Origin of the sequence: Acetobacter senegalensis, assembly GCF_001580995.1 — a bacterium.
Lineage (GTDB): Bacteria > Pseudomonadota > Alphaproteobacteria > Acetobacterales > Acetobacteraceae > Acetobacter > Acetobacter senegalensis.
Genome location: NZ_LHZU01000136.1, coordinates 1 through 57,671 on the forward strand (window position 1 = coordinate 1; position 57,671 = coordinate 57,671).

A 57,671-nucleotide genomic window follows, 5' to 3' on the forward strand; every position below is an offset into this window, starting at 1 on the left:
TTTTGCATTGGCATCCGAAATTCCACCAGCCACCGCATCTGTTGTTGCCTCTCCTTTAGATTTTGAATGGCATGATGAAGAATGGATGGCTCGCCGCTCCTCATTCCACGCAGAAAATGCTCCTCTCTCAATTTATGAATGCCATGTCGGCTCATGGCGACGCCCCGATAAAGATGGCACGCGTATTCTGACATGGGATGAACTTAAAGAAACTCTTATTCCCTACGTTGTTGACCTCGGTTTTACGCATATTGAGCTTATGCCCATCATGGCTCATCCTTTTGATGGCTCATGGGGTTATCAACCATTGGGACTGTTCGCTCCCATGCCGCGACAAGGTACCCCGCAGCAGTTGGCCTCTTTCATAGACGCATGTCACCAGGCCGGTTTGGGGGTCATTCTGGACTGGGTTCCGGCGCATTTTCCCAATGACCTTCATGGCATGGCGCGTTTTGATGGCACATGCCTGTTTGAACACCAGGACCCACGAGAGGGCCTGCATCCCGATTGGCATACCCTTATTTATAATGTGGGAAGAAATGAAGTCCGAGGTTTTCTTATTGCCAGTGCCTTGATGTGGCTTACTCAATATCATGTTGATGGGCTGCGTGTAGATGCCGTGGCATCCATGCTGTACCGGGACTACAGTCGCCCCCATAATGGCTGGCTGCCAAATTATTATGGCGGGCGGGAAAATCTTGAATCTGTGGAATTCCTGCGGGAACTGAACCACGCAGTCGCTGAATACGCGCCCACTGCGTTGATGATTGCGGAAGAATCAACCGCCTGGCCAGGTGTCACGCGCAGCGTAGACAGCGCTGGCCTTGGGTTTACTTACAAATGGAACATGGGGTGGATGCACGACACTTTATCCTACATCAGCCGTGATCCTCTCTGGCGCCGCTATCACCATGACAACATTCTTTTCGGTTTGCACTACGCTTTTTCCGAAAAATTTGTTCTTCCCCTTTCTCACGATGAAGTTGTGCATGGGAAAGGATCTCTTCTTTCTCGCATGCCAGGAGAAGGCGGCACGCGCTACGCAGGATTACGCGCTTATCTCGCTTTCATGTGGGGCCATCCTGGAAAAAAACTGCTGTTCATGGGGGCTGAGCTTGCCCAATGGGAAGAGTGGGATCCTCACGGGGAACTTGCCTGGAACATGCTTGATACCCCGTGGGGGCGGGGAATGCATGCGCTGGTCAGAGACCTGAACCGGCTGCACCGCACGGAGCCTGCTCTTCACCAACACGATACTCATTCTGATGGATTTGCGTGGATCATTGGCAATGACACAGAAAACAGCGTGTTTGCGTGGCTTCGATATGGAGATGACGGAAAACCGGTTCTGGTTGTGTGTAACATGACGCCCGTACCGCGCATCGATTATCGGATAGGTGTTCCTCTTCCCGGCTGGTGGGCAGAAAGACTGAACACAGACGCAGACGATTATGGGGGAGGGGGAACGGGCAACGCTGGCGGGCGCAGCACGGAGCAGATTGTGTCCCACGGTTATGAGCAATCGTGTGTTTTGTATCTCCCCCCTTTGAGTGTCTTGTATCTACAACATGAAGGAGGAGCCGGATGACATCATGGAGTGATGCCCTTCTGCCTGGACGACCTTATCCTCTGGGTGCCACGTGGGATGGAAACGGCGTTAATTTTGCTGTGTTTTCCGGCCACGCCCAACGTATTGAACTGTGCATATTTGATTCCTCGTCCCGCAAGGAATCTCACCGTTATAAATTACCGGAATACACAGATGAAATCTGGCATGGGTATCTTCCCGGTGCGCGTCCCGGCACCCTGTATGGTTTCCGCGCTTTTGGTAATTACGAGCCAATGCAAGGGCACCGCTTCAACCCTCACAAGCTTCTCCTTGATCCTTACGCACGAGGAATGGCAGGTCGCCTGACATGGACTGATGCCCTGTTCGGTTATCGCATTAACGCCGCACGAGCAGATTTAACTCAGGACAGAAGAGACAGTGCTCCTTATATGCCACGCAGCGTTGTCTGCCATCACGCTTTTGACTGGGGAGACGACAAACGCCCTCATGTGCCATGGGAAGACACCGTCATTATGGAAGCACATCCGCGCGGCCTTTCCATGCTACGTTCGGATATCCCATTCTCTAAACGGGGAACATTTGCAGCCCTATGTGAAAACTGGTTTGTGTCCTACCTTAAAAATCTGGGTATCACGACACTGGAACTGATGCCAGTTCAGGCTTTTCTGACGGATCGATATCTGCAAGACAAGGGCCTAGTAAACTACTGGGGCTACAACACTCTATCTTTTTTTGTGCCTCATACAGGCTACATTACCTCAGGCTCTCCCTCAGATCTCTGCACGTTGGTCCGAATTTTACATGCTGCGGGCATCGAAGTCATAATGGATGTGGTGTACAATCACACTGCGGAAGGGAACGAACTCGGCCCAACGCTCTGTTATCGCGGCCTGGACAACGCCAGTTATTATCGTCTGGCACCGGACAATCTGCGCTGCTGTATCAATGATACAGGATGTGGAAACACGCTTAATCTCTCTCATCCACGTGTTTTGCAAATGGTCATAGATTCACTGCGCTACTGGGCTGAGGCATTTCACATTGACGGTTTTCGCTTTGATTTATGCACCACATTAGGCCGTGAAGAGTATGGCTTTGATCCACGAAGTGGTTTTTTTGATATTTTAAGGCAAGACCCTCTTCTGTCTTCTCTTAAACTGATTGCAGAACCTTGGGATCCGGGACCGGGAGGGTACCAGATTGGCAACCATCCACCGGGTTTTGTGGAATGGAACGACAGTTATCGAGACACAAGCCGACGCTTCTGGAGAGGGGACGAAGGACAAAGAGGCCTACTGGCCGCCCGCCTGACCGGATCAGGCGACATTTTTGAACGCAAAGGCAGGCGCCCATGGAGTTCTGTGAATTTTTTGACAGCGCATGATGGTTTCACCCTCATGGATGTCGTCAGTTTCAATGAACGCCATAATGAGGCCAATGAAGAAAACAATCAGGACGGACATGGTGAGAACTATAGTACCAACTGGGGAGAGGAAGGGAAAAGCGAAGACCCGGGCATCCTTCATGTTCGCGATACAGTGCGCCGCGCCATGTTTGCAACTCTGCTTTTGTCACAAGGCACCCCCATGCTTCTGGCGGGCGACGAGTTTGGACAAACCCAGAATGGCAATAATAATGCCTATTGCCAGGACAGTATTTTAAGCTGGCTGAACTGGTCCCTTCTGGACATACCGTCAGAACTGGAAATGGCTAAATTTGTCAAACGCCTCCTGATGGCCAGACAAAATCATTTTTCCATAAAATACGGACGATATCTGCACGGTCATACCGAAATTAGCCCAGGAATTACTGACATCGGCTGGTTTTCCGCAGACGGAACGCCAATGAGCGTGGAAGAATGGGAACGGCCGGAAGGGCGGACCCTTGCCTTAAGGCGAGCGGCTTCCAGGCAGGGTAAGAAAGATATTACCCTTCTTCTATTAAACGCCAATGCTGATCCCCAACTTTTCACTCTTCCTCAACCGTTTGGTGAATGGCGCTTTATTCTGGAAAGTGCGCATCCTGAGAAGGAGGAAACTTTGGTTTTTTCCTCTCTCTCAGAGCTTCAAGTGAGTGGTCGGAGCTTGGCCATGCTGGCCTATCGGCCTTCATCCACCACGACAGAGGTGGGAGAGGTATCATGAGCCACCCCGTCAGTTTCTTGCCAAAATGGGGAGCCTGGTATCAGGCAGATGGAACAACACGTTTCCGCATATGGGCTCCTCACTACGAGGAGATTTCTGTGGTTTTGGAGGATGGTTCAGAAATGGCCATGTCCAAGGATGAGAAAGGCTGGCATGAAACCTGTTTTTCATGCCAGCCCGGCGTGCGCTATTCCTATAAACTGTCTCCCGAGACACTCATTCCAGACCCGGCCTCTCAGTTCCAGCCAGACGATGTGCACGGGAAGAGTGCAATTGTTGATCAGCACGCCTATCAATGGCGCACTCCTCAGTGGCTTGGACGCCCATGGGAAGAAACCGTTATCTATGAACTCCATGTGGGGACCTGTGGCGGGTATTCTGCTATCATCAAACAACTGGATGCGCTCTCTGATCTAGGGATAACCGCAATTGAACTGATGCCGCTCTCTGAGTTTCCAGGCAGCAGAAACTGGGGATATGACGGCGTTTTCCCGTATGCTCCGGAATCAAGTTACGGTTCACCAAATGATCTGAAAGCCCTGATTGATGCTGCGCATGAGCGGCATATCATGGTATTCTTGGATGTCGTGTATAATCATTTTGGACCTGAAGGGAATGTTCTTTCTCAATACATTCCCGAGTTTTTTTCTTCTGATCGACAAACGGCATGGGGGCAGGCCATAAATTTTACGCTTCCTGCCGTGCAGGATTTTTTCCTTGATAATGCACTATATTGGCTTAACGTCTATCATATTGATGGATTGAGGTTGGATGCCGTGCATGCCATTGCTCCTCAATCATGGCTTCAGGATCTTGTTCACCAGATACGTGCAAGATGTCATCCTGAAAGGCACATCCATTTTATTCTGGAAAATGAAAATAATGATGCCTCTCTTCTGCGAGCAGGGTACTCTGCCCAATGGAATGATGACGCGCATAACGCCTTGCATGTCCTGTTAACCGGAGAAACAGAGGGTTATTACGGAAACTTCGCCCAAAACCCAACTCAGGACCTTGTGCTCGCCCTACAGGAAGGTTTTGTTTATCAAGGACAGATCTCACCCGATACGCAAAAGCCCCGCGGACAGCCCTCGGCCGATTTATCACCAACCTCGTTCATTTTCTTTCTTCAAAATCATGATCAGATTGGCAACCGTGCGGTGGGTGATCGGTTATCGACACAGATAGACAGTGCAGTTTTGAGTGTTGCTCATGCCTTGCTGTTGTTATCTCCTCACATTCCTATGCTTTTCATGGGAGAAGAATGGGGGACGAAAACACCCTTTCTTTATTTTGTAAGTCATAGTGACGATTTGAACAGGCTTGTTCGCGAAGGGCGGCAAAAAGAAATGGCTGCGTTTTCTGCTTTTAATAGTCAGGAAAAAGCCCATCTTATTCCTGACCCTGCCTCTCCTGAGACATTCAGGCGTCCCTGTCTGGATTGGGCCGAGCGTAGCCAGCCCGAGCATGCACAAATCTATGAAACGGTAAAAAAGCTGATCGCTGTTCGGCAGGAACATATCGTCCCGCGCTTACGCAATGCACGTGCCGCTTCCAGCCATATATGGGCTCCTGGGGCCTTTGCCGTCAGTTGGCGCATGGGTGATGACAGACTTCTGGAGCTTTTTGTCAATTTTTCTGACACCGACATTACGATGCTTACAGGCTATGCGGGGGTTGTCCTCTACCGCTCGGACCATCAGGACCGTAAAATCAATCATACATTAAAATCTCATAGTTTTATAGCGACCTTGCGAGAAGGTTCTGAACGATGACCAAGCGCGATCTGCATCAAGCTGCCAAGCAGGCAGGGCTTGCCATCTCATGGCAGGATGCGTTCGGCAAAACACATCGCACGGACCCCGATGTGCTTCAGGCACTTCTCCATACCTTGCAGACACGCTCTTCTGGAGAAGAAAAAAATTACCCGTCCTTGCTGACTGTTAAAGTGGGCGAAACGACAAGTTTGCCCTTTCGGAAAGGAGGACCACAGTCCTTCTTATTAAAACACGAAGATGGTACGCAAACTGAAGGAAAGATTTCGCCAACTCAAAATGATATCTTTCAATTACCCCGTTGTTACAAACCCGGCTACCATACATTGGAACTTGGTGGGACAGAAATTACGCTCGCTGTTGCACCAGAAACCTGCGCTTCTCTAAAATTTCGTAATGAACAGTCACGCGGTTGGGGGCTAACTGTACAAATCCCCGCACTTCGGCAAAGCAATGATACCGGCATCGGGCATTTGGGCAGTGTGGCAAAGCTTGCCAAAATAGCAGGCCTCCAGGGAGCAGACGCTCTTATGATGAGTCCTTTGCACGCACTTTGCCCAATACATCCCGAACGATGCAGCCCGTATTCTCCCTCCAGCAGAAGATTTTTGAATCCGCTTCTTGCTGATTTACGGACGTGTTTTTCCAAGCAGCTTATCCATACAGTTTACCGGCAACATCCTGACTGGGCGGCCCAGATTACAGAAAGAACGGCAGAAAAGCTGATTAACTGGAAGGCTGCCGGTACATTGAGGCTTCAGGTTCTTCGTGTACTGTATGAAAAACATATTCGGCCGTGTCCTCCACAAGACATGCTGTCCTTCATTCAGGAGGGAGGAAGCGCGTTAAAAAACCATGCAGTTTTTGAAGCGCTACAGGCTTTTCTGAAAACGCGGGGGCCGCGGGGAGACAACTGGAGATTATGGGAAGCTCCCTTCAAAAAACCCGATACGCCAGAAGTTGCCCGCTTTGCCCATACTCACCAGGAAGAAGTCGGGTTTTGGCTTTTTTTGCAATGGCTTGCAGTAAAAAGCCTGAAATATGCCGCCAGGACAGCGCGAGAGGCGGGAATGCCCATCGGGTTGATTGCGGATATTGCTGTTGGGCTCGACCCATCCGGGGCGGAATGCTGGTCACAACAGGATAACTTTCTTATTGGAGCCTCGATTGGTGCCCCCCCGGATCAACTGGCACCGGCAGGGCAGAACTGGGGGTTAACCACCTTTTCTCCACAGGCATTACAGCAAAATGGATATGAAGCCTTTATTGCCATGCTCCGTGCGGGTTTTGCTGCAGGCGGCGGGATCAGATTTGATCACGTTATGGGCCTCGAACGGATATGGCTGATACCGGATGGAGGAAATTCCAATGAGGGAACATATCTCACCATGCCTCAGGCAGACCTGAAAAATCTTCTGGCGCTTGAATCTGTAAGAGCAGGAGGCATGGTCATAGGAGAAGACCTAGGAACTGTTCCCAAAGGCTTTCGAAGCCGTATGGCAGAAAAGAAAATATGGGGCATGAATGTGATGTGGTTTATGAAAACCCCGTCAAACCAGTTTATGGCACCTGCGGCGTGGCCTACAACGGGTGTTGCCATGACAACAACACATGATCTGCCTACGGTAGCCGGATGGTGGTTGGAAATGGATAACCCTGCCCAACATGCCAGAAATAAAGAACAAGCGCCAACAGCAGCACGGCAGAATGAGCGCAACACGTTATGGTCTATGTTGACCGCCGCCACGTCAAAGGAAGACCCTCTCCCTATGCCGCCCGTCAGTCCTGCGGGCGCTACAACAGTTGTTGACACATCAATTCAGGCCGTAGCCAGCACACCTTGCCCCCTTGTTCTTGTACCCATGGAAGATTTTCTGGGTATGACAGAACAACCAAATGTGCCCGGCGATCAGAAAGAACATCCAAACTGGCGCAACAGATATCCAATTATGGTAAAAGAAATTGTCCAAAATAAAGATATTGCGCGTCGTGTCGCCATTATAGAAAAAGCAAGAATCGTAAAATGAGGAATTTACGTGCGACATTAAGGCTACAAATCCACAACGAATTCACACTTTATGACGCATGTGAGCACATTGATTACTATCACTCTCTTGGAATCAGTCACCTTTACCTTTCTCCTCTTTTTGAATCTCGGCACGGCTCCACTCACGGTTATGACACCATTGACTACAATCGCATCAGTCAGGAAAGGGGAGGGGAGCCTGGGCTTCTAACGCTCAGTCACGCTGCCCATATACGCAATATGGGCCTGATACTGGACATTGTTCCAAATCATATGGCTGTTGGATCTGATAACAAATGGTGGGAAGACGTTCTGACGTGGGGACGATCTTCCGGTTACGCTTCTTTTTTCGATATCGACTGGGATTCAGCTCAACATCGGCCTAAAAATACTATCCTTCTTCCTTTTCTAGATCGTCCCTATGGGTTGGCATTAAAGGACGGGTTTCTCACGTTATTTTATAATGAAGAGAAAGAATATTTTTATATTCAGCACTATGAACATTGCTTCCCGATCTGCCCGGATCATCTTCCATTACCCAGTAAAAATGACGTGGGAACAGAAAAATGGTATAACTCTATTCAATACATTCTTGATTTTTATAACGACAATGCGACAGATCTCCATAATCTTCTCGAAAAACAGAATTATAGACTGGCATGGTGGCGTGTTGCTGACGAAACCATAAACTGGCGACGTTTTTTTAACATTACTGAGTTAGTTGCCCTGAATATTCAGAATGATTTCGTGTTTGATGCCGTTCATTCCTATGCTCTTACCCTCTATGAGCAAGGCGTTGTTGATGGTTTTCGTGTTGATCATATCGATGGCTTGGCGCAACCCGGCTATTACTGTCAGCGCCTCAGAGAAGAAATGGCCAAACGGAAAGCAGTTCGTCTGTCCTCGTCTCCTGAAGCCCCCATGCTTTACGTAGAAAAAATTCTGGCGCCAGAAGAAAAACTACCGCCCACTTGGCAGGTAACCGGCACGACAGGATATGATTTTCTGGAGGAAGTGAGCCTTTTACTGCATGACAATTCGGGAGAAAATGCGCTCGAGATTTTGTGGAAAGAGGTCGCGCCAAGCTGGTCTGATTATGCAACAGAAAGCCAGAATGCCCGCATTGAAGTCGCAGAGAGCTTGCTTTCGGGCGCAACCGATAACCTCATTGATCATCTTTATCGTCTTACGCGGCAGGATATTACTCTTCGCGATTTTACCAAGCGGGAAGTCCGCCTTATTGTCATCAAGCTTCTCTCGCTTATACGCATATATCGAACATATAATGCTGATGAAATTGGCAAAAACAGGTCTTTATCGGCACATTCTGGCAATCAGAACATATTTCTTGAGCAGGCGCATGAAGAACTCAAAACAAAAATTCCTTCCCGCCTTTCTCCCTTGTTGAATTGGTTAAATGAAAAACTGGCAGGAAAGGATGATGACTGGAAGAGAGTGCAAGCTTTCGAACATCTAAGTGCGCCACTTGCAGCCAAAGCCATTGAAGACACTGTGTTCTATCGTTACGGACGCTTGCTTTCACGCAACGATGTGGGAACGGACCCGGCCCAATTTTCCATATCCAGCACCCAATTCCATCAGGCAATGCAGTCTCGGAAAACGAATAGTCCTCAGAGCATGCTCACCACGGCCACTCATGACCATAAGCGGGGAGAGGACGCCAGGGCCCGACTGGCTGTGTTATCGTCTCTTTCCTCTGAATGGAGAGAAGCCGTATCCAGATGGTCAACACTGAATAAAGTCCACAGAGGGAAAAATGGGCCAGACAGCAGAGACGAACTGATTCTATATCAAACGCTTTTAGGGGCTTGGCCCTTGGAGCAGATTATTCCAGACACATCTTTTAAGAAGCGCATTATCGGATGGCAGATAAAAGCGATACGTGAAGCCAAACGGCATGGAAGCTGGGCAGATCCAGATAAAGATTACGAAACAGATTGTACGGCATTTATAGAAAAAATTCTTACGCACGAGCCTTTTCTTGCTGAGTTTACCCTCTTTTTTCAGAAAATAGCACCTGCGGGTGCCTTGAATAGTCTAGCCCAGACTGTGCTACGTTTTACTGTGCCCGGGGTGCCAGATACATACCAAGGCACAGAATGGTGGGACTTTAGCTTGGTAGATCCAGACAACCGTCAGGCGGTTGACTATAAATCCCGAAAAAAAGCTCTCCTTCGTCATGAAAGCTTCTCTCAGACTGCACAGCATTGGAAAGATGGAATTATCAAACAAATATTAATACAAAAAATACTTAAATTTCGTCAGAATTTTCCAGAACTTTTTTCAGAAGGAGATTATATTCCCATCACTTTAAAACCCATTTTTAACAATTCTCTTTTTTGCTTTTCTCGTCAGGAAGGGAACAATAAAACTCTCATTCTGGTTCCAAAGCATGGTTTTTTATTGGAACCAGACTCTATAGATCTGAGCGCCTCAGATTATGTGAAAACGAATGATGAAATTATTGAAAATACAGAGAATGAATGGGAATCTATATTATGGAACAATGTGAAAATAACCAAAAAGGGTACACTTAGCATTCCTGACTCATGCCGTTATTTCCCTATCGACATTCTAATACCAAGCACTCAAATATCTTGATTATCACATCATCAAAGGAAAGACATTCATATCTATGTTGACCCTACCAGAATATGATAAAGTGGCTATTTCTACATTTTTCTCATCGTCCGTTGTCTTTGTTTTTTATTTTCTGAATTGGATGTTTCTCAATAATTAAGAATAAGCAATCTATCTAAATAAGGGAAAATCAGTCCATCTGGCACGTTGGAGTGAAGAAGCTTCGCTACTCTTGGAAAGAGCGGATTAAACATCCTACTTTTATTAGTGCGGGCTCTCTCACTTTTATCAACAACATGAGGTTCTGCTATGACCGATAAAAAGAACAAAAACGGCAAAAAACAAGCTCAGGATGAGAAGCTGGACGAAACTTTGGATGACAGTTTCCCAGCCAGTGATCCACCATCTCACAGTGGTGTAACAGGCGATAGGGGCCCACCGGAGAAATCTCCCAAACCTGCCAAATCCACAAAAAAATGAGACCCTGTAAAGTCATTCTCTTCCAGAATAACGCTTTCCTGAAGGTTTACTTCTGAGAGCGTTATTTTTTACGGTAACAGCGGCAAGCTCAAGGCTCGAAGTCTGCTTCTCTTCTGGCTGTGTGCAGTATCCACTAACAGCCCGTCTCAAAAGGAGGCTTGACCATGGCCCAAATTCTCGCAGCGCTTACGAAGAACTCTTGTCTGACGAGAAACACCATTTTGGGCGAAAGGAAACATATTCCATAAAATCATGATTACAGAGTTTTTTCTCCTCTTGCGTTTATATCCGCAACGGCATATGAGGAAGCGCCAATGGTCAGGTGACCTGAGGCAATAGTTTGCTATCGGGTGACCCAGTCGCACTCTACTGAAGGGCCCCGTTGTATGACTTCCTCCCCTTACAGCCGTGTTAGCGAAGCCTTGGCGTTTGACGACGTTCTGGTTGTTCCCGCTGCATCTGAAGTCGTTCCGAGTCAAACCTCTGTTCGTACCCGTCTGACACGTTCCATTGAACTCAATATTCCGCTTGTTTCTGCCGCTATGGACACCGTAACGGAAGATCAAATGGCTATTGCCATGGCGCAGCAAGGTGGTTTGGGGGTCATTCATAAAAATCTGTCCCCCGAGGAACAGGCTGAACACGTGCGCCGCGTGAAGCGCTTTGAGTCTGGCATGGTTGTAAATCCCGTTACGGTGGGACCAGACCAGACGTTAGCTGAGGTGCGTGAAATCATGCACCGGAATGGCATCAGCGGCCTTCCTGTTGTAGAGCCCGATACGCAAAAACTGGTCGGAATCCTCACCAATCGCGATGTGCGCTTTGCCATAGATCCCACTCAACGCGTCTCTGAACTTATGACCCATGAGGGCCTGGTCACTGTTCGCGATGGGGCTGATGCCGACACGGCACGACAGCTTTTACACAAGCACCGGATTGAAAAACTGCTTGTTGTAGATGATGCGGATCGCTGCGTTGGCATTATTACCGTCAAGGACATGGACAAAGCCGTTGCCTACCCCCTCGCAATCAAGGACAGCATGGGACGGTTGCGCTGTGCCGCAGCAACCGGTGTGGGGGAAGACGGATTCAGCCGTGCTAAGCTCCTTGTTGAAGCTGGTGTTGACGTTCTAGTGGTCGATACTGCGCACGGCCATTCCTCTGGCGTGCTGCGCGCAGTAGAGCGTCTTAAAGCGCTTGATAACCAGATTCAGATTGTTGCTGGCAACGTAGCGACCCCGGAAGCAGCCGAAGCTCTGATCGAATCTGGAGCTGATTGTGTGAAAATCGGGATCGGGCCAGGCTCAATTTGTACGACGCGCATTGTTGCCGGTGTTGGTGTGCCTCAGTTTTCAGCAGTACTGGAAACGGCACAGGCATGCCACGCCAAGAATACGCCAGCGATTGCTGATGGCGGTATTCGCACTTCAGGAGATATCGTCAAAGCCGTGGGCGCCGGGGCTGACGTGGTTATGGTCGGTTCTCTGCTTGCTGGGACAGAGGAAGCTCCGGGAGAGGTCTTTTTATATCAAGGCCGTTCCTACAAATCTTATCGGGGCATGGGCAGCCTTGGCGCTATGGCCCGAGGATCTGCAGACCGCTACTTCCAGCAGGAAGTGAAAGATTCCTTGAAATTGGTTCCAGAAGGAATTGAAGGGCGTGTTCCATACAAGGGCACCATGTCTGCCGTTATTCATCAGCTTGTCGGTGGCCTCAAGGCCGGTATGGGCTACACAGGCTCCCGTGAAATCAAGGAACTTCAGGAGCGTGCCCGTTTCCGTCGCATTACAGGCGCGGGTCTCCGCGAAAGCCACGTTCATGATGTTTCCATCACACGTGAAGCGCCGAATTATCGCCGGGATTAAGACACGATCATGACGCCCTCCGCCCGACTTGCTGCCTCCATTGACCTTCTTACTGCTATGGAGGCAGCCCCCCGTAAGCCAGCCGATGCCGTTGCCAACAGCTTCTTCAGGGAGCGGCGTTACATTGGCGGCGGAGATCGTCGGGCTGTTTCCGGACTAGTTTGGGATGTCATGCGCGAGTGGCGCAGGCTAAGCTGGCATCTGGAGCAAAGTGGTGCAGAAACACCAACTCCCAGAACTTTGGCGGCGGCATGCCTTGCGTTCAAAGGGACGCCCATTAGGGACGTCGCCTCCCTTTTTTCTGATGGACGCTTTGCCGCTGGAGCGCTGACTTTCAAAGAGAAAAATGTTCTCTCAGCGCTGGCGGAAAAGTCTTTGGACGACCCGCGCATGCCGCGCGCCGTTAAGCTGGAACTGCCCGACTGGCTGCTCCCTAAATTAGAAGAGACATTCGGAGACACGCTGGAAGAAGAACTTGCAGCTCTTTCTGAGCCTGCCACCCTTGATCTACGGGTGAATATTCTTCGTAACTCACGACAGGAAGCTCAGAAGGCTCTGGCCCGCGAAGGCCTGCATGCGACTTTAACCCCACTTTCACCATGGGGTTTACGTCTGAATGGAAGGCAGCCTGTCACCTCCACCACGCCTTTTAAGGATGGTCGAGTAGAAATCCAGGATGAGGGCAGTCAGCTGGTCGCTGCCATTCTGGGCGCAGCACCTCAGATGCGCATTCTGGATTATTGTGCCGGAGCAGGGGGCAAGACCCTCGCATTAGCCATGATGATGGAAAACAAGGGGCATATTGCTGCATGTGACGTTGCCGAAAAACGCCTTGATGGTGCTGTCCGGCGTTTGCGGCGTGCGGGTGTACACAATGTAGAACAGCATCTTCTTCAAGCTGGCGATAAATGGGCCAAACGCCGTTCAGCTTCCTTTGACAGAGTGTTGGTCGATGCACCATGCAGTGGGACGGGCACGTGGCGCCGCAATCCTGATGCCCGTCTGCGTATGACTGAACAGGATTTGGAAGAGCTACTGACCAAGCAGGCAGAAATTCTGGACAAAGCCTCAACTCTTGTAAAACCCGGCGGCAGGTTGGTGTACGCGACATGTTCTGTTCTACGCGCAGAGAATGCAGATCAAGTGGAGGCGTTTCTTCGTCGCAAACCGGATTTCAAACTTGTTGCCTCAGATAGCTCGGCCCTGCCAGAAAAGCTGAAAGAAACGAGCATGTTTTCGCTTTCGCCCCGGCAAAATGGGACGGATGGTTTTTTTGCTGCGGTTCTGACGCGCGCAGAAGAAAAAACTGCTTCTGATGAGATAGACTTGCCTTTGTCAGCGGAATAAGGCTTCAAGGTTCTTCCTCTTGGGCAGCTAGAGTTCGAGGGGGCTGGGCGAGCATACTGACGGCTCTCAGGAAACAAAGAAGCATCTGTCTTCACGCACTTCCCACGCAGCTATCAGTCGTCAGAAGCATGAATATGAATGGCTGTAGCTCCCGAAGCTAACACTGCCCGCAAATCCTCTTCTGTCAGGGCAACGCATCCTTCGGTGGGAGCTTTATTCTCCCGCTGAAGATGCATAAATATAGCAGATCCTCGCCCGGGCTGAATTGTTTCGTCATTATAGCCAATAACAACAATCAGATCATAAACATTGTCTTCTCGCCAAAGAGCCTCATGCCGTGCAGAATGAGGAAGCGATATTTTTTGATTGTAAGCGGAATGGGTAGGATCATCACACCATCCATCCCGAATGGTCAGGGCCTCTATGGGCAATACAGTATCGGGTTTTTGAATGCGGTCTGCTCGATAAAAAACCTGCCTGAGGGAGAATATTCCTATTGGCGTTGCATGATCACCTTCCTGCTTATCCCGTGTAACGCCGTTTTTCCCGATTATCGCCCTCATGACTTTGTGTTCGCAATGCAGTTGTGCATCACTACGACTGCATGAGCGTGGTTTAATGTGTATCATCATCGCAATAAGAGTCCTGGCTGTAGATTTTTCTATGATGTCAGTGAGATCATGCTTATGGCTATTGGTTTGAGCCCAAAATCGTGACAAACTTGTCAGAGTGGATGGTTTAGGCAGCCATTAGTTACAGGCTGACACAAGGAGAAGAAAACCCCATGACGGGTGCACGTCCAATATTGGTTGTTGATGATGACCGGATACTGCGTCAAACGCTGGTAGAGCAACTGCAACTTGAAGGTGAGTTCACTGTACAGGAAGCCGCGTCGCTCGCTGAAGCCCGCGAGAAACTCAAGGCTCCTGACGCCAGATGTGACGCTATTCTGCTTGATGTCACGCTACCTGACGGAGATGGGCGTGATTTTTGTGCCGAGCTGAGAAAAGAAGGGCTTCGTATGCCCATTATTATGCTCACTGGCTCAGACGATGAAGCGGATATTGTTCGCGGTCTGGATGCAGGGGCAAATGATTATGTTGCCAAACCATTTAGAATTGCTGAATTGCTTGCGCGTTTGCGTGCGCAGCTTAGGCTTTTCGAAAACAGTGAAGATGCCGTCTTTACCATCGGTCCTTACACGTTCCGTCCCTCAGGAAAACTCCTACAGGATCCCCAGAAAAATCGCCGTATCCGCCTGACGGAAAAAGAAACGGCTATTCTTAAGTTCCTCTACAGGGCAGGGACCCGGCCTGTTCCACGCCAAGTTCTCTTGAACGAAGTGTGGGGCTATAACGCAGCGGTGACAACCCATACTTTGGAAACTCATATCTATCGACTGCGGCAGAAAATTGAGCCAGACCCGGCAAATGCCTCCCTTCTTATTACAGAAGGTGGTGGCTACCGTCTGAACCCAGAAACTGTTGCTGTTACATCAGAATAATTTTTTAATTGCCCACATCGAATAAAGGATTTTTGTGCAAATACAAACATTCTTTATTCGACACCTACAGAAATGTAATATTTATATAGAATAGTAATTTTCGACACAACAAAGATATTTTATATTCATTCTCAGATATAATATAATTCTAATTTTAAGAAAATTTCTCATTTTATTATTACCAAATAAATTTCACTGAAAACTATTCTTAAAATGAAACAAACACACAAGAAGATATTCCATTTTTATATGATAGCAATTACGTCTCATCATCCTCTCAAACCAACATAATAGAGAAGGAGCATAACTACTTGTGCCCGCCATAACGCGAACAAGAAACGCTTACTTATTTATATGTCGTGATTTGGAAGACAATACCGGAAACCACATAAAACCCGCAGAAAACTGGGGAAATCGTGGTGGGTGCGACAGGGATTGAACCTGTGACCCCCGCCGTGTGAAGGCGATGCTCTACCGCTGAGCTACGCACCCGGTTTGTGTGGTTGGTATTAGCGGAGCCTCTTGCTCTTGGCAAGCTGGTTTGGGAAATTAATTTGGGTCCACCGTCAGATTTTCTCGTTTCATTTCAAGCTCCAACCATTTTTCCTCTGCCGCGGCGAGAGCTGTCTCGGTCTTCACTAAATCAGTGCTATATTTTTCAAACGCCTTCGGATCTTTTGCATAGAGATCAGCATCAGCCAATTTGGTCCGGATTATTTCCGCCTGTTTTTCAAGCTTAGCGATCTCCTTGGGCAAGCTATCCAGAGCAAACTGGTCTTTATAACTTAACTTTCGGGACGACGGTTTTCCGGATGATACATTAGCTTCTGATGAACCCTGCACCCTGACAACAGGCGGTGCAGCCATAACATTCTCTTCTATGCCACCCTTTTTCTGGGCAAGCATATCACTATACCCTCCAGCATATTCCACCCAGTTACCTTGGCCTTCTGAAGCTAAAACAGAAGTCGCAACGCGATCCAGAAAATCTCGGTCATGGCTTACCAGAAGCACTGTCCCAGAATAGCTCGCCAGCATTTCCTGCAACAAATCAAGCGTCTCAAGATCAAGGTCGTTTGTTGGTTCGTCCAGCACCAAAAGGTTGGAAGGTTGAGCAAGAGCGCATGCCAACATCAAGCGGCCTCTCTCACCACCTGATAGCACACCAACTGGTGTCCTAGCCTGTTCGGGCTTAAACAGAAAATCTTTCATATAGCCGATAACATGGCGTTTTTCCGCACCAACCTGAACCATATCTCCACCGCCACCCGTAAGAGTGTCAGCCAAACTTTTCTGAGGGTCCAGCGTCCGGCGTTGCTGGTCAAGCGTTACCATGGAAAGGGAGGGGCCAAGAGAAACCGTGCCACTATCGGGTTGATCCTGACCAACCAGAAGACGAAGAAGTGTCGTCTTCCCTGCGCCATTTGCTCCCACAAGAGCGAGCCTGTCTCCACGCAGTAGGCGCAGATCCAGATCACGCACGATAACGCGATCTCCCCAGGATTTACTAACGTTCTCAGCTACAGCAACCAGCTTGCTAGAGACGCCCGATGACTGTGCCGCTAACGTAACCGAACCCGGTGCCCTTACGGCCTCACGCTTAGCGGCTCGCAACGCAGCCAATTCACCCACACGCCGAACATTCCGTTTGCGCCGTGCGGTAACACCGTAGCGCATCCAATCTTCTTCGCGCGCGATTTTGCGATCAAGTTTATGCGCATCACGCTCTTCCTGTTCGATGACCTCTTCACGCCACTCTTCAAAGCGGCTGAAACCCTGATCCAGACGGCGCGTAATCCCTCGATCCAACCATACGACGGAGCGGGAGAGGGTAGATAGAAGACGCCTGTCATGGCTGATCATGAGCATTGCTGAATTGAGGCTTAGCAGTTCACGCTCAAGCCACTCGATCGTAGGCATATCCAGATGGTTTGTGGGCTCATCCAGCAAAAGAATATCAGGAGCAGCCGCCAGCGCGCCAGCTATTGCACAACGCCGTGCTTCCCCGCCGGAAAGATGAGAGGTGCTTTCCTGACCCGTTAGGCCAAGAGCATCGAGCATTGCCGCAGCACGCCACGAATTTTCGGGTTCGGCAATCTGTGCCAGCACATAATCTGACGTCGTAAGATGCGTCGAAAGCTCGGGTTCCTGCGGCAAATAACGCAAAGTGGCTCCCGGCTGCAAAAACACGACGCCTGAATCGGGCTGCAAAGCACCCGCTGCAATTTTAAGTAAAGTGGATTTTCCTGAACCATTCCGGCCCACGAGGCAGACACGTTCACCCCGCGCTACAGCGAAGCCTGCCTTATCAAGCAAAGGCCTGCCACCAAGAGTGAGAGAAATATCTTGAAGGTGGAGAAGGGGAGGGAGAGCCATTCTCCGTTTCTGTGCCAGAGCCCTCAGTGACGCAAGAGGATATTTCCAGATATCGCCCTTTGGTCAGGAAGAACCGCTAGACGATCATCACGAACTTGCAAGATCAAAACTGCTGACAGCCTGATAGGTCGCGACCGCCAAAGTCAAAGGTTCAAACGGCTTGGTGATGACGAAGCTGGGCTCCGATGTTTCACCGGTCAGGAGACGTTCCGGATAGGCCGTAACATAAATTATCGGCGCATCATGCGTTTTGGTGATTTCCGCCACGGCACGCATGCCATCACCGCCACTACCTAGATTAATATCCGCCAGAATAAGACCGGGGCGCGTTTCCTGAGCAATACGAATGGCGTCTTCTTGCGTATGCGCTATTCCTGCCACTTTGTGCCCGCATTGTAGAACGAGTTCTTCAATGTCCATGGCGATAATGGGTTCGTCTTCAATAATAAGAACAGACGTTTGAATGCCGGTTTTAAGGAAAGAGTATGCGCGTTCAGTTTCCCGCTCGGCTTCTGCGTCTGACAGGTCAAGAATTCGCGCTGCCATTGGAGGAGAAACTTCTTCCAGTGTTAATAGAAGGAGTAACTGGCGCTGAAGGATGGAGAGAGAACCTTCTGGATGGTGGTGATCCGCCTGAGCAGAAAAATGGCGTGATATTTCTTGATACAGACGACATAAAGCAGGCAGATCATCAGCAGGACGGCTGGTTGTCAAAGTCCGCAAACTTTCGGCCACCAGAAGATCACCTCGCGGCTGGCTACGCGTTAATGCGCGTGCGTAGCGTCTGCCATAGGGAAGTGCCTGGATTAAGGCCGCGCGTTGTGACTCTGGCATGACAAATCTCCTTCGCGTGGAGTAATGACGATAGACACGCAGGATCGCAACGATGACATGACCGATCGTCTGCAGGAAGGGGTAAGTGTTCTGACACGCGATAAACTGGAGCACCGTAGCGCAACTGCATCATTTTCTCGCACAGATTTATTGAAGCAGGTTCCAGCACTTCGCGCTTTTGCACGCCTGCTGGCGCGTGATGCGACACTTGCGGATGATCTGGTGCAGGAAACCATTCTCCGCGCGTTGGCAAAGGCAGGACAATTCACTCAGGGCACCAATCTGAAAGCATGGACATTTTCCATACTGCGCAATTTGTTTCTTGAACAGGCACGGCGCAAGCAGAAAGAAAAGGAAGTGCTGGATCACTATGCATCTGATGCCCAGACGCAACCAGCAAACCGACAGAACGGCCCCGACAGGGAAACGATTCGGGATCTCGATTATTATCTCTGGCAGCTTTCTCCTCTTTTAAGGGAAGCTCTTATTCTGATTGGCGCACAGGAAATGACTTATGAAGAGGCCGCCTGCATCTGCGAGGTTTCAGTTGGGACCATGAAAACCCGTGTCTCGCGCGCCAGAGCAGAACTTCAGGCTCTGACGCAGGACCACTGAACCTTCCCCAAAAGCGTTATTCACTTTTTCGTGATAATTTTTTGAGGCTTTTTTTGTAACCTTTGCCTCCTCCCGTTCATTCAGTTTTCAAGAATGAATAAAGGCGAAGGAAAAATCCGATGACGAAGTCATTCCACGATCAGGTTATTGCTATCCTGCCCAAGCTGCGTGTTCAGGCACTGGCGCTAACCCGTAACCGCGCTGCGGCCGAAGACTTGGTACAGGATGCCGTTTGCAACGCCCTTTCGGCGCAGGATAGCTTTGCCCCAGGCACAAATTTCCCTGCCTGGATGCATCGTATTTTGCGCAATCGTTTTATTTCCGACCTGCGGAAAAAACGTGAAACGACCGACATTGATGATATGCCGCCGTCCTTCCTGTCCACCAATGCTCCGCATGAAGATCGGATTGTGCTCAAGGATCTGGATGCAGCGCTTGCACGTCTGCCAGACGATCAGCGGGAAGCTCTGGTGTTAGGCGTTCTGGAAGGGATGAGCTATCAGGAACTGGCAGAAGTTGCAGGATGTGCGGTTGGCACGGCAAAAAGCCGCGTTTTCCGGGCACGCCGTCAGCTTGAAGCCTGGATGATAGGTGAAGAACATGTGGGCGCAGATCGTCTGAAAGCGCAGGCCGCAGCATTGCAGCGGAAGGTAGAGCGGAATACACAGGAAAAAACCGCATCAAGCCGCGTGTAACGTGAAGACAGAAAGTGGGCTTGAAGGCCCACATATGTAAGGTAGGCTAACGAGCTTGAGTATGTCAGATGTTTGCTATTCAGACAGACAACATGGCATTTCCGTCGGGCGGCGTAAGGGTGCACCACCGGATGGAAAAATTCATGGGTGACGATCCACCAAAAGAATCCAAGAAAACGTCTGATCAGGCGTTTGATCTCTGGCTCAAACGCGGACTTCACCAGCTTTTTGATGATGTAGCGAACGAACCTATTCCAGAAGAACTGCTAAAGCTCATTGAAGAAGATCGTCGAGACTAAGCAGGGACAGGAGAGAGGGAGTCTTATACGCAGCCTGCGTAAAATTCTCGCTTCCCTGCTTTCCGGCATCGGGCATATCTTCAGCACAACCAGCGCCCGAATGCGGCTTTTGATCTGCCTTTCCGCCATACCTGTGGTGGCGATCGGATCGGTCCTTGCTGTTCACAACTACAACGAACTGATGGTGGGCAGTGCCCAGCGTGCTGCTACAGCCATTACACGGCTGGACCTCCAGTTTCGACACGACACGGACCGCCTGCGGAGCGCGTTGGAAACCATCGGTGGTATGGGACTGACGCCTGAGCAGATTGGTCATGCTCTGAAGCTGGCTGAAACCATGAGCGGGCAACGTTACTGCTATCTGGGTGTGCTCAGTGCTGAAGGCAACGTCATCCAGTCGATTTCCACGCCAGGAAGTGGGTGTCAGAATATTGAGGAAGGAGAAACTTTTCCTTCTTTTCAGGGAACCTTACTGGAAGCGATTCAGAGCAATAGCTCCTCGGAAGGAAGCGGCTCCTTCCTGAGAATCACGGTTCCTGCCGTTTTTCTTTCCATTCCGGAAACGCATGGATATCTTGTTGGTATCCTTCAACTCTCCCGGAAGGCAGCCTATCTTTCCAACAGCATTGGCTGGCAGGCGTTTTCGGATGAAAACAATCCCCTGAAGGCATGGCTCATCAATCAGGATGGAACCTTGAGTTCTGTCTGCACGGATTGCCGATGGACGCCGCCCCCCAGCTTCATCGTAGGAGCCCTCCAGCAGCGGCTTGAAGCCAGCGCAGGGTCTGTCGTGTCACTTCCCACGCCTGAAGGTGGATATGCCTTGGGAGCTATTGCTGGAGGGGCTGATATTCTGGTCTCCGCGCAGCGAACGGCCCGGGAATCAGGGGCATTGCGGACCATGATTCTGGAAATATCGGGGTTAGTGCTTTTGTTGGCGGCCGGACTGATTGGGGTCACCTTGGCTGCCAACATTGTGCTGGTATGGCCACTACGGCGATTAACCTACTCTGTTCAGAAATGGCAGATAGAAGGCGTTTTTGATACACGCATCACGCGCTCAATGCCTTTGGAACTTCAAAGACTTGGTCAAGCCTTCACACGGGCGACCCGCCGACTTTCTCGCCATGAAGCGCGTCTAAAAAAAGCCATGGCGCATCAGGAGCTGCTGATGCGTGAAATCCATCATCGGGTCAAAAACAACCTGCAGATTGTTGCTTCCCTTTTGAACCTCCAGGCTAGTCGCATCTCCAACCCTGACGTACGCGCTGAGTTTGCGTTAGCCCGAGACAGGGTAAGGGCTCTCGCAACCCTCCATCGGACGCTCTACGCAGAAGATCGTCTGGACAGCCTCAACATGGCGGGTTTTCTTAAAGAACTCTGCGACCAGACATTGCACATTGCGGGCGAAGAAAGCGCCGCACGTATTACGCTGGATGTCGTCGCAGACAATTTTTCCATGAACCCTGATCAGGCTGTACCGCTCGCCCTTATCGTAACGGAAATTGTGACCAACTCTATCAAATATGCCTTCCCTGATGGACGGCATGGAACCATTGCTGTTCGCTTGAGCCTTCAGGGACCAAATGTGAATCTTTCCGTCAGTGATGATGGGATAGGGTGCGATATTGAGACCGCCACCTCCCCGGATCAACATGGCATCGGTTTGAAGTTAATCCGTGGCTTTGCCCGGCAGTTAAATGCCACGTTTGACAAAAACTGCGAACATGGCACCCGTTACACCTTTGTTTTTCCACTGGACGGTTCCTAGAAACGGCTTCTTTTCCCCCTAATCCCTTAGGATTCGGCCAGAAAAAAGTGGCGGTATGCCCTGTTTGCAGCCGGGGCTGGCGTGCTTAATGGTTTGCGTCCCTTCCTGTCCGGTATAAACGCCTACGTCATGAGCGGTAAAAAACAAGCGATACGCGGGTGGACGCGGACACAAACCCGTCTGGGACGCAAAGCAGCCGGACCTGTAATGGTCCTTGGCATCCTGTCTTCTCTTGTTGGCGTGGCGCAGGCATGGTGCATAGCCGTTGTGCTCGGCCATGCGCTGATAAGCCTGCATTCAGGGCTCTCTCCTCAGACTTTTCCTGTCTGGCCGATTGTGTCCTTTTTGGTTCTGGCTCTTGCACGGGCTTGTGTGGTGGCGGGGGCCGATGTGGCGGCTGCAAATGCAGGCGTCGAAGCACGTCGACGGCTGCGTGGAAAGGTCCTTGGCTCTATTTTGGCCGGTGGGCCTGCACTTCTTCGTCAAACACATAGCGGCGCTCTGACGTCAACAGCTGTTGACAGGATCGAAGCGCTGGATGGCTTTTTTGGTCGGTGGATTCCCGCCTCAGTCACGTGGATTGCTGCCCCCGCTCTTGTTCTTATTCCTATCTGCATTATTCAACCTCGGGCAGGGCTCGTTTTAGGGCTTTGCGGTTTGGCTGTTCCGTTCGGGCAGGCAATCTTTGGCATTGGCGCTGCCGTTGCATCCCGCAATCAATTCCTTGCCATGACCCGCCTGCAAGCGCGCTTTCTGGACCGTGTAAAAGGCATCGCCACCATTGTGCTGGCTGGCCGGACAGAAGACGAGACCCAGCGTCTGGCTGACGCAGCCGACGAGTTGCGGCAGCGGACCATGAAAGTTCTGCGCGTTGCCTTCCTTTCTTCAGCGTCCATTGATGCCGCCATGGTGATCGCTTTGATCGTGGTTGCCATCATGGACGGAAAGGTGGCCTTGGCCTTGCAGGCCGAGAATGCGAGCCCGCAGTTGGAGCATGTTCTGACAAGTAGCCTGTTTGTCCTGTTGGTTATTCCAGAATTTTTTGCCCCTCTGCGCGCTTTGGCTCTTGCCTATCAGGATCGCGCTCATGCGCAGGGCGCCGCTACAGCCGTACTGGATTTGCCCGCAGTGCAATCGCACCCGGCGCTTGAAGAGCAACAGCTTGCTTCTGAGCGGGCCATCTCTATCACGCTGGATCAGGTTTGCTTCACATGGGATCCCGCACGCGGGCAGGCTCTTGATAAAATCAGTTTTAGAGTGCCTGCGGGCGAAACCGTTATTTTGACGGGCGCATCGGGGTCCGGGAAATCCACATTGATGGAGCTTCTGCTAGGGTTCATCAAACCTGAGAGCGGACAGATACGCCTGAATGACACGCCGCTCGAAACCATTTCATCAGATGCCCTTTCCCGCATTATCTCCTGGATAGGACAAAAACCTACCCTGTTTGCTGGCACACTACGTGACAATATCCTGTTTGCGCATCCTGATGCCGATGAGCAAACACTTATGGCTGCAGTGAAAGCCGCGGCCGTGGACCAATTCCTCCCCTCGCTGCCGGAAGGACTGGAAACACGTATTGGGGAAGGGGGGTTTGGTCTTTCTGGCGGACAAGCTCAACGTATTGCCATTGCGCGCGCCTATTTGAAAAATGCACCTGTGCTACTGCTGGATGAGCCCACGGCCCACCTTGATCCGGAGACAGAAAAAAGCATTTTTGAAAGCCTGCAGCAGCTTGCGCTAAACAAAACCGTCATTTTGGCAACGCACTCTGCGGCTGCCCATATGTTCAACGGTCAGCAGATTGGCCTCCAGAGTGGAAAGATCATTTTTCAGCAGGGAGCAGCCTGAGATGCCTGACGTGACCCAGAACTCCTCCGCTCCTGCAACCTCTTCCGCCGGGCAGCCAAACACGCCTGCCGTTACCGACAGACAGGCTATTTTTCGCATTCTGAAGCTGTGGCAGAGACAGGCTCCCCGTCTTGCAATCGGTTTGATGCTCGCATTACTGGCTTTATGCACCGGGCTTCTACTCATGCAGGTTTCAGGCCTCCGACTGGCTGGCGCCGTGCTTGGTGAGGTGATCATTACAACGGCTCTCCTGCGCTGGGTCGGTGTAGGCCGTGTTTTTCTCCGCTATTCTGAGCGCCTGTTTGCCCACGATGCCATGTTTCGGGCGCTGGCAGATTTGCGAGTATGGTTTTTCCATTCCCTCGCGCAGGGCGCTGCAGCAGGACTGGGCTTTCGTCGGGCAGGGGATATGCTCTCCCGTCTGGTCTCAGACATTGGCACGCTGGACGGCCTGTATCTGCGTATTCTCTTGCCGTTCATGTGCGCATGTCTGACCCTTCCTATTCTGCTGGTTCAGCTTTGCAGCCAAAACATCATTCTTGGATGCCTGACTGGCCTTCTCTTTGCCTGCTCTGCATTTCTGTTTCCTTACCTGATTGCCCGCTCTGGTCGGCAGGACTCAGAACGCCTGACGCAAAACCTCTCCGCGTTGCGCATCAGCGTTCTTGATCTGGTCAGTGGCCTGCGTGAGATCCGCGCTTTCGGAGCAGAAGACCGGATGCTGGCCCGTGTGCAAGCCGATGACAGGGCATTACTGGATGGCCAGAAACATCTTGCGCGCCGCGCAGCTATCGCTAACGCCACGGCTTATCTGTGCGGACAGATCGCTATTCTTTTCGTTCTACTGGCCATTTCAGGCATAGTGTTCTCAAAAGTTGCCCCCCTTTCTGGCGTGGGTATCCTGTTCCTGACAGTGGCTGCCTTTGAAAGCGCTGGGGCTCTTACCCGGGCTGGAGTACAAGCGGGCGCAATGGGCGCTGCTGCCCGGCGAGTTGTAGAAATTGCACAGGTTGGTCCGGTATCCGCTCAAACAGAGCAGGAAGTGGATGCTCCAGCAGGCACTGACATTCAGGTCACCAATGTGAAATTCAGATGGGCCTCAAGTCGCCCCTATGTGTTTGATGGACTAACTCTTGATATTCCAGCGGGCTCCCGCGTTGCCATTCTGGGCCCCTCCGGCGTGGGAAAATCGAGCCTCGCAGCGCTTCTGCTGAAAGCTGCCGCACCTGAATCCGGGAGTATCACGCTTGGCGGGGTGAATATCTCCCACATCCGAGCAACCTCTTTGCGCCGTCAGATCGCGTGGCTTTCTCAGGCAACCCATCTGTTTGACGATACAATCCGCTCCAACCTGCTTCTTGGCAAACCAGAAGCAACCGAAGAGGATTTATGGCGCGCCCTTGAGGAAGCAGCGGTAGCAGGCGTCGTACGCAACTTGCCGGAAGGGCTGGATACCTGGCTTGGTGAAGGCGGTGTCAATCTTTCTGGCGGGCAGGGACGACGAATAGCTCTCGCACGTACCTTGCTGACAAATGCACCCATCATGATTTTGGATGAGCCTGCCACAGGACTGGATGCTCAAACGGAACAGGATTTTCTGCGTACACTCAATACTGTTACAGCGGGACGTACAGTTATTCTGATTGCACATCGCCTTACAGGGGTAGAAAAACTGGACCAGATCTGGCGTCTTTCACATGGTCAGGCAACAACCGTTGCTGTCTCATAAATACAGCAGTTGACGAGATGGACACCAAAGGGCACCAGATGGTGTTCTGCCTGGTTTTAATTCCTGGGCAGATCTGTATTTGAACAAGACGTTACGTCTTCGCCACTCTAGCCGGGATTAAACTCATGCGTCGCCTGCTGCCAGTTCTGGGCCTTTCTCTTCTTGCCGGTTGTGCCACACAACCTGCGCGCAAGTATGTGGTGTTTTTTGCGAACAACTCCGTTGAACTCGACAGCTCTTCCCGTGCTGTGATCTCGGAAATTTCCGCAAAGGCACAGCGGCATCCTTCTCGTGTTGTGCAGATAGAGGGCTACGCTGGCGCAGGGCAGGATCTTTCCGCAGACTCCCTTCTGGCAGTACAACGTGCCAAACTTGTGGCAGAACAGTTGCATCAGGATGGCGTATCTGGAGACCGAATCCGTCAGACGCCACGTGCGCCTTCTACAACCGAGGCCTCAGCCGTTGGGTCTCGCCGTGTCGAAATCGAACTGGTGAACCCCTGATTTATCTATGACGGAATCGCAGATCGGTCTTGGTTCTCTTCCCGTCCTTCCTGAGAGCGTGAAGGGAAGGGACCGGTTTGTGGGCAACACCCCGCAAGAGGTGTTGCAGTCTGTCTTCGGTTATCCCGACTTCCGCAGCCTACAGGCGCAGGCTGTCAAAGGCATCATGGATGGCGAAGATACGCTTGTTCTGATGCCAACAGGTGGCGGCAAAAGTATCTGTTACCAGATACCAGCTTTGTGCCGTGCAGGCATGGGCCTTGTCGTTTCACCTCTTATTGCCCTGATGGATGATCAGGTTGCCGGGTTAAGGCAACTCGGTATCAACGCAGCTGCCCTTCATTCCGAACTGGAAAATGAAGAGGCCGCTAAAATCCGTTCAGATCTGGCCAATGGCAGAATAGACCTCCTTTACGTGTCTCCCGAACGCCTTCTGGCACCGGGAACGTTAGAGCGCCTAACTCGCCAGACCATTTCAGTTATCGCGATTGATGAAGCCCACTGCATTTCCGCATGGGGCCATGAATTCAGACCGGAATATAGAGAACTAGCCGCTCTTCCGCGCCATTTCCCCGGCGTGCCGCGTATTGCGCTGACGGCAACAGCTGATCAGCGAACGCGCGCTGACATCCTTTCTGCTCTGGATATGCCTCATGCCAGAGTTCTCATTTCCAGCTTCCACAGACCTAACCTGAATATCGCAGCCTTACCCAAAGCGTCGGAACTGCGGCAGCTTACAACGGTTCTAGAACGCCATAAGGAAGAGGCCTGTATTGTCTATTGTGGCAGCCGCGCCAGAACAGAGCGGATAGCCGCGTCCCTGAGGGAGCGTGGATGGACGGCTCTGGCCTTTCATGCGGGCCTTTCTCCAATAGAAAAACGGGCTGCACTCCTGCGCTTTCGGTCCGGAGAGCCCATTGTAATCGTGGCGACCGTTGCCTTCGGCATGGGGATAGATCGACCTGATGTACGGGCTGTGATCCATCTGGACATGCCGGCCTCACCAGAAGCCTATTATCAGCAGATCGGTCGCGCCGGCCGAGATGGTTTACCGTCTGACACAGTACTTCTCTACGGTGGAGAAGATATGGCCCGCGCACGTTACTGGCTGGATCAGTCAAACGCACCAGAGACTGAAAAACGGGTCATGCGGGCTCGTCTGGAAGCCATGATCGCTCTGACGGAAACAACCGGCTGCCGGACCCAGGCTCTTCTCCATTGCTTTGGAGAAACATTAAACGAACCTTGCGGCCATTGTGATACCTGCCAGCATCCTGTCATCACTTTTGACGGCACAGAGGCCGCACGCAAATTCCTCTCCGCTGTATATCGCACTGGGCAGCATTATGGTGCCCTGCACGTTATTGCGGTTTTGCGGGGCAAACTTACGGAAGCGGTGGAACGTAACAGGCATAATGCTCTGTCCGTTTGGGGTATCGGCAAAGATAAGCCCGAGCCTTTCTGGCGCAGCGTTGTCCGACAGCTGATTGCCCGAGGCGCCTTACGCTCAGAAGGCCAGTATGGCGGCTTGGCCCTGAATAATGAAATTGCTCGCCCCATCCTGCGGGGCGAAGAAAGCATTGAACTGCGTGCAGATGCCACTGCGGAGCTTGAAAAAGGAAGCGCCTCCCGCAGCAGGCAAAGCTCTCCAGCAGTAGAACTGCCCGAAGACAAGCAACCGCTGTTTGCGGCGCTTAGAAAATGGCGGCTGGATGAAGCGCGAGAGCAGGAAATTCCCCCCTACGTGATTTTTCATGACGCTGCTTTGAGAGACATCGCCTTGCAGGAGCCCTCCACTCTGCAAGAACTTGGTGAGATCAAAGGGGTAGGGAGATCAAAACTGGAACGCTACGGAACGAACGTGCTCGACGTGCTTACGGCGGCCCGAAAAGAGCAAGACACGTGACCGCCGGAGTAAAGGAGCGTCGGGCACGCATTCTGCAGTTTGTGCAGCAGCACGGTTATGCTGCCAATGAAGACCTGGCCAAGGTTCTCAACGTTACCGTCCAGACGGTAAGGCGCGACGTAAACAGTATGGCCGCGGACGGAATTGTCACACGCCATCATGGCGGGGCTTCGGCCATTTCCCCTACGGAAAACATAGCGTATTCGGACCGCCAGATTCTGAACCTGAAACAGAAAGAAGCCATCGGACAAAAGGCCGCATTGGCCATACCGAATGGTGCATCGTTGTTTATCAATATCGGCACCACGACAGAAGCATTTGCGCGCTGCCTGCGGGGACATCACGGCCTGCGTGTAATTACAAACAATATCCACGTAGCCACTCTTTTGGCCCCCGCACCTGAATGCAATCTCATCATTGCGGGCGGCACTGTACGATTACGGGATGGAGGAATCGTCGGACCTGCCGCGGCTGCGATGATCGAACAATACCGTGCCGATTTCGGTGTTATCGGCATAAGCGGCATTGATGACGACGGAACACTCCTTGATTTTGATGCCGATGAGATCAGCGCTGCTCAGGCAATTATCCGGAATGCCCGCACTGTGTTCCTGCTGGCAGATCATACCAAATTCAAACGTAGGCCCATGGCGCGCGTAGGGCACATTTCGGAAATCAGCGCATTCTATACGGATCAGCCCCCTCCACCTGCGCTGGAAACTATCCTACGCAAGGCCGGAGTTGTTCTGCATGTCGTCAATGATGCAGAATTTTCGGAAAGGAAAACACGAAAGCCCATATAAGGGCCAAACAGTCATATTAAGGCCATTGTTTTCCGCTCTTGTTTTCGGATACGAAGATCAAAGATCGTTTTCATTTGTTGGTATCGGAAGAGAAAATGCTAGAGACTGCATCTGCAACAGACCGTCCTTATGATCTGCTGATTGTAGGCGGAGGCGTGAACGGAGCTGGGATTGCCCGCGATGCAGTCGGGCGCGGCGCTTCTGTCCTGCTGGTGGAGCAGGATGATCTGGCCAGCTATACCTCTTCCGCCAGCACAAAACTGATCCACGGTGGCCTGCGCTATCTGGAATACTATGAATTCCGGCTGGTGCGTGAAGCCCTGACAGAACGTGAGCGTCTGCTGAAAATGGCCCCGCACATCATGTGGCCCATGCGTTTCGTTCTGCCCCATTCCAAACTTGTTCGTCCTGCGTGGATGCTACGTGCCGGGCTGTTCCTTTACGATCACCTTGCCTCGAACATGACGCTGCCCAAATCCCGCGCCATTGATTTTCGTACCCATTCCTCTGGGCGTCCACTGAAAGCAGATTACACTAAGGGCTTTGTCTATTCGGACGGTTGGGTTCAGGACAGCCGCCTGGTTGTTCTGAATGCGATGGATGCAGGCGAACGAGGAGCAGATATCCGCACCCGCACCCGGCTTGTTCACGCTGAACGGGTAAATGGCCTGTGGCAAGCAACGTTGGAAGACCGCACGACCGGAACCACCCAGGTGGTGCAGGCCCGCGCGCTTGTAAACGCAGCAGGACCATGGGTTGCCCGGCTTCTTGCTGACACCCTGAAGATCCCTAATTCCAAATCAGTGCGTCTGGTTAAGGGCAGCCATATCATTGTTCCGCGTGTGTTTGATGGGCCTCAGGCTTACATCTTCCAGAACCCAGACAAACGTATTGTGTTTGCCATTCCCTATGAACAGAAGTTCACGCTCATCGGCACGACGGATATTCCGTGGAAGGATGCACCAGGACGCGTAGGGATTGCGCCCGATGAAATCACCTATCTCTGTGAAAGCGTAAATCGCTACTTCAAGACGCAGGTGAAGGAGAGCGATGTCGTGTGGAGCTATGCTGGTCTCCGCCCACTTTATGATGACGCATCTGCCAATGCCTCTGCGGTAACACGAGACTATGTTCTGGATCTTGATACCCAGAACGGTGCACCGCTTCTCTCCATCTTTGGCGGCAAAATTACCACTTACCGGAAGCTTGCCGAACACGCTCTTGAAAAACTGGCACCAGTTCTACCCGCTGTGGCGGGCGCTAGCTGGACGGCAAACGAGGTTCTGCCAGGGGGAGACATGGGTGAGGGTGGGTTTGACGCCGCCCTTGGACGCCTGCGGCGTGCAGCCCCTTGGCTGGTTCCGTCACTTGCATGGCGTTTGCTGCGTAATTACGGTAGCCGGGCCTACGAAATTATTGGAGAAGCAAACTCCATGAAAGAGCTCGGCGATGTTCTCGGGGGGGATCTGACCACTCGCGAAGTTGACTATCTGATTGATCGTGAATGGGCACGCACTGCAGAAGACGTTCTTTGGCGTCGCAGCAAGTTGGGCCTGCACCTGAACGAGGCAGAAAAAACCAAGGTTGCCGATTACGTGAAGCAGAAAACTGCTTGACCTGATAGGCAATCCCCTTTCTTTCCCAAGAAAAACAAGAAGACGAGGAAAGTATGACAGGTATGAGCAAGGCTTTCATCGGTGAATTGATTGCCGAATGTGTAGCCGTTTTCATTATTATTGTGTTTGGGGATTCCGTAGCGGCGATGTATTCGCTCTACGACCCCAGTCCTTACAAACTCGCCTACTGGGGAGTGTGTATTGTCTGGGGACTGGGGGTCACGATTGCCATTTATGTGACCGGCGCTGTTTCAGGCACCCACGCCAATCCGGCAGTCACGTTAGCTCTTGCCTGTTTCCGGGGCTTCTCATGGAAAAAAGTTCTGCCTTATTGGGCAGCCCAGGTCTTGGGTGGTTTTCTGGGAGCCGTTATTGTTTACACCCTCTTTTCCCCGGTTATTGACCACTATGCTGCTCTTCATCAGATAGACCGCCTCCATGATGGAGCAGGGGCAGGGGTGTTTTTTACGCATCCCGGTGATTTCATCACGCCTATGCATGCTTTTGTGGATGAAATCATCCTGACCGCCATGCTGCTTCTCGGCATTTTCGCCGTCACCTGCGAGTACAATACGCAGGCGCCACAGGCAAATTCTGGCGCCTTGATCATTGGCTTTCTGGTTGCGGCCATTGGTGCCTCAGCAGGGTATCTGGAAGCGTGGGCTATCAACCCGGCCCGTGATTTCGGTCCGCGCCTGTTCTGTTATTTTGCCGGATGGGGCGGTTCCGCACTCCCATCACCTGGAAACTACTGGTGGGTGCCAATTGCTGGCCCATTGATAGGCGGCGTTATCGGGGGAGCTTTCTATCAGGGGCTTCTCAAACCTTTCATGCCCTCTTTAAACAAAACCCGTGATTCCAACACGGCTCACGACTAACAAACTCCGATCAAAGAAGGATAATCTCGATGAGCGCGCAAGACTACGTATTGGCAATTGATCAAGGCACGACCTCAACACGTTCGATCGTATTTGATCGGCATGCTCACGAGATTTCCAGAGCGCGGCAGGAATTCGCTCAGCATTACCCCAATGCTGGATGGGTGGAGCATTGCCCTGAAGATATCTGGAACGATGTGCTGACCACCTCCAAGACAGCCGTGGAACAGGCTGGCGGCGCAGCCCGCATTGCGGGCATCGGCATAACAAACCAGCGTGAGACCATTGTTGTCTGGGATCGCGCAACGGGGAAGCCAATCCACCGCGCCATTGTGTGGCAGGACCGCAGGACGGCTGCAACGTGCCAGAAGCTGAAAGAAGAAGGGGCCGAAACGCTTGTACGTGAGCGGACGGGCCTGCTGATCGACCCTTATTTCTCAGCCACCAAACTGGCCTGGATATTGGACAATGTCTCCGGGGCTCGGGCACAGGCCGAGAAAGGAGAACTTGCGTTCGGCACGATTGATTCTTTCATCCTTTGGCGCCTGACCGGCGGCAAGGTGCATGCCACAGACATCACAAACGCTGCGCGCACATTGCTGTTCAATATTTATACCCAACAGTGGGATGACGATCTGCTCCGCCTGTTCCACATTCCAGCCGCCCTTCTGCCGGAAGTAAAAGACAACAGCACTCTCTTCGGCGAAACTGATCCTTCTCTTTACGGGCGCGCCATTCCTATTGCCGGTATGGCGGGAGACCAGCAAGCTGCGGTTGTCGGGCAGGCGTGCTTCACTCCTGGCATGGCAAAAGCAACCTATGGCACCGGCTGTTTCGTTCTGCTGAACACGGGCGAAAAGCCAGTTGTGTCCAAGCACCGGATGCTTACAACCATTGCCTACCGCATTGGCGGCAAAACGACTTACGCTCTCGAAGGGTCCATTTTTGTAGCCGGTGCCGCTATCAAATGGCTCCGCGATGGGTTGCATCTCATCACGCACGCATCCCAGACAGACGACATGGCCACCCGTATCCCCCATAGCCACGGCGTTTATATGGTCCCGGGTTTTGTTGGCCTTGGTGCTCCCCACTGGGACCCAGATGCGCGTGGCCTGATCTGTGGGCTGACATTGGATGCAACGGCCGCCCACATTGCCCGGGCAGCACTGGAATCCGTAGCCTACCAAACGCTCGATCTAGTGACGGCAATGATGCAGGACGGAGGCGGCACGACAGACGCCCTGCGTGTGGATGGCGGTATGTCCGCCAATGACTGGTTCTGTCAGTTTCTGGCAGATATGCTTCAGGTGAAAGTTGAACGCCCTCACAACGTGGAAACCACGGCACTCGGCGCTGGTTTCCTCGCTGGTCTTGCTACCGGCGTATGGGAAAATGAAGCAACCCTCGCTTCCGAATGGAAACGCGGCCAACTCTTTGAGCCCTCAATGAACAATGAGCAACGCCGCACAATGATTGCCGGATGGCATCAAGCTGTAAAACGTACTCTCACAACTCCTTCACTCGGCTGAACGCCAGCGCTTTTTTCCTCCTCAGAACAAGGGGAGGAAAAAACACTGCTGCCTTTCACTCCGTAGCTTTTCCTTGATCGACCGCCACCGTTACGTCCTTGGATGACCCTCCAAGGAAAGAAAAGGTGAACGTCGCGTTCTGTCCCGCCTTGAGAGCGGGGTCTGGATCAAGGCATAAAAGATGATAGCCACCATGAGGAAACACGAGCGTCGTATTGGCAGGCAGGGAAAGGTGAGTGAAAAGAGAAAGTGTGCCCGAGGTACTTTCCTGATCAGAATGATGGCCTACCAGCGTCCGGCATGAAGCGGATGAGACGTTCGTAACCAGATGCGCATTTTCACCTTTGTTTGTAAGCGTGAAATACAGCGCATAAACATGCCCGGCAGGCCGGACAAGTTGCATACTGACGTTTGTAATCTCAATATCTTTCTGGGCATTTTCCTGCCCCGGAATTGACTTACCCGGATCCCTGTCCTCAGCATGAGCTGGGGTATGAACCAGCAGTCCGGCGAGTAACGCAGGCAAGATGCCGAGATGGGCGTGAAGTTTCATCGTGACTCCGGTGTTTTTAGCCTCGTATCAGTATATACTGCCAAGGCAGATCGAGCATGTTGCGAACACTATACCGCAATCCTGTTGGTCTGTAAGAAGGTTCTGCTACGGGAGCCAGCCAGTTTGAGAGGCCAGATTACCAATGCGTTGCCCATTTTGCGGGAACCCGGACAGCCAGGTCAAAGATAGCCGCCCGAATGAAGAGGGTTCTGCCATACGCCGCCGCAGAGCCTGCCTTTCGTGCGGCCAACGCTTTACAACCGTTGAACGTGTGCAATTGCGAGATCTGGTTGTGGTTAAAGCAAACGGAAGGCGTGCCCCGTTTGAAAGAGAAAAGCTGGCACGGTCCATCCGCATTGCTCTACGCAAACGACCTCTACCTGAAACAAGAATCGAACAGATTGTCAGCGGGCTGGTCAGACAGCTTGAAGCCTCGGGTGAAACTGAAGTGCCTTCCTCGCGTATAGGTAAGCTTGCCATGGAGGTGCTCAAGGAAGTGGATACGGTCGGCTATGTCCGTTTTGCCAGCGTGTACAGAGATTTCACGGAAGCAAAGGATTTCTCCGAAATTCTGACGTCAATGGACGTTTCCGATGCTGACAATCAGGAAAAAGACTAGACCTTGAGCCATAAAGGCGTCATGAAACCCCGCTCCCTCAACAGGGCACGCAGGAGACAGGGATGACAGAGCTGCAAGACCAACCAGAACTTAAGGGAGCGCAACGACCGCGTACGGCGGCTCGGGTGGCGGCTGTTCAAGCACTTTTCCAGATTGAACAGAACGAAGATCGCGCGGAAAGTGTCGTTCAGCAGTTCATGGTACATCGCTTCGGCACAACGCTGAACAACGATTCCTACGAGGAAGGCTATGTGCCAGAGCCTGATACACGCCTCTTTGTCTCTGTGGTGAAAGAAGCGGTCTCCCACCGGAGCCTTATTCTGGACCAACTGGCCGCAACCTTGCCTGCAACATGGCCAGTTACCCGTCTTGACCCAGTTTTACGCGCGCTCTTCATGGCCGCTCTTGGCGAAGCGCTGGCAGGGGAGGTTCCTGCGAGTGTGATCATCAATGAGTATATGGATATCGCCCACGGCTTTTTTTCCGGCGATGAACCCAAACTGGTGAACGGCGTGCTGGACACCGCTATAAAACAGCTCACTTCGACCGAAAAGAACCAGCGTCCGTCTGAAGCTGAGGACAACAAAGCTGACTAATCTTCCGCCGGAATTTACGTTTATCCGTCGACATTTCTCCGATCTGGCAGGCCCCGGCGCACTTGGCCTGACAGATGATGCCGCCGTTTTTACGCCACCACCCGGTCGTGACCTCGTGATAGCGGCCGATGCAATGGTCGAAAATGTACATTTTCTGCCGGATGATCCGGCAGAAACCATTGGCCGCAAGCTTCTCCGTTGCAATCTGTCTGATCTCGCAGCAATGGGCGCTCGCCCTGAAGGCTGGCTTCTCACCGTCGCGCGTCCACCCTCCATAGAAGACAAATGGTTTGAAGGATTCTGCCGAGGGATCAAAGAGGACCAGACCCTTTTCAACCTAAGTCTGCTTGGAGGAGACACAACATCCACCTCTGGGCCGTTGGTTCTCTCCCTCACCATTCTGGGGTCCGTCCCCCCCAGACATGCCATAAAGCGTCAGGGTATTCGGGCTGGAGATGGTCTCTGGGTTACCGGCACCATAGGAGACGGCGCTTTGGGGTTGCGAGCCTTGCAAGGCATTATTGACGATCCTTCAGGCTATCTTGCTTACCGTTACCGCATGCCCCAACCAAGAGTGGGAGCTCCACTCTATGGTCTGGCCTCAGGAGCGATGGATGTCTCAGATGGTCTGCTACAGGATGCAGGCCACCTTGCTAGAGAAAATGCTCTTGGGGTCACGGTCTATGCGGCTGATGTCCCATTCTCTCGTGCCGCCCTTGAGTGCGGGCCAGAATGGCTGGAAACATGCCTGACTGGTGGCGATGACTACGAACTTCTTTTCGCTGTGCCTCCAGATAAGGAAAAAGCTCTTTTACAGTCTCCCTTCTTAGAGACCGTGGAGGGGGCCATTCCTGTCACACGCATTGGAGTTTTTCATAATAAAAGTGATGGCGTCACTGTAATTGACAAGAATGAAAAAATACTCTCATTCAAAAAATTCGGCTGGAGCCATTTCTAGAAATAATAAATTCAAACAATCACAATATATTAATTTTTATAGTGTAAAAAAGTTTCCCACAACATATATCATGATCGGAAAAACTTTTTATACACACGGCGCTAGACTAAAATATTCAGGATAACTTGATCCCCCCACCATTCAGGAAATATTTTTTTCATACATACGATGTTTTTTGTAGGGCGTTGGCACAATACGCTCAATCAGATTGCGTATCCCGACGTTTGTTTCCAGAACCCATCCCAACTCAATTAATCGGTAAGGCAATACACGCCCCCGCTGCATCAACTCATCAATCAATAGGGCAGGGATAATGGCGCTTAATGCCGTTCCGGCAAGTTTCTTTTTCACCCCCAGCAGAATGACCCGCGCTGAATGAAAATCATGCGCTAAGATACGTGAGCCCAGCTTGACCCATCCCAGCGGGGAGGGGGCTCCGTTCAGATCTCCACTGATGTCAAAAATATTGGGAACAACCAGAGCTATGGCAACAGGTTCACCCTCAAACTCAACCAGAACATATTGCTCCGGTTTCAGTACCGGTTTGAGTGATGCCAAAAGAGCTTGCACTTCATCACGGGTAATCGGCACATTTCCCCATGTTCCGGCCCATGCATCGTTATAGATATCTCTAAGGATATCTGCATCTTCAATAATATGATCCTTGCGTAACCCGCGCACTGTTACCGCACCCAGCCGGGCACGTAGATTGGCAGGAACACGGTTGGCACGCTCTGCCACGGGGCTAACCTCCATCCGATAGGACAGAAGATCCATCGCCTTGGCAAAGCCCGCGCGCTCGATAGCAGGACCAAGTGTTTCCGGATGCCACCCAGTGCCAACCATAGGGGGTTCCATTTGTCCCTCGATCATGGTGCCAGACTCACCATGATAGTTCAGCGTCCACGGCCCCCGAATGCGCTCTATGCCTTGCAGGCGCAACCAGTCCGTTGCGGCATCCAACAATGGTTTGACGCATTCCGTTTCCACGGCGTCCAAGGCGCCGAAGAAACCGGTCCGGGGCCCATCCTGCTCCAACGCCAAACGGTCAATCTGAGCCGAAATACGTCCAATCGGCTTTCCGTTACGCCAAGCCAAAAAGTAACATGCGGTGCCATGCTCAAAAAAACGTGAGCGTTTGGGATGAAGCATTCCTTTCTGCTCCATATCCAAAGGCGGCACATAACTTGGCAAGCCGCTATACAAAAGGCGGGGCAGCCGGATAAATAGCGCAAGCTGACGCGTACCCGAAACGGGGGATACGACAATCTGGTCAGAATTAGTCATCGGTGCTCCATCAACTGCGCCTTCAAACCGAAAGGTGATGCCTCATTCCGACCGAATGGAAAAGGGGGAAGTGTGAACCAGGTTCATACCAAGCACTCTGAATTGCGCTCGATTCTGATTACCGGCGCTACTGGTGGCATAGGAATAGAACTCGCCAGACGCTACGCAAGACCTGGCCGAACGCTGATTTTATGGGGCCGAAACGCAGAACGCCTCCAGCGATTGGCCACACTCTGCTGTGCGCGAGGAGCTGCCGTTGTTACAAGACAGATCGACTTGGTTGACGGCAAGGCAGCCTTAGCTGCATTACGGGAAGACGATACCAAACACCCACTAGACCTTGTTGTTTTGGGCGCAGGCCTGTCAGACATCCAACCTGCGGGCCAACTGACAGAAGATCCTGAAAAGGTTTTGGACCTCTGCCTGGTCAATTTTACCATTCCAGCAACGCTGGCCACTGCTGCTGCTGAACGCATGATAGCAAGGGGAGGAGGGAAAATCGCTCTGATCGGCTCTGTCGCAGGGTTCTACGAACTTCCTTTTGCTGCGTCCTACAGCAGTTCAAAAGCCGGGCTCGCTCAATTTGCCGAAGCCGCCAACTTAGGGTGGTCCAGACATAACGTCCGCATCACGCTCATTGTGCCGGGATTTGTCGATACGCCGATGAGTCAGCGCCTTGAGGGAGAACGTCCCTTTCTTGTCTCTGCCGGTAGTGCAGCCCGCCGCATCATGCGCGCCATCAAAATGGGAAAAAAAGAGTATATTTTCCCGTGGCAGTTCCGCGTATTACGTGTCGTGGAACGCCTCGTGCCGCATTTTCTTCGGGCACGTATCTTGCTTAGTCTGAAAGCTGGACAAAAACCGGCAAAAAACTCCTAAGAAGAAATACCTTTCTTCCTTCTGAAGAAGGGTATTTTGCCAATTTTCAAGGAGAACCACCGCACTCTTTTTCTCAAAAAGAGTGGTCTCCAGTTAGAAACTGGAGGTCCGGGCGGGAATCGAACCCACGTACGCGGATTTGCAGTCCGCTGCATCACCATTCTGCCACCGGACCAGTGACGTGAGAGCCTTATGTCCTCTCAAAGCAGATCGGTCAAGCCGTTGTGTTGTGCGATTTTACCCACCTTGTGCCACACATGCCTGTGTGCAGTGATTTTTGCAGCACAAACGACGCGGAAGAGAGCAATTGAAACACATGAATGCTGATTACTCGACCACCAGCCTCCGTGAAAATCAGTCCAGACAAACGGACGAATTTGCACAGGCACGCAATCTCATGGTTGATGACCAGCTACGGCCCTCCGAAATCACAGACCCACAACTTTTGAAAGTTATGCGCTCATTACCGCGAGAAGAATGTGTGTCTGCCACACAAAAAACAATTGCCTATGCGGATGTGAATGTGCCCCTAGGGGCCAGTCGCGTTCTTGCCCAACCGCTCACCACCGCACGGCTGGTACAATCCTGCTTCACCACTAATTCACCCAAAAATGCTCTTATTGTTGGTGCTGCGACTGGTTATACGGCTGCAATTTTTGCGCACTTAGGCGCGCAGGTAACAGCGCTGGAAGCTGATCCTGATCTAGCAGAAATCGGACAGAAGTTTTGCCGCCTTCATGCACCGTCAGTCACGTGGACGGTTGGTCGTCTGGATGGTGGATACCCACCCAATGCACCATATGACCTGATTTATTTTGAAGGGACGATTTCTGACATCCCAGACTTTTGCGAGAATCAGCTGAATGACGATGGATCTGTTGTTGGTATGTTGACTACATCAAGCGGCATGGCATCAGGTTTTCAGGCCTATCGCGACTCTAATTCTTCCAAGATTTTCACCAAGACCTTTTTATTTGACGGCTTTCTGCCCCCATTGCAGGGACTTCCTCAAACCTCTCCGTTCAAGTTTTAAAATTGAGATGTACCTCCGGGAAAATAGAGGGAGTGTGTTTTTCGCTTTTAAGTGATAGAAATTCGTCCTGCATCGTGCCATGTAATGGCAGCATGAATATTTGGTCATTTAAGTGGGAGAAGCACATGAGGCGTATTTGCGGAGTGGGCATCGGCTTAACAGCCGCGCTTTGCAGTTCCACCGCGTGGGCTCAGAAATATGATGGAAGCGGCTCCCCGACCTTTGTGCCGCACACACTGCAGGAAGCGCTTGCTTCTGCTTATCTGACCAACCCGACCTTGCAACAGGCCCGCGCAACGTTACGCGCAACTGACGAACAGGTACCTACAGCCTTGGCTGGCTGGAGGCCAACCGTAACCGGCAACGTCGGTTTAAGTTATTATAAAGGCCAAAACGACTATCAGGGTAGCGCCGATCAACCAGGCTATTTACGGATATATGACACACCTGGCTACACCGCAGGTCTAACTATCCAGCAGCCCATTTACAGTGGCGGTAAGACGACAGCAGCTACCCATCAGGCTGTTAACAAAGTGATGGCCGCTCGGGCCAATCTGATTTCCGTGGAACAGCAAGTCTTCAAAAATGTTGTAAACGCCTACGTCAGCGTTATTGAAGACGAACAACTGCTCCAGCTCAACATCAACAATGAGCGGGTTTTGCAGCAGCAGTTACGCGCAACCAACGAACGCTTCCGGGTGGGCGAAATCACCCGTACAGACGTGGCACAGGCGGAATCAGCTTACGCCACCGCCAAAGCTGCGCGCCAGCAATCTGAGGGAACACTGCAGACAGCCCAAGCAACCTATATGCAAATTGTAGGAATGGCTCCTCCACCTAACCTTGTGCCGCCTCAGCCGCTTGTTCTGCCGGTAAAAAATGAACAGACAGCCGCAGCGATGGCCGTGCGAAATAACCCAGACGTTATTAACGCTCTTTTCACCGAGTCTTCACAGAAAGACGCCGTTTCTGTCGCAATCGCGGCAATTATGCCGAAAATCTCAGCGACCGCAGCGTATTCCCGACAAGTCAACCAGCAGCTGAATCATCAGATTGATGAAAACAAGTACGCCATGCTGAACTTCAACATTCCAGTCTATCAAGGCGGGTCGGAATACGCTGCCGTTCGGCAGGCCAAACAGCAGGTGCAGGCCGCTCATCGGGAGGTCGATATTCAGCGCCGTACGGCAGCGCAGGATGCTGTTTCCAACTGGCAGAAGCTAGTCTCTTACCAAGCTGCCATTTCCAGTAATCGGGCCGCTATCCGGGCAGGGACCGTTGCTCTTGACGGCGTGGAGCGTCAGGCCATTGTTGGAACCAGCACTACTCTGGAAGTTCTTCAGCAACAAGAAACCCTTTTGCAGGCTCAGGTTGCACTGGTGCAGAGCCTCAGCAATATGGTTCTGTCCTCCTATAATGTGGCAGCGGCTATCGGGCGTCTTACTGCTGCAGACCTGAAACTGAATGTGCCCCTTTATGATGACAAAGCCTATTATCAGGCTGTAAAAGACCGGCTATGGGGAATAAACGACTACGCAGTCAATCAGCCAGGTCGTTAATCGCTGAGAACAGTTGTTCAGCAGGAATTTTTTGATGACATCATCTCATGAGTCGGAAGAAGCAGGCCAGTCTGTTGCGGATGTGTTGTCATCCATAAGACAGGTGCTGCATAATGAGCACCTTGCTGCTCAAAACGCCTCAACATCTTCGATCGCTCCGGAGGACGAAGATGACGATATTCTTGTGCTTTCTCCTGCCATGATGACTGAAGACCCCACTGTTCCTTCGTCTGGGGGCGTAAAGTCTGCAACAGATGATGAAACTGACACTGGACAGCCCGTTAGTTCAGAGGCAATAAAACAAAAGCATGACAGTCATGCAGATGGACTGGATAAGAACACGCAGGTTGTGACGCATGGGGGACCATCAAGTATCTCTCCGTCAGAACATGCGGACGGTAACGAGGTTCTGTCTGTTACTGATCTCAGACAAATTGAACTGATTGATAAGGCTCAAAATATGTCCGGTTCCCTGCCGATTCCGCTGAATGACGAAACCATTTCCGATACGGGAAGTTCGTTTTCCGTTCTGCAAAAAACCCTTCAGGAAAAATACCTGAGAGAGCATGAGGAGAGAAAAGTGGCTATCACGCATGAAGGTTCTCTGACGGTCGAAGATATCGTGCGTCAGGAAGTACGTGTTTTCCTCAAGAAATGGCTGGATGCCCATCTGGCAGGAATCGTGCAGGCGGCTGTCCGCAAGGAAGTGGAACGTCTGACCCAGCGCGGCCTGTAAGCCATGTGCCTGTTCCTCTTTCCTGCCTGAGTTCAGGAGAGAGGACTACGTGGTCTCTTCTTGATATGCAGGATTTTTCGATTCTGCTTGAGGCGGGGGTATAATATACCTTCCGCCTTTTTTACGTTTTCTGGTTGGATATGATGCTGAACAAAACGTTTGAGCCTGCTGAAACTGAAAAGCGCCTTTACACTCTGTGGGAAAGTCAGAGAGCCTTTTCTGCTCAGCCCGCGAGCACCAAAAAACCCTTCACCATCATGATCCCGCCGCCGAACGTAACAGGCACCCTGCATATGGGACATGCGCTCACGATGACATTGCAGGACACGCTGGTTCGTTGGAAACGGATGCAAGGCTTCGACACTCTATGGCAGCCAGGTACAGATCATGCCGGCATCGCCACACAGATGGTCGTCGAACGTGCATTGGCAGCAGAAAACACCACACGCAAAGAGTTGGGCAGAGAGGCATTCACCCAGCGTGTCTGGCAATGGAAAGAAGAATCCGGCGGCGGAATTACGCGGCAGCTTCGTCGGTTAGGGGCTTCTCTCGATTGGCCGCGTGAACGCTTCACAATGGATGAAGGGCTATCCCGTGCCGTCAAGGAAGTTTTTGTTACGCTATATCAGGAAGGCCTGATCTATCGCGACCGCCGACTTGTGAACTGGGACCCGGTCTTCCGCTCCGCCATCTCTGATCTGGAAGTTGAAAGCAAAGATGTTGCTGGCAAGCTCTGGTACATCCGTTATCCGGTAGAAGGGCTGACCGATACCAGCATTACGGTTGCCACTACGCGCCCGGAAACCATGTTAGGCGATGTGGCTGTCGCCGTGCACCCTGAAGACGAACGCTACACCGGCCTGATTGGCCGCTCCGTACGCCTCCCTCTCACGGGACGTCTGATTCCTATCGTGGCTGACCGTCACTCGGACCCGGAAAAGGGAACGGGGGCTGTTAAAATTACGCCGGCCCACGACTTCAACGACTTTGAAGTGGGGCGTCGACACAACCTTCCCATGCTCTCCGTTCTGGATGAAGAAGCGCGCATAACGCTCGACGAGTTAGAAAACGAGCTTGAACCGGTCTCTGGGCTGGCTGACCCTTATTTTGTCAAAACATTGAACGGTCTTTCACGCGAAGAAGCTCGGAAGACTATCGTTGCCGAACTGGAAGCTCTGGGCTGGCTGGAAAAAATAGAACCGCATCGCCATCAGGTGCCTCATGCAGAACGTGGCGGGGCAGTGATCGAACCTCGCCTGACAACACAATGGTACTGTGATGCCGGGAAACTGGCTGGCCCGGCTATCGAAGCCGTAACAAGTGGCAAAATCACATTTATTCCCAAGCAGTGGGAAAACACGTTCTTTGCATGGATGCGGGATATCCAGCCATGGTGTATTTCCCGCCAGTTGTGGTGGGGGCACCGTATCCCGGCCTGGTATGGTCCGGACGGGCACGTATTTGTCGCGCATGATGAAGCTGGAGCCAACACTCAGGCACTCGCACATTATGGTAAAGCCGAACCGCTTACGCAGGACGAAGATGTTCTTGATACCTGGTTCTCGTCTGGGCTTTGGCCGTTTTCCACATTGGGCTGGCCGGATAAAACCCCTGAACTTGCCCGTTATTACCCGACCGATGTTCTGGTAACAGGTTTTGACATCATTTTCTTCTGGGTCGCCCGTATGATCATGATGGGACAGCACTTCATGAAAGATGTGCCGTTCCGACATGTCTTCATTCATGGGTTGGTCCGCGACGAACGCGGACAGAAGATGTCTAAAAGCAAAGGGAACGGGATTGATCCCCTTGATCTGATTGACGATTTTGGCGCTGATGCGATGCGTTTCACGATCTGTGCGCTGACCGGCATTGGCCGCGATGTCAAACTGGGTCGGAAAAAAGTTGAAGATTATCGTGCCTTTGTCACCAAAATATGGAACGCCGCGCGCTTCTGCGAAATGAATGGCGTAAAGGCGCAAGCGGATTTTGATCCGACGACGGTAAAATCACCGCTCGGCCGCTGGATAATCACGGAAGCTTCCACCGCCATTCAGGACGCCACCAAGGCGCTGGAAGTCTATCGTTTTGATGAATATGCGCTCACCTGTTACCGCTTTGTATGGAACCGCTTCTGCGATTGGTTCCTCGAATTTGCCAAACCTGTGTTTGCCTCAGCCAATGCAGCAGAAGCCGCCGAAATTCGTGGGGTAGCGGCTTATGTGCTGAACATTATCTTACGCCTCCTTCAGCCCGTAATGCCATTTGTTACAGATGACCTGTGGCATGCGTTTGGTTTCGGTGCTGAAGGAAGTCTGATTTCGGCATCTTGGCCCGAACCAGTCGCATTAACAGGCGCCGAAAGTGCGCTCGCTGAATGCGACCAGATTATCCGCCTGATTTCAGAAATACGGACGGTACGCTCAGAAATGAACGTTCCTCCCTCTCAAAAGGCGCCCGTCTTTCTGAAAGATGCCAAGCCGGAAACTATTGCTCGCGCAGAGCGCTGGAAAGAGGCCATCGGCCGTATGGCGCGCGTTTCTGACATCGCCGCCTTGGAGGGGGACGTTCCGCGCGGATCGGCTCAAGCCGTTGTCGATGAAACAACGCTGGTTATTCCTCTGGAAGGATTGATCGATATCACAGCCGAACAGGACCGGCTTAAGAAAGAACTGGCAAAAGCTGAGGATGAAATTCAGAAAACCGAGAAAAAACTCGGCAACGAAAATTTTGTGACCCGCGCAAAGCCCGAAATTGTAGAAGAAATGCGGGAGCGTCTGGAAAGCCAGCAAGGTGAAAAGGTTCGCCTGCAAGCAGCCTTAGCGCGGATTGGCTGATCCAGACCGTAATAAAAAGGCTGGTTAGCGCCTGAAAAGCGCGCTGATCAGTCTGTTCCACACGTTTTATTTTGTCATGTTAGCGCTTCATCGGAGAACGAAATGTCTGATACAGCAATTCTTGGTGGTGGATGTTTCTGGTGTGTCGAGGCCGTTTTACGGGACATGCGCGGCATTTTATCCCTGACACCTGGCTATGCGGGCGGCTCCACGGATCACCCAACATACAAGCAAGTATGCAGCGGAAATACAGGGCACGCTGAAGTTGTTAAGGTCGAGTTTGATCCTCACACCATCAGCTATGACGATTTACTAAGAATTTTCTTTACCCTGCATGATCCGACAACGCTCAATCGACAGGGCAATGATATCGGCACCCAGTATCGGTCCATCATCTTTTATAAAGATGAGCAGCAGAAAGAGGTGGCTCTGGCGGTCAGATCTGAAATTGAAAAGCAAAACCTGTGGGAAGCTCCCTTGGTTACCGCGATAGAACCACTCACAACCTTCTGGCCCGCCGAGGAAATGCACCATGATTACTATGAGCGGAACCCCGGAACTGGCTATTGTGCAGCGGTAATTGCTCCGAAGGTTGCAAAAATGCGGAAAGTGTTTGCCGCTCGTTATTCCGCATAGGCGGAATAACTACTCCACACCATCATCTTCCAGAAAAAATCGGTCGCCTTCCTCGTCAAAATCGAACAGTTCGGCAAACCGCGCCCAGCCCACTACAGTCTGGAGCGTTTGCCGGGCGTAATCGGGGGACATGGAAACTTCCAGTTCATCCCGAAAACGTTCCGCATTGGCGGTATGCGTTGGCCGTTCGTCCAACACACTGCGAATCGTTTTGACCAAGGGAACGTAGTGGATGAGCGCATGACCCATGATGGCTTTACGTTCATCGAGATCACTCAGAACAAAATGAACACCTTCGTTCGTCAGAAGGATGTCGCCGTCTTCAAGCTCAGCAAGACCGAGAAGCTCCAACGATTCTCCCAGCGGAAACAGATCATCAAGTTCAAGCTGCAATTTTTCGGCTAACATGGGCAGATCTGCCCGACCATTGAGGGGAGGGGCAGCCAGTGCCTCCATCATGCCGATCATCATGGTGATGGAAACCTGTGGAAGAGCCTTGAATATGGGCTCAGGTTGTGCGGCCTGACCTTGCCCAGACGTGATATCCGCCTCCGAAACAATCGGTGCACGCTGTGTCATGAGAGCATAAATATGATCGACAAACTGCCGAAACGCTGAATCTTCCCTGTTCCGAGGATGAGCAAAAGGCACAGACAGAATATGTGCGATCCGCCCGGGATTTGAGGAAAAAATCATGATCCTGTCGCAGATCAGAACAGCTTCCTCAATATTGTGCGTCACTACCAACATGCCCTGCACGGGTAGTTTATTTTCTGACCAGAGTTCCACCAGATCGGTACGCAGATTTTCCGCCGTTAGAACATCCAGAGCCGAAAAAGGCTCATCCATCAGGAGAAGGTCAGGCTGCACAACGAGGGCTCTGGCTAACCCAACGCGCTGCTGCATCCCGCCAGACAGTTCTTTGGGCCACGCGTTCTCGTATCCGCCAAGTCCAATCAGATCTATGGCGTTTTCCACTCGGCGATCACGCTCAGCGCCGTGTATCCCCTTCGCTTCCAAACCAAGCGCTACATTTTCCTCCACAGTCATCCATGGGAAAAGTGCGAACGACTGAAAGACCATGGCAATGCCTGGATCGGGTCCTTCCAGAGGTTTCCCCTGCCACAGCACGTCTCCAGAAGTGGGTGTCAAAAGTCCTGCCAAGATACGCAAAAGCGTGGACTTTCCAGACCCGGAACGCCCTAGTAGCCCAACAATTTCTCCTGAATGAAGAGAAAGACTCACATCATCCAGAACCTGGAGATCAACAGCACTATCTTTGTGATAGGCTTGGGAAATGTGCCGCGCCTCTATCAGGATAGCGCTTTTTGCACCTTCCTGAGCATCAGGAAGAGGGGAGATCATATACCTAATTCCCGTCAGCTAAATTTGAGCCTGCGATAAGCGTATTCTGAAAGTGGACGCCAGACCACCCAGTTCATGGCCATCACAAAAAGAGACATGATGACAACGCCAAGCGCCACCCGACTGGTAGAGCCTTCAACCGTAGCCTGAGCAATATAGCTACCAATTCCGTGCGCTTTGAGAGTTATATCGCCCCACTGCGCCATTTCTGAAGCAACGGCCGCATTCCACGCCCCACCGGAAGCTGCCATCACACCAGTAAGATAATAAGGGATGATGCCTGGTAGCATAATCTTACGCCACCATAACATGCCGGAAACATTAAAATTGCGCCCTACTTCCAGCAATGCGCCGGGAAAGGAAGATGTGCCGCCAATAACATTGAACAGAATGTACCACTGAGCCCCCAGGATCATAAGCGGCGTCAACCAGATATCCGGCACGAGACCAAAGCGGATAATTCCAACCACAAAAATTGGGAAAAACAGATTGGCGGGAAAGGCAGCGCAATATTGCACAACAAGTTGAGCGCGTCGCGCTCGTGCAGAATCAAGCCCAAGCCAGACGCCCATAGGCACCCAGATAATCGAGGCCAGACAGACCATGCTCACCACACGCAACAGGGTGATGCATCCCAACATAAAAACATGAAGAATTTGCCTCGATGTGTAGAATGCCGAGGCATAAGTGCCTGCCTGCTCTAATGCAGCAAGCAAGATAACAGCCCACACGCTCCACCATAACCAGCGAGCAGCCACCGGCTGCCCTTGCTGTGAGGACGGCCTGAATCGCCCCCCCAACGGCAAGGTTCCCAGTTTTCTGGCCACACCCAAAATCATATCCCCAAGTAAACTCAAAAGCCGCGTATGACGCAGCGTTCTGAGTATCCACGGTTCTGGGACGCTCGCTGTCGATGGGCCGGCTTCCAGACGGAAGCGCGTCGCCCAAGAAGCCAAAGGTCGGAATACGATCTGATCATAGGCAAGGATAACCAGAAGCATTGCTACGATCGCGGCAAGAACCGCCCAAATATTACGCTGGGTGATAGCCACCCCCACGTAAGAGCCGATCCCCGGCAGCACAATGTGGGTATTTCCCACAGTAATGGTCTCTGAATAGACAACCATAAACCACCCGCCAGCCATGGACATCATGGAGTTCCACACCAGCGACGGAACAGCACATGGCACTTCCAACCGCCAGAATTTTTGCCAGCTTGTCAGCCCAAAACAGCGTGCGGCTTCCTCCAGTTCATCAGGCACATTCTTGAGAGACTGATACATGCCCAAAGCCAAATTCCAGGCCTGGCTGGTGAAAATGGTGAAAATGGCGGCAAATTCAGCCCCAAGCACCCGTCCCGGAAACAGTCCAAGGAAAAAGGTCACGGTGAAAGTCAGAAAGCCAAGAATAGGGACAGACTGCAAGACATCCAGCAAAGGGATGAGCACCTGCTCCGCCCGACGGTTCTTGGCGGCCAGTGTGGCGTAAGAAAATGTAAAAACAAGGGAAAGCGCTAAGGCCGCAAACATCCGCAACGTTGTACGAAGCGCATAGCCCGGCAGATAAGCAACATTCAGATGGAGGGGCGCCATGGTGGGAGAAGAAAGGGGCGCAAGCATGTGTCGCACCGAATTCCCAACCAGGATGGCAACCCCAACCACACACACCAGCAAGAGCGCATCAAGGCTATTCAGATGGCGGACGGAAAGGGAAGAAAAAGATGCTTGGGGTCTAAAAGAAGTCTCGGGTTTGGTCGCCGTCATGGCAAACCTGTTCCTGTACTGCCAAAGCCACCGCTACCGCGTTCTGTTTCATCCAATTCAGCGCATTCAGCCCATGACACACGCTCCACGGGGGCAATGACGGCCTGGGCAATACGCATACCGCGTTCAACCGTAAAAGCCCGCTCGCCCGCATTGAGCATGATCACCCCGACTTCTCCGCGATAATCCTCATCTATGGTGCCAGGAGAATTGGGAAGAATAATTCCGTGCTTGAGCGCCAAACCGGAGCGGGGACGAACCTGTAATTCGTAACCAGGAGGGAGAGCAATACGCAGCCCGGTCGGCACCAGAGCACGCCCCCCAGGCGGTAGTGTGACAGGCTCTTCAACCGCTGCCACAAGATCCATACCTGCAGCCCCGGCTGTCGCGTAGGAAGGAAGAGGAAGATCCTGAGCATGCGCAAGGCGCTGAACCCGCACTGTAAGGCCGGTATTCCGGGAATCAGGTGCGGGCATTTATGTACTCCATCTGTGGTTTAGAAATCAGATTTACTACAAAACCAATCTGAAATGGAGAGGGCAAGCCTGCACGCCACCTCTTCTTTTGTCATGCGTGGCCAGTATTCAACACCATCTTGCGTTATGAGCAGAATCTGGTTTTCGAGGCCACCCATCACATTGGCAGCCGGACTGACGTCGTTCGCAACAATCCAGTCACACCCTTTGCGTGCCCGTTTGGCGATAGCATAGGATTCCACGTTTTCCGTCTCGGCCGCGAACCCTACAACGAGACGCGGCCGAGAGGCGGATGGCATGGAAAGATCAGCAAGAATGTCTGGATTGGCCACCAGAGAAAGCGGCGCAGGCACATCGCTACGGTCTTTCTTTTTCATCTTCTGGTTCGCTTCGGAAGCAGGCCGCCAGTCAGCCACTGCCGCCGTGCAAACAGCAATGTCCTGAGGTGGAAGCCCCATGACGGTCGCCTGCATATCGCGGGCAGTTTCACAGGGAATCACCTCAACCCCTGCCGGAGCCCGTAATTCCGTTGGTCCACTGACTAATGTGACATCCGCACCCAAATCAGCCAAGGCATCCGCTATGGCGTAACCTTGCCGACCCGACGAGCGATTTGCCAGATAACGGACGGGATCAAGCGGTTCATGCGTTGGTCCTGCCGTGACCACCACTTTCTTTCCCGCCAGAGGAGTTTCCTCTTGCCGCGCACGCTGCCGGAAAAAACCGATTACCGCATCCATTACATCGTTCGGCTCAGCCATACGTCCGGGCCCAAATTCTCCACAGGCCATCGGCCCTTCTACAGGAGGGACCATGATTACGCCTCGCTGGGCCAACACTGTCAGATTTGCTTGTGTCGCAGCATGGCTCCACATACGCACGTTCATGGCGGGAGCGATCATGACAGGCGCATCTGTTGCCAGAAGAACCGTACTGGCCAGATCATCCGCCAAACCATGAGCCATTTTTGCCAGCAGATTAGCTGAGGCAGGACATACCACGATAAGATCAGAGGAGCGGGAGAGGGCAATGTGCCCCATTTCCTGCTCGGCTGTCAGCGAAAATAGGGCGGTATGTACAGGTTGCCCCGTCAGGGCCTGAAGGGTGAGGGGAGTAACAAACTGGCTCCCCCCGTCGGTAAGCACACAACGCACCTGCACATTCGCCAACATGAGCAGCCGTATCAATTCCGGCACCTTGAATGCCGCAATGCTTCCGCTCACAACCAGCAAGACGGAACGACGAGGCTGCTCGGTCATGCTGCTTACAGACGCCAACCAGAATGGATGGCGGCAATACCTCCCGAGAGCGACTGGTAGCGAACATGGGAGAGGCCAGCTTCGCGGAACATATCCGCCAATGTTTCCTGATCAGGGAACATACGGATGCTCTCTGCCAAATACTGATAGCTTTCACGGTCCTTGGCTACCAAATTCCCCATAGCGGGAAGAACCTTGAAGGACCACGCATCATAAATAGGAGAGAGCGCAGCCACCTGAACGCGCGAGAACTCAAGGCACATAAAACGCCCACCGGGCCGCAGAACGCGCCGCGCCTCACGAATAACAGCCAGCTTATCTGTGCAGTTCCGGAGCCCGAACGCAATTGAAACGCGGTCCACAGACATATCCTTGAGCGGTATCGCCTCCGCATCAACCACACAAAAGGACAAATCGGACACGAACCCGCGGCTCACCGCACGATCCCGCCCAACTGCCAGCATACTGGCGTTGATGTCCGTCATAATAGCTGGGCCGCCGCCGCCTTTGAGCCAGCCGAAAGTGATGTCGCCTGTGCCGCCAGCCAGATCCAGCAGGGACAGCCCCGGCTGAGGGCCAAGTTCCGTCACGAATATCCGTTTCCAGACACGATGGATGCCCAGGGACATCAAATCGTTCATCACATCGTATTTCCCCGCCACGCTATCAAATACGGCGCGAACGAGGGGCTTTTTTTCTTCCTTGCGAACAGAACGGAAACCAAAATCAGTTTCTTCAGCATGCACGGCGGAAGACTCAGGGGAGGGCGCAAAGCTATTGTCGGTCATGGCCATACCCTATACCCTGCTTTTTACTCATGCCGGAACTCCCTGAAGTCGAAACCGTGATGCGTGGTATGCAGATTGCTCTGCAAGGCCGCGTCATTCAAACCGCCATCATTCGCAGATATGATCTGCGATGGCGGATTTCCGCCGATTTTTCTCAACGTATATCTGGACGCAAGGTTATAGGCTTTCGCCGTCGCGGAAAATATATTCTCATGCGGCTGGCGGGAGATCTGTCCGTTATCCTGCATTTGGGTATGTCCGGACGCATAGTTCTCGATTCTGATAAGGCACCAGTGCCTCACGAGCATGTGGTGCTTGTTACTGATGACGGAAAAAGATGCGCCTTTGTTGATCCAAGGCGTTTTGGGATGATCGACGTTCTGCCGACGCCTATGGAGGACACATACCGCCTGCTCGCAGGAATGGGACCCGAACCGCTAGACGCCGACTTTTCCTCTTCAACGCTGGAAAATGGCCTCGCGCGCAAAAACGCCTCCATAAAAACGGTTTTGCTTGACCAGAAGATCGTTGCCGGACTGGGAAATATTTATGTGTGTGAAGCACTGTTCCGCGCTGGCATTCACCCTGAAACACCTGCTGGCACGCTTAAGAAGAAGCAGATCAGACTTCTACATGGAGCCATCCAGAGTGTCCTGACAGAAGCCATTGCCGCAGGCGGTTCCAGCCTGAAGGACTATGTCAGGCCCGAAGGTGGTCTGGGCTATTTTCAGCACGCATGGAAGGTTTATGCCCGTAAGGGACAGGCATGCCCGGACTGCCCGGGACTTCCTGAATGTGAAGGCGTGCAGCATATGACCCAGGCAGGACGCTCCACCTTTTTCTGCCCCCTTCATCAGGGAAAAAGGTAATTTCCACAGCACTTCCCTGCGAAGATACTTGACTGCGCCTACCTCTCTGGATTACAGCACCGCTACTCTTTTGGCCGACGTGGTTTTGCCGCGACGGCGCTCATTTTTTGTGCTGGACAGAATAGAACACATGGCGAATATCGCTTCAGCGCGTAAGCGCATCCGGCAGACCGCTAAGCGGACTGCCCGCAACACTGCTCGCAAGTCTCGTATGCGTACCTTCATCAAGAAGGTGGAAACTGCAATTGCGGCTGGCAATCAGGAAGAAGCTCGCGAAGCTCTGCGCCTGGCCCAGCCGGAAATCCAGCGCGCAGCAACCAAGGGTGTTGTTCATCACAACACTGTGGCCCGCAAGATTTCCCGCCTCTCCGCCCGCGTTAAAGCTCTGGCCTCTGCCTAAGCTTTAACGGGCCATTGCGGCCTTATTTCTTGCGCTTTGACAAAGCCGAATCATCGTTAGGTGGTTCGGCTTTGTCTTTGTACACCACGCAGTCCAGCATGGCTGAAATGATCGGGCAAAAAGGTAGATTTTCGTTGCCCGAGCGTGAGCCTTACATTAGTTTCGGCAGATAGTCTCAACGCAGGAACAGCGTGCTGTCTGCCTGTCTGGCCGCCTTGTTTCAAAGCGGCATGAGATTTGCCGGAAAAGGCTGCCTGGTTGTCGCGCAAGCGGCACCCTTATCGTAAATCATGCGCGGCCAACCGCGTTTTATGACCGCTCGGGAGCATAGATGACAATCGGAGTGGACGATGATGAAAGCGCCTTCTCACGCATGGATGACAGCAAGGCTGTTGAGGAGTCATGGCTTCGCATCTGCTCAAAGCTGAAAGGGGAGGTCGGCGAGGTTGAATATCGCACCTGGTTGACCAAGATTGCGCTCGGCCCGATTGATGGCGACGAAATCACTCTGCTTCTGCCTACCCGCTTCCTGCGTGACTGGGTTCGCAGCCAATACGGTGACCGGCTAAGCGAGTTATGGAATCAGGAAATCTCCTCCATCCGCCGTGTCGAGCTTCAGGTCGCTCGCCCCGGAGATCCGGTCGCGCCCCCCATCATGCTGGATGAACAGGTCTCATCAACAGCACCTACGATGGCTGCTGGCAATGACACGGAAGAAGCGCCGCGCAACCCACCAGAAGTCAAGAGCGACATTGTCGCATCGCTGGATACACGCTTTACGTTTGATACGTTCGTCGTCGGCAAGCCGAATGAATTTGCCTATGCTTGCGCACGGCGTGTTGCAGAAAAACCATCCAGTGTCGGGTTCAATCCGCTGTTTCTTTACGGCGGTGTGGGCTTGGGCAAAACGCACCTGATGCACGCCATAGGTGCCGAACTGCTTCAGCGCGGAAACGTTTCTGTTGCCTATATGTCGGCAGAAAAGTTCATGTACCGCTTTATTGCCGCCATCCGTTCGCAATCCACCATGGAATTCAAGGAGCAACTCCGCTCTGTGGATGTCCTGATGATTGACGATCTGCAGTTTCTGATCGGCAAGGACAACACGCAGGAAGAGTTCTTCCACACATTTAACGCCTTGGTGGATGCGGGCCGCCAGATTGTGGTCTCAGCAGATAAATCCCCCTCTGATCTGTCCGGCCTTGAAGACCGGCTGCGCACCCGGCTTGGCTGCGGTATGGTGGCCGATATTCACGCCACAACCTTTGAATTGCGTATTTCCATTCTGGAAGCCAAGGCCGCAGCATCCGGTGTTGTTGTGCCAGCAAAAGTCCTGGAATTTCTGGCACATAAAATTACGTCTAACGTGCGGGAACTGGAAGGCGCTCTTAACCGCCTGATTGCCCATGCCAATCTGTTTGGACGGCCCGTAACGCTGGAAGCGACGCAGGATGTGCTCCATGACATCCTCAAGGCACATGATCGTCGGGTTACAATTGAAGAAATTCAGAAGAAAGTGGCGGAGCACTGGAACATCCGCCTGACGGACATGTCCTCCGCTCGTCGCGCCCGCGCCGTAGCACGGCCGCGACAGGTGGCGATGTACCTTGCCAAGCAATTAACCAGCCGGTCATTGCCTGAAATCGGCCGTAAGTTCGGTAATCGCGATCATACAACGGTCATGCACGCCGTCTCACGCGTTGCCGAACTCATGGAGCGGGATGCGGCATTCGCTGAAGATGTGGAGTTGATGCGGCGCATGTTGGAGAGCTGATTTTTCAGATTTTTCCGGTGGTTGCAGCTTTATTTGCAGTCCACGAGGATTGACTGATTTGAGCCGGCTGATAGGTTTTGGCGGAATGATTTTCAGGCTCCCATGAATTCCCGCCGGGGGCTGGCACGCAGGGAAGAGGCATAGATGAAGTTTTCGGCTGAGCGCGCAACACTGCTCAAGGCTTTGGCGCATATCCAGAGTGTAGCGGAAAAGCGCAATACCATTCCGATCCTTGCCAATGTCCTCATTCATGCGGTAGATGGCCAGCTGAGCCTGAAGGCAACCGACATGGAAATCGAGGTGGTGGAGGTCATTCCCGCCACCATCAAACGGGAAGGGGCGACAACAGCCCCCGCTGCAGTGCTTTACGAAATTGTCCGCAAATTGCCGGATAACGTGCTGGTTGAACTTGATCAGGCAGACGGCGACACGCCTTTGCAATTGCGGGCGGATCGCTACGCAACCCGACTGAACGTTCTGAGCGTGGACGATTTCCCTTCCATGGGGGCCGGGGAGCTGCCGTGTCGGTTCAAGCTGAACGCTGGCGTTCTCCGTTCTCTGATCGATAGGACGCGTTTCGCCATTTCCACGGAAGAAACACGCTATTATCTGAACGGTATCTTTTTCCATGCAGCAGATGCGGATGGCGTTCCGCTGCTTCGTGCTGTGGCGACAGATGGACATCGCCTTGCCCGCGTTGAAACCGATTTGCCGGAAGGCGCAGCGGAGATGCCGGGCGTTATCATCCCGCGTAAAACGGTTGCCGAACTGCGCAAGTTGATTGATGAGGCGCCAGAAGAGATTGAAGTCGCTCTTTCTGAAACGCGCGTTCAATTCACAGCCGGTTCCATCATGCTGACATCCAAGCTGATTGACGGCACATTTCCGGAATATGATCGCGTTATCCCCCGCAACAACAACCGTATCCTGCGCGTAGGGAAAAAGGATTTCTCTGATGCTGTAGCCCGTGTGGCTGCCATCAGTCAGGAACGGTCTCGTCCCGTTAAGCTCACGCTTGAGCCTGGCCTTTTGACACTTTCCGCCAGCAGCCCGGAGCAGGGTGTCGCCAAGGAAGAACTGGACGATAACCGCATTTCCTACGATGCTGAATCCTTGGAAATCGGTTTTCAGGCACGCTACCTGAACGACATAACTGATCAGGTAGAAAAAGAAGTAGAATTTGCCTTTTCGGATAGTGCTGCCCCGACCATTGTCCGGGATGTTGATAGCCCTTCAGCACTCTATGTGCTGATGCCCATGCGCGTCTGATTATCCGCGTTACACCGCGCCATTGCATGATCCTTCACAAAAGGGAAAAACGGCATTTGGCGCGGATACCTTGCAAGCGGATCCTCCTCCAGCATTCTGCTTTCTAGCTGGATCCGCCTATGCCACGACTTCTTAAGCTCACTCTCACCCATTTTCGGAACTATGACCGTCTGGTGTGGGAGCCAGATTGCCCGCTTGTTGTCCTGACAGGGGAAAACGGCAGCGGCAAAACCAACCTGCTAGAAGCTCTTTCCCTTCTTGCTCCCGGACGCGGCCTACGCAGGGCTCCCTTAACGGACCTTGGGCAGACTGGAACCTCAGAATGGGGTATTTCTGCCCGCGTCACCCAAGGTGAAGAAATCCTTGAATTGGGCACGGGAGTAACAGCCGGAAGTAACACCGCGAAACGCACCTATCTGCTTAACGGGCGGCCCGCCCGCACTCGGGGTATTATAGAAGATACCCTCTCGGCTGTTTGGATAACGCCTCAGATGGACCGCCTGTTCAGTGAAGGCGCATCAGGTCGGCGTCGTTTCCTGGACAGATTGGTCATGGGTGTCACACCAGATCACGCCAAACAGTTGCTAGCGTACGACCGCGCCATGACTCAACGTAACAAATTGCTCCAGACACGCTATTCCGAACAAAGCTGGTTAGCGGGCCTGGAAGCCTCCATGGCACGGCATGCCATAGCTGTGGCGGCAGCCCGCACTGATCTGGTGCAGCAGTTAAACCAGTTTTCTCAAACCAGCCTTGGGGCCTTTCCTGCATCGCGTCTGGTTCTGGAATGTGAACTGACACAGCAATTAGACCAACATCCTGCCTTATGGGTGGAAGACTGGTTCAAGGAGCAACTCTCTTTAAGCCGGGAAGAAGACCGTGAACGAGGACGCACTGGCAGAGGAGCACATCGAAGCGATTTTTCGCTTTCAGATTTTGCAACAGGCCAACCAGCAGCCACAGCCAGCACAGGTCAGCAGAAATCCATGCTGCTCGGCATTGTTCTGGCTCATGCGCACCTGGTAACAGACCACCGGGGCGCGCCGCCGCTACTTTTATTAGACGAACCTCTTGTCCATCTGGATGAAAAGCGACGCAACGCCTTGATGGAAAATCTCCGCTCTTTTGACACGACCACCATCCTGACCGGAACGGACACAGCGCCCTTTGCCCCGTTACGTGATGCAGCGCAGTTTATTTCTCTGAAAAATGGTGATTTTCTGCCATAAAGAGAGAAATGCCTCCTTACAATCTGGCCTCAGTTGAATGGGCGGAGTATAAGAATTCAAACAGGTTTTATTCTTTCTTCGCCGGAGTACCCTTCGCTTATGACTGACCTTTCTCAGCCCACGCCATCTACCGGTATGGAAGAAGAATATGATGCCGCCTCCATCTCTGTTCTGAAAGGTCTGGACGCCGTACGTAAACGGCCTGGTATGTATATCGGTGACACGGATGATGGCTCTGGCCTGCACCACATGGCCTTTGAAATTATTGATAACGCCGTGGATGAAGCACAGGCAGGCTACGCAACCGAATGCGTCGTTACTCTCAATGCTGATGGGAGCGTAACCGTTCGGGATAACGGGCGCGGTATTCCTACCGACATTCATGCAGAAGAAGGAATCAGTGCGGCCGAAGTCGTGCTGACACGCCTTCATGCAGGCGGTAAGTTCAACCAGAATTCCTATAAGGTCTCCGGTGGTCTGCACGGGGTGGGGGCTGCCGTTGTCAACGCTCTTTCAGAAAAGATGGAAGTGCGTATATGGCGTGGCGGAATGGAACACGTTATCCGCTTCCAGCACGGCGAGCGGGAAGGGCCACTGGAAGTTGTCGGTCCCTCAGAACATGAGCGCGGGACCCAAGTTACCTTCAAGCCAAGCAATCAGACTTTCCCCAAAACAGAATTTGATTTTGTCATTCTGGAACGCCGCCTGCGCGAACTGGCTTTCCTTAACTCAGGCATGAAGATCGTTCTGCGTGATCAGAGGACTGAGGAAAAGAAAGAAGAAACTTTTTATTATGAAGGCGGGCTTGAAGCCTTTGTGGAATGGCTTGACCGGGCACGCACGCCGCTGGTCACGCCCCCCATCACTGGCAGCCTCGAAAATTCGGAAAACGGCATCAAGGTTGAATTTGCCCTCACATGGAACGACAGCTTCCATGAAACAATGCTGTGCTTCACCAACAACATTCCCCAGCGGGACGGGGGAGCACATCTGGCTGGTTTCCGGCAGGCACTGACCCGCATTGTCGGCAAATATGCTGAAAGCATTGCCAAGAAGGATGCTCACTCCCTGGTTGGGGAAGACATGCGCGAAGGACTGACGGCAGTTCTTTCTGTAAAAGTCCCTGACCCCAAATTTTCCTCCCAGACCAAGGACAAGCTGGTTTCCTCTGAAGTGCAGCCCGTTGTGCATGCCGCGGCTGCCGACATGATTGGTCACTGGTTTGAAACTCACCCCAAGGAAGCCAAAATTGTGGTTTCCAAAGTACTGGATGCCGCTTCCGCTCGTGAAGCCGCCCGCAAGGCACGCGAACTGACGCGCCGCAAAGGGGTGCTGGATATTTCCTCTCTTCCGGGCAAACTGGCTGACTGTCAGGAACGGTCTCCTGAAAAAGCTGAAATCTTCATAGTCGAGGGTGATTCTGCAGGCGGGACGGCTAAACAGGGCAGGGACCGGCGTTTTCAGGCGATCCTGCCTCTCAAAGGTAAAATTCTGAATGTTGAGCGGGCTCGTTTTGATCGGATGCTCGGCTCAGCTGAAATTGGCACTCTGATCACCGCACTGGGCACCGGTATCGGCCGAGGCGAGGCTGATCAGGGCGGTTTTTCCATTGAAAAGCTCCGCTATCACCGCATCGTCATCATGACAGACGCCGACGTGGATGGTTCTCACATCCGCACCTTGCTGCTGACCTTTTTCTTCCGTCAGATGCCGGAACTGATTGAGCGCGGCTATCTCTACATTGCCCAGCCACCACTCTACCGGGCCAAACGCGGAAATGAAGAACGGTACCTGAAAGATGACGCCGCTCTGGAACAGTATCTGCTCGATAAGGCACTGAATAATGCCCTCTTTGTTTACAGCGACGGACGCGAAGTAAAAGGGGAACCGCTTGAAGCTGATCTGCCGTTTATCCGGCAGGCCACCCAGGCCATTGCACGTCTTGCGAACAAAACACCCACCTGGATTATTGAGCAGGCGGCTCTGGCTGGCGCCCTCACATCTGATCTGGCTACGCTTCAAAGTCGCGTACCCGACCTGCAAAAACGTCTTGATGCAGCTTCTGCCGA

General features: G+C 52.3%; 46 protein-coding genes and 2 tRNA genes (1 of these 48 running past the window's edge). 36 read left to right on the forward strand and 12 right to left on the reverse strand.

All coding sequences use genetic code 11. From position 1 onward, the window contains the following. The 8 genes from glgB to AD948_RS10855 all read left to right on the forward strand — a co-directional run. Nucleotides 1-1,588: 1,4-alpha-glucan branching protein GlgB (gene glgB, locus AD948_RS10825; RefSeq protein ID WP_061472001.1), on the forward strand; the 1,588-nt coding region annotated here is incomplete at its 5' end. Next, a complete protein-coding gene (glgX, locus tag AD948_RS10830; protein ID WP_061472003.1) occupies nucleotides 1,585-3,714 on the forward strand; it encodes a glycogen debranching protein GlgX in 2,130 nt (709 codons plus the stop codon). The genes glgB and glgX, both read left to right, overlap by 4 nt. Continuing rightward, the gene (gene treZ, locus AD948_RS10835) at nucleotides 3,711-5,489 is read left to right on the forward strand and encodes a malto-oligosyltrehalose trehalohydrolase (protein ID WP_061472004.1); all 1,779 of its coding nucleotides are present in this window, start codon (nucleotides 3,711-3,713) and stop codon (nucleotides 5,487-5,489) included. The genes glgX and treZ overlap by 4 nt, the downstream gene beginning before the upstream one ends. Further along, nucleotides 5,486-7,516 (forward strand): 4-alpha-glucanotransferase, encoded by a 2,031-nt coding sequence (gene malQ, locus AD948_RS10840; protein ID WP_061472006.1) that lies wholly within the window; start codon nucleotides 5,486-5,488, stop codon nucleotides 7,514-7,516. Before treZ ends, malQ begins: the two co-directional genes overlap by 4 nt. Beyond that, the gene (gene treY / locus AD948_RS10845) at nucleotides 7,513-10,137 is read left to right on the forward strand and encodes a malto-oligosyltrehalose synthase (protein ID WP_061472008.1); all 2,625 of its coding nucleotides are present in this window, start codon (nucleotides 7,513-7,515) and stop codon (nucleotides 10,135-10,137) included. The genes malQ and treY overlap by 4 nt, the downstream gene beginning before the upstream one ends. Nucleotides 10,138-10,425: 288 nt before the next feature. After that, nucleotides 10,426-10,596, forward strand: coding sequence for a hypothetical protein (locus AD948_RS18410; protein ID WP_006558618.1), 171 nt, complete (start codon nucleotides 10,426-10,428; stop codon nucleotides 10,594-10,596). A 386-nt stretch (nucleotides 10,597-10,982) separates the two neighbouring features. Continuing rightward, nucleotides 10,983-12,461, forward strand: a complete 1,479-nt coding sequence (gene guaB, locus AD948_RS10850; protein WP_006558617.1) for an IMP dehydrogenase — start codon at nucleotides 10,983-10,985, stop codon at nucleotides 12,459-12,461. A 9-nt stretch (nucleotides 12,462-12,470) separates the two neighbouring features. Beyond that, the gene (locus AD948_RS10855; RefSeq protein WP_061472010.1) at nucleotides 12,471-13,808 is read left to right on the forward strand and encodes an RsmB/NOP family class I SAM-dependent RNA methyltransferase; all 1,338 of its coding nucleotides are present in this window, start codon (nucleotides 12,471-12,473) and stop codon (nucleotides 13,806-13,808) included. Between the two features lie 113 nt (nucleotides 13,809-13,921). Here AD948_RS10855 and AD948_RS10860 read toward each other — a convergent pair whose 3' ends face one another. Continuing rightward, nucleotides 13,922-14,440 carry a L,D-transpeptidase family protein gene (locus AD948_RS10860; RefSeq protein ID WP_082782410.1) on the reverse strand — a complete coding sequence of 173 codons (519 nt, stop codon included), beginning with the start codon at nucleotides 14,438-14,440 and terminating at the stop codon, nucleotides 13,922-13,924. Between the two features lie 152 nt (nucleotides 14,441-14,592). Between AD948_RS10860 and AD948_RS10865 the strand changes: the two genes are divergently transcribed. Beyond that, nucleotides 14,593-15,312: a response regulator transcription factor gene (locus AD948_RS10865; protein WP_039904348.1), complete on the forward strand. Its 720-nt coding sequence runs from the start codon at nucleotides 14,593-14,595 to the stop codon at nucleotides 15,310-15,312. 417 nt (nucleotides 15,313-15,729) lie between these two features. On the opposite strand, the gene AD948_RS10870 is transcribed toward AD948_RS10865, so the two are convergent. The 3 genes from AD948_RS10870 to AD948_RS10880 all read right to left on the reverse strand — a co-directional run bounded on the left by AD948_RS10870 (nucleotide 15,730) and on the right by AD948_RS10880 (nucleotide 18,522). Then, nucleotides 15,730-15,804: transfer RNA gene (locus tag AD948_RS10870), tRNA-Val, on the reverse strand. A 57-nt stretch (nucleotides 15,805-15,861) separates the two neighbouring features. Further along, a complete protein-coding gene (locus tag AD948_RS10875) occupies nucleotides 15,862-17,688 on the reverse strand; it encodes an ABC-F family ATP-binding cassette domain-containing protein (RefSeq protein ID WP_061472012.1) in 1,827 nt (608 codons plus the stop codon). An 87-nt stretch (nucleotides 17,689-17,775) separates the two neighbouring features. Beyond that, entirely contained in the window at nucleotides 17,776-18,522 is a 747-nt protein-coding gene (locus AD948_RS10880) for a PhyR family response regulator anti-anti-sigma factor (RefSeq protein WP_039904903.1), read from the reverse strand. A 57-nt stretch (nucleotides 18,523-18,579) separates the two neighbouring features. On the opposite strand from AD948_RS10880, the gene AD948_RS10885 reads away from it, so the two are divergent. The 12 genes from AD948_RS10885 to glpK all read left to right on the forward strand — a co-directional run bounded on the left by AD948_RS10885 (nucleotide 18,580) and on the right by glpK (nucleotide 32,717). Continuing rightward, the gene (locus AD948_RS10885) at nucleotides 18,580-19,137 is read left to right on the forward strand and encodes a sigma-70 family RNA polymerase sigma factor (RefSeq protein ID WP_140385723.1); all 558 of its coding nucleotides are present in this window, start codon (nucleotides 18,580-18,582) and stop codon (nucleotides 19,135-19,137) included. 119 nt (nucleotides 19,138-19,256) lie between these two features. Then, on the forward strand, nucleotides 19,257-19,832 hold the full coding sequence (locus AD948_RS10890) for a sigma-70 family RNA polymerase sigma factor (RefSeq protein WP_006559239.1): 576 nt from the start codon (nucleotides 19,257-19,259) through the stop codon (nucleotides 19,830-19,832). Between the two features lie 131 nt (nucleotides 19,833-19,963). Then, the gene (locus AD948_RS18195) at nucleotides 19,964-20,131 is read left to right on the forward strand and encodes a NepR family anti-sigma factor (RefSeq protein ID WP_158307605.1); all 168 of its coding nucleotides are present in this window, start codon (nucleotides 19,964-19,966) and stop codon (nucleotides 20,129-20,131) included. Between the two features lie 100 nt (nucleotides 20,132-20,231). After that, entirely contained in the window at nucleotides 20,232-21,902 is a 1,671-nt protein-coding gene (locus AD948_RS10895) for a sensor histidine kinase (RefSeq protein WP_061472014.1), read from the forward strand. A gap of 129 nt (nucleotides 21,903-22,031) precedes the next feature. Further along, nucleotides 22,032-23,753 carry a thiol reductant ABC exporter subunit CydD gene (cydD, locus tag AD948_RS10900; protein ID WP_061472016.1) on the forward strand — a complete coding sequence of 574 codons (1,722 nt, stop codon included), beginning with the start codon at nucleotides 22,032-22,034 and terminating at the stop codon, nucleotides 23,751-23,753. 1 nt (nucleotide 23,754) lies between these two features. Beyond that, nucleotides 23,755-25,482, forward strand: a complete 1,728-nt coding sequence (gene cydC, locus AD948_RS10905; protein ID WP_061472018.1) for a thiol reductant ABC exporter subunit CydC — start codon at nucleotides 23,755-23,757, stop codon at nucleotides 25,480-25,482. Between the two features lie 125 nt (nucleotides 25,483-25,607). Then, nucleotides 25,608-25,985, forward strand: a complete 378-nt coding sequence (locus AD948_RS10910; RefSeq protein WP_006559244.1) for an OmpA family protein — start codon at nucleotides 25,608-25,610, stop codon at nucleotides 25,983-25,985. 7 nt (nucleotides 25,986-25,992) lie between these two features. Beyond that, complete coding sequence (gene recQ, locus AD948_RS10915; protein WP_082782412.1) at nucleotides 25,993-27,891, forward strand: DNA helicase RecQ; 1,899 nt, start codon at nucleotides 25,993-25,995, stop codon at nucleotides 27,889-27,891. Next, nucleotides 27,888-28,694 carry a DeoR/GlpR family DNA-binding transcription regulator gene (locus tag AD948_RS10920; protein ID WP_061472020.1) on the forward strand — a complete coding sequence of 269 codons (807 nt, stop codon included), beginning with the start codon at nucleotides 27,888-27,890 and terminating at the stop codon, nucleotides 28,692-28,694. The genes recQ and AD948_RS10920 overlap by 4 nt, the downstream gene beginning before the upstream one ends. 95 nt (nucleotides 28,695-28,789) lie before the next feature. Continuing rightward, nucleotides 28,790-30,310 (forward strand): glycerol-3-phosphate dehydrogenase, encoded by a 1,521-nt coding sequence (gene glpD, locus AD948_RS10925; protein ID WP_061472022.1) that lies wholly within the window; start codon nucleotides 28,790-28,792, stop codon nucleotides 30,308-30,310. A gap of 53 nt (nucleotides 30,311-30,363) precedes the next feature. Continuing rightward, a complete protein-coding gene (locus tag AD948_RS10930) occupies nucleotides 30,364-31,188 on the forward strand; it encodes an MIP/aquaporin family protein (protein ID WP_058988894.1) in 825 nt (274 codons plus the stop codon). A 29-nt stretch (nucleotides 31,189-31,217) separates the two neighbouring features. Next, nucleotides 31,218-32,717, forward strand: a complete 1,500-nt coding sequence (glpK, locus tag AD948_RS10935; protein ID WP_061472023.1) for a glycerol kinase GlpK — start codon at nucleotides 31,218-31,220, stop codon at nucleotides 32,715-32,717. A 55-nt stretch (nucleotides 32,718-32,772) separates the two neighbouring features. On the opposite strand, the gene AD948_RS10940 is transcribed toward glpK, so the two are convergent. Further along, nucleotides 32,773-33,270: a copper chaperone PCu(A)C gene (locus AD948_RS10940; protein ID WP_061472024.1), complete on the reverse strand. Its 498-nt coding sequence runs from the start codon at nucleotides 33,268-33,270 to the stop codon at nucleotides 32,773-32,775. Between the two features lie 142 nt (nucleotides 33,271-33,412). On the opposite strand from AD948_RS10940, the gene nrdR reads away from it, so the two are divergent. From nrdR to thiL, 3 genes are all read left to right on the forward strand, one after another. Continuing rightward, nucleotides 33,413-33,889 carry a transcriptional regulator NrdR gene (gene nrdR / locus AD948_RS10945; protein WP_006559195.1) on the forward strand — a complete coding sequence of 159 codons (477 nt, stop codon included), beginning with the start codon at nucleotides 33,413-33,415 and terminating at the stop codon, nucleotides 33,887-33,889. A 62-nt stretch (nucleotides 33,890-33,951) separates the two neighbouring features. Next, nucleotides 33,952-34,485, forward strand: a complete 534-nt coding sequence (nusB, locus tag AD948_RS10950) for a transcription antitermination factor NusB (protein ID WP_039904829.1) — start codon at nucleotides 33,952-33,954, stop codon at nucleotides 34,483-34,485. Beyond that, on the forward strand, nucleotides 34,457-35,443 hold the full coding sequence (thiL, locus tag AD948_RS10955) for a thiamine-phosphate kinase (protein ID WP_061472025.1): 987 nt from the start codon (nucleotides 34,457-34,459) through the stop codon (nucleotides 35,441-35,443). The genes nusB and thiL overlap by 29 nt, the downstream gene beginning before the upstream one ends. A gap of 141 nt (nucleotides 35,444-35,584) precedes the next feature. Here thiL and AD948_RS10960 read toward each other — a convergent pair whose 3' ends face one another. Further along, nucleotides 35,585-36,730, reverse strand: coding sequence for a hypothetical protein (locus AD948_RS10960; protein ID WP_061472026.1), 1,146 nt, complete (start codon nucleotides 36,728-36,730; stop codon nucleotides 35,585-35,587). A 72-nt stretch (nucleotides 36,731-36,802) separates the two neighbouring features. Between AD948_RS10960 and AD948_RS10965 the strand changes: the two genes are divergently transcribed. Further along, entirely contained in the window at nucleotides 36,803-37,609 is an 807-nt protein-coding gene (locus AD948_RS10965) for an SDR family NAD(P)-dependent oxidoreductase (protein WP_211264474.1), read from the forward strand. A gap of 101 nt (nucleotides 37,610-37,710) precedes the next feature. Here the strand turns inward: AD948_RS10965 and AD948_RS10970 are convergent. Next, nucleotides 37,711-37,784, reverse strand: a tRNA-Cys gene (locus AD948_RS10970). A gap of 141 nt (nucleotides 37,785-37,925) precedes the next feature. On the opposite strand from AD948_RS10970, the gene AD948_RS10975 reads away from it, so the two are divergent. The 5 genes from AD948_RS10975 to msrA all read left to right on the forward strand — a co-directional run bounded on the left by AD948_RS10975 (nucleotide 37,926) and on the right by msrA (nucleotide 44,410). Further along, nucleotides 37,926-38,642: a protein-L-isoaspartate O-methyltransferase family protein gene (locus AD948_RS10975; protein ID WP_082782413.1), complete on the forward strand. Its 717-nt coding sequence runs from the start codon at nucleotides 37,926-37,928 to the stop codon at nucleotides 38,640-38,642. A gap of 125 nt (nucleotides 38,643-38,767) precedes the next feature. After that, nucleotides 38,768-40,201: a TolC family outer membrane protein gene (locus tag AD948_RS10980; protein WP_061472028.1), complete on the forward strand. Its 1,434-nt coding sequence runs from the start codon at nucleotides 38,768-38,770 to the stop codon at nucleotides 40,199-40,201. 34 nt (nucleotides 40,202-40,235) lie between these two features. Then, nucleotides 40,236-40,937 carry a DUF2497 domain-containing protein gene (locus AD948_RS10985; protein ID WP_156479006.1) on the forward strand — a complete coding sequence of 234 codons (702 nt, stop codon included), beginning with the start codon at nucleotides 40,236-40,238 and terminating at the stop codon, nucleotides 40,935-40,937. Nucleotides 40,938-41,080: 143 nt separating this feature from the next. After that, nucleotides 41,081-43,774 (forward strand): valine--tRNA ligase, encoded by a 2,694-nt coding sequence (locus AD948_RS10990; protein WP_061472062.1) that lies wholly within the window; start codon nucleotides 41,081-41,083, stop codon nucleotides 43,772-43,774. Between the two features lie 102 nt (nucleotides 43,775-43,876). Continuing rightward, a complete protein-coding gene (gene msrA / locus AD948_RS10995; protein WP_061472030.1) occupies nucleotides 43,877-44,410 on the forward strand; it encodes a peptide-methionine (S)-S-oxide reductase MsrA in 534 nt (177 codons plus the stop codon). Between the two features lie 9 nt (nucleotides 44,411-44,419). Here the strand turns inward: msrA and AD948_RS11000 are convergent, their stop codons facing one another. Genes AD948_RS11000 through AD948_RS11020 form a run of 5 tightly spaced genes read right to left on the reverse strand, consistent with a single transcriptional unit; the run spans nucleotide 44,420 to nucleotide 50,061 of the window. Then, nucleotides 44,420-45,775, reverse strand: a complete 1,356-nt coding sequence (locus AD948_RS11000) for an ABC transporter ATP-binding protein (protein WP_061472031.1) — start codon at nucleotides 45,773-45,775, stop codon at nucleotides 44,420-44,422. A 14-nt stretch (nucleotides 45,776-45,789) separates the two neighbouring features. Further along, nucleotides 45,790-47,538 carry an ABC transporter permease gene (locus AD948_RS11005; RefSeq protein WP_061472032.1) on the reverse strand — a complete coding sequence of 583 codons (1,749 nt, stop codon included), beginning with the start codon at nucleotides 47,536-47,538 and terminating at the stop codon, nucleotides 45,790-45,792. After that, nucleotides 47,535-48,014: a dUTP diphosphatase gene (gene dut, locus AD948_RS11010; protein WP_061472033.1), complete on the reverse strand. Its 480-nt coding sequence runs from the start codon at nucleotides 48,012-48,014 to the stop codon at nucleotides 47,535-47,537. Before dut ends, AD948_RS11005 begins: the two co-directional genes overlap by 4 nt. Before the next feature lie 20 nt (nucleotides 48,015-48,034). Next, nucleotides 48,035-49,273 (reverse strand): bifunctional phosphopantothenoylcysteine decarboxylase/phosphopantothenate--cysteine ligase CoaBC, encoded by a 1,239-nt coding sequence (gene coaBC / locus AD948_RS11015; protein WP_061472034.1) that lies wholly within the window; start codon nucleotides 49,271-49,273, stop codon nucleotides 48,035-48,037. A gap of 5 nt (nucleotides 49,274-49,278) precedes the next feature. Next, on the reverse strand, nucleotides 49,279-50,061 hold the full coding sequence (locus tag AD948_RS11020; protein ID WP_039904448.1) for a class I SAM-dependent methyltransferase: 783 nt from the start codon (nucleotides 50,059-50,061) through the stop codon (nucleotides 49,279-49,281). A 29-nt stretch (nucleotides 50,062-50,090) separates the two neighbouring features. Between AD948_RS11020 and mutM the strand changes: the two genes are divergently transcribed. The 6 genes from mutM to gyrB all read left to right on the forward strand — a co-directional run. Continuing rightward, on the forward strand, nucleotides 50,091-50,930 hold the full coding sequence (gene mutM / locus AD948_RS11025; RefSeq protein ID WP_061472035.1) for a bifunctional DNA-formamidopyrimidine glycosylase/DNA-(apurinic or apyrimidinic site) lyase: 840 nt from the start codon (nucleotides 50,091-50,093) through the stop codon (nucleotides 50,928-50,930). A 130-nt stretch (nucleotides 50,931-51,060) separates the two neighbouring features. Then, complete coding sequence (gene rpsT / locus AD948_RS11030; RefSeq protein ID WP_039904438.1) at nucleotides 51,061-51,330, forward strand: 30S ribosomal protein S20; 270 nt, start codon at nucleotides 51,061-51,063, stop codon at nucleotides 51,328-51,330. Between the two features lie 331 nt (nucleotides 51,331-51,661). Further along, nucleotides 51,662-53,104 (forward strand): chromosomal replication initiator protein DnaA, encoded by a 1,443-nt coding sequence (gene dnaA / locus AD948_RS11035; RefSeq protein ID WP_058988908.1) that lies wholly within the window; start codon nucleotides 51,662-51,664, stop codon nucleotides 53,102-53,104. A gap of 144 nt (nucleotides 53,105-53,248) precedes the next feature. Continuing rightward, a complete protein-coding gene (gene dnaN / locus AD948_RS11040; RefSeq protein ID WP_061472036.1) occupies nucleotides 53,249-54,373 on the forward strand; it encodes a DNA polymerase III subunit beta in 1,125 nt (374 codons plus the stop codon). 119 nt (nucleotides 54,374-54,492) lie between these two features. Next, a complete protein-coding gene (recF, locus tag AD948_RS11045) occupies nucleotides 54,493-55,602 on the forward strand; it encodes a DNA replication/repair protein RecF (protein WP_061472037.1) in 1,110 nt (369 codons plus the stop codon). 99 nt (nucleotides 55,603-55,701) lie between these two features. After that, nucleotides 55,702-57,671: the 5' portion of a DNA topoisomerase (ATP-hydrolyzing) subunit B gene (gyrB, locus tag AD948_RS11050; RefSeq protein WP_061472038.1), read on the forward strand. 472 nt of this gene lie beyond the right edge of the window; the window shows 1,970 of its 2,442 coding nt (coding positions 1-1,970); its start codon is at nucleotides 55,702-55,704; its stop codon lies off the right edge, out of view.

What these genes read in the sequence shown, in the direction of transcription:
- AD948_RS10985 (WP_156479006.1), top strand. Translation starts at nt 40,236, where the DNA reads ATGACATCATCTCATGAGTCGGAAGAAGCAGGCCAGTCTGTTGCGGAT.
- cydD (WP_061472016.1), top strand. Translation starts at nt 22,032, where the DNA reads ATGAGCGGTAAAAAACAAGCGATACGCGGGTGGACGCGGACACAAACC.
- dnaN (WP_061472036.1), top strand. Translation starts at nt 53,249, where the DNA reads ATGAAGTTTTCGGCTGAGCGCGCAACACTGCTCAAGGCTTTGGCGCAT.
- AD948_RS18410 (WP_006558618.1), top strand. Translation starts at nt 10,426, where the DNA reads ATGACCGATAAAAAGAACAAAAACGGCAAAAAACAAGCTCAGGATGAG.
- dut (WP_061472033.1), bottom strand. Translation starts at nt 48,014, where the DNA reads ATGCCCGCACCTGATTCCCGGAATACCGGCCTTACAGTGCGGGTTCAG.
- AD948_RS10880 (WP_039904903.1), bottom strand. Translation starts at nt 18,522, where the DNA reads ATGCCAGAGTCACAACGCGCGGCCTTAATCCAGGCACTTCCCTATGGC.
- glpD (WP_061472022.1), top strand. Translation starts at nt 28,790, where the DNA reads ATGCTAGAGACTGCATCTGCAACAGACCGTCCTTATGATCTGCTGATT.
- glgX (WP_061472003.1), top strand. Translation starts at nt 1,585, where the DNA reads ATGACATCATGGAGTGATGCCCTTCTGCCTGGACGACCTTATCCTCTG.
- recF (WP_061472037.1), top strand. Translation starts at nt 54,493, where the DNA reads ATGCCACGACTTCTTAAGCTCACTCTCACCCATTTTCGGAACTATGAC.
- AD948_RS10890 (WP_006559239.1), top strand. Translation starts at nt 19,257, where the DNA reads ATGACGAAGTCATTCCACGATCAGGTTATTGCTATCCTGCCCAAGCTG.
- cydC (WP_061472018.1), top strand. Translation starts at nt 23,755, where the DNA reads ATGCCTGACGTGACCCAGAACTCCTCCGCTCCTGCAACCTCTTCCGCC.
- nrdR (WP_006559195.1), top strand. Translation starts at nt 33,413, where the DNA reads ATGCGTTGCCCATTTTGCGGGAACCCGGACAGCCAGGTCAAAGATAGC.
- AD948_RS10940 (WP_061472024.1), bottom strand. Translation starts at nt 33,270, where the DNA reads ATGAAACTTCACGCCCATCTCGGCATCTTGCCTGCGTTACTCGCCGGA.
- AD948_RS10855 (WP_061472010.1), top strand. Translation starts at nt 12,471, where the DNA reads ATGACGCCCTCCGCCCGACTTGCTGCCTCCATTGACCTTCTTACTGCT.
- AD948_RS18195 (WP_158307605.1), top strand. Translation starts at nt 19,964, where the DNA reads ATGGAAAAATTCATGGGTGACGATCCACCAAAAGAATCCAAGAAAACG.
- AD948_RS10930 (WP_058988894.1), top strand. Translation starts at nt 30,364, where the DNA reads ATGACAGGTATGAGCAAGGCTTTCATCGGTGAATTGATTGCCGAATGT.
- glpK (WP_061472023.1), top strand. Translation starts at nt 31,218, where the DNA reads ATGAGCGCGCAAGACTACGTATTGGCAATTGATCAAGGCACGACCTCA.
- dnaA (WP_058988908.1), top strand. Translation starts at nt 51,662, where the DNA reads ATGACAATCGGAGTGGACGATGATGAAAGCGCCTTCTCACGCATGGAT.
- AD948_RS10975 (WP_082782413.1), top strand. Translation starts at nt 37,926, where the DNA reads ATGAATGCTGATTACTCGACCACCAGCCTCCGTGAAAATCAGTCCAGA.
- treY (WP_061472008.1), top strand. Translation starts at nt 7,513, where the DNA reads ATGAGGAATTTACGTGCGACATTAAGGCTACAAATCCACAACGAATTC.
- malQ (WP_061472006.1), top strand. Translation starts at nt 5,486, where the DNA reads ATGACCAAGCGCGATCTGCATCAAGCTGCCAAGCAGGCAGGGCTTGCC.
- AD948_RS10875 (WP_061472012.1), bottom strand. Translation starts at nt 17,688, where the DNA reads ATGGCTCTCCCTCCCCTTCTCCACCTTCAAGATATTTCTCTCACTCTT.
- AD948_RS10990 (WP_061472062.1), top strand. Translation starts at nt 41,081, where the DNA reads ATGCTGAACAAAACGTTTGAGCCTGCTGAAACTGAAAAGCGCCTTTAC.
- AD948_RS10960 (WP_061472026.1), bottom strand. Translation starts at nt 36,730, where the DNA reads ATGACTAATTCTGACCAGATTGTCGTATCCCCCGTTTCGGGTACGCGT.
- rpsT (WP_039904438.1), top strand. Translation starts at nt 51,061, where the DNA reads ATGGCGAATATCGCTTCAGCGCGTAAGCGCATCCGGCAGACCGCTAAG.
- AD948_RS10895 (WP_061472014.1), top strand. Translation starts at nt 20,232, where the DNA reads ATGCGGCTTTTGATCTGCCTTTCCGCCATACCTGTGGTGGCGATCGGA.
- AD948_RS10910 (WP_006559244.1), top strand. Translation starts at nt 25,608, where the DNA reads ATGCGTCGCCTGCTGCCAGTTCTGGGCCTTTCTCTTCTTGCCGGTTGT.
- recQ (WP_082782412.1), top strand. Translation starts at nt 25,993, where the DNA reads ATGACGGAATCGCAGATCGGTCTTGGTTCTCTTCCCGTCCTTCCTGAG.
- mutM (WP_061472035.1), top strand. Translation starts at nt 50,091, where the DNA reads ATGCCGGAACTCCCTGAAGTCGAAACCGTGATGCGTGGTATGCAGATT.
- AD948_RS10860 (WP_082782410.1), bottom strand. Translation starts at nt 14,440, where the DNA reads ATGATGATACACATTAAACCACGCTCATGCAGTCGTAGTGATGCACAA.
- AD948_RS10865 (WP_039904348.1), top strand. Translation starts at nt 14,593, where the DNA reads ATGACGGGTGCACGTCCAATATTGGTTGTTGATGATGACCGGATACTG.
- AD948_RS10885 (WP_140385723.1), top strand. Translation starts at nt 18,580, where the DNA reads ATGACCGATCGTCTGCAGGAAGGGGTAAGTGTTCTGACACGCGATAAA.
- treZ (WP_061472004.1), top strand. Translation starts at nt 3,711, where the DNA reads ATGAGCCACCCCGTCAGTTTCTTGCCAAAATGGGGAGCCTGGTATCAG.
- coaBC (WP_061472034.1), bottom strand. Translation starts at nt 49,273, where the DNA reads ATGACCGAGCAGCCTCGTCGTTCCGTCTTGCTGGTTGTGAGCGGAAGC.
- AD948_RS11000 (WP_061472031.1), bottom strand. Translation starts at nt 45,775, where the DNA reads ATGATCTCCCCTCTTCCTGATGCTCAGGAAGGTGCAAAAAGCGCTATC.
- nusB (WP_039904829.1), top strand. Translation starts at nt 33,952, where the DNA reads ATGACAGAGCTGCAAGACCAACCAGAACTTAAGGGAGCGCAACGACCG.
- AD948_RS10980 (WP_061472028.1), top strand. Translation starts at nt 38,768, where the DNA reads ATGAGGCGTATTTGCGGAGTGGGCATCGGCTTAACAGCCGCGCTTTGC.
- guaB (WP_006558617.1), top strand. Translation starts at nt 10,983, where the DNA reads ATGACTTCCTCCCCTTACAGCCGTGTTAGCGAAGCCTTGGCGTTTGAC.
- msrA (WP_061472030.1), top strand. Translation starts at nt 43,877, where the DNA reads ATGTCTGATACAGCAATTCTTGGTGGTGGATGTTTCTGGTGTGTCGAG.
- AD948_RS11005 (WP_061472032.1), bottom strand. Translation starts at nt 47,538, where the DNA reads ATGACGGCGACCAAACCCGAGACTTCTTTTAGACCCCAAGCATCTTTT.
- AD948_RS11020 (WP_039904448.1), bottom strand. Translation starts at nt 50,061, where the DNA reads ATGACCGACAATAGCTTTGCGCCCTCCCCTGAGTCTTCCGCCGTGCAT.